The sequence below is a fragment of the Streptomyces sp. DSM 110735 genome, from assembly GCF_016482685.1.
Classification (GTDB): Bacteria; Actinomycetota; Actinomycetes; order Streptomycetales; family Streptomycetaceae; genus Streptomyces.
This window is the reverse complement of sequence record NZ_JACYHF010000006.1, coordinates 286,662-343,030: the sequence shown is the minus strand read 5'-3', so window position 1 is coordinate 343,030 and position 56,369 is coordinate 286,662. Positions and strand designations below refer to the sequence as shown.

Sequence of the window (56,369 nt, the reverse complement as noted above, 5' to 3'; positions counted from 1 at the left end):
CCTTGCGGGAGGGCTCGGCGGGGGTGGCGTGCCACAGGGAGGCGAGCAGGTGGGTCTTGCCGACGCCGTAGCCGCCGTCCAGATACACCCCGCGTGGTCCCGAGGGCGTCTTGGGAGCCCTGCTGCGCCCGAAGCCGAGGAAGCCCCGCTTGGCGGTGGAGGCGTGCACACCGCCGAGCCCGCTCGCGAAGGTCTCCAGCACATGGACGGCGTCCGTCTGGCTGGGCTGGTTCGGGTCCGGGATGTACGTGGCGAAGCGCACCGAGTCGAAGCGGGGCGGCGGCACCATCTCCGCGACCAGACGGTCGGCGGGGACATGCGGCTCACGCGCGCACAGGGACAGCGGGGCCGCGCCGGTCAGCTTGCCGGAACCGGAGGCGGTGGTGGAGGACGACACGATTACCCATGCTAAACGTCATGTCAGACTGCACGAATGCGACGCCTGTTCCCTGTGACCCACGAAACAGCAGCCCAGGCCCCTGACGAGGGCGGAGCGGTCCCGGTCGGTTCCGGTGGCGAGTGGCCGCTCGCGGAGCTGGCCGCCGCGTACGCCTACCCGGCGCCGGACCCCGCCGCGCCCCGCCCCTGGCTGCGGGCGAACATGGTCTCCACGCTGGACGGCGCCGCCCAGCACGACGGGCGCTCCCAGCCCATCTCCTGCCCGGCCGACATGCGGATCTTCGGCACGCTGCGGGCGCTCGCGGACGTGGTCCTGGTGGGCGCGGAGACGGTACGGCAGGAGGGGTACCGCCCCGCCCGCGCGCGGACCGAGTTCGCGGCGGCGCGGGAGGCGGCGGGGCAGGCGCCCGCACCGGCGATCGCGATCGTCACCGCCGGGCTCGACCTGGACTTCTCGCTGCCGCTGTTCACCTCGCCGCTGGTGCCGACGGTGCTGCTCACCGGCGCCGACGCGCCCGCCGGGCGGGTACGGGACGCCGAGCGGGCGGGGGCGCGGGTGGTCGTCGCGGGTGAGGGCAGGCACGTCGAGCCCGCCCGCGCCGTGCACGCGCTGGCCGGGCTCGGGTACACCCGGCAGCTCACCGAGGGCGGACCGCGGCTGCTCGGGCAGCTCGTGGCGGCGGACGTGCTGGACGAGATGTGCCTGACGCTCGCGCCGATGCTCGCGGCGGGGGACGCGCAGCGCATCGCGGGGGGTCCCCCGGTCGCGGTCCCGCACCGGTTCGCGCTGGCGTCCCTGCTGGAAGAGGACGGATTTCTGTTCGGGCGTTACCGCCGGGCCTGAAAACGGGGCGCCGAAAGAGCGGAATCTACCGTTCCGTTTAGCTTCCGGCGGGCACACTTAGTCCGGCACTACCCGTGCGAGCACGGGGCAGGATGGTTTCCGCAGGTCTTTTTGGGCCCACGGTGGAGAGAGGGTCGGCAGATCCTCGAAGGAGAAGAAGAGGCGCCTGGTGTTCACAAGCGTTCTGATGATCGAGAAGGCACTGACGTCGGCGGACGTCGAGTTCGTCACCACCCTGCACGGGGACGAGCCGGTCTTCTTTCATGTGCTGCTCCAGCCGCGCGGCGATCAGGCGGACCGCTTGCTGCGGGCCATCGACGACATCGCGCTCGGCGAGATCGACGAGGCCGTCCACGAGCGCGAGACGCCCGAGGGCGCGGACGCGCGCAACGTGGGGGAGCAGGCGCTCGACGTCTCCGTACGCGCCCTGCGCGCTGCGGGCAGCCAGGCCGAGGGCCGCCTGGTCGAGAACCACCCCCTCGACGCCCTCAAGTCCCTGGTCCAGGAGGTCCACGCCGACGAGGTCATCGTCCTCACCGACCCCCACTACGTCGAGGAGTTCTTCCACCGCGACTGGGCGTCCCGGGCGCGGCACAAGGTGGGCGTACCGGTGCTGAAGCTGTTCTCGCACAGCAAGGCGTGAGCGCTCCGCTGGGTTCGGCGAGGTTTTGTGGCGCGGGTGCCTCGTGGCGGGAGCGGCGGGGGACATGGCCCGTGGTGTGCCTGCGGCGCCGGGTGGGGCGCACCTGGTCGCCGACCCGGGGCTGCGCCGCGCCGCGCCTTCGGTGGCTCCCCGTCGGGCAGGTCCCGTCCCCGAGCCGTTGCCCCCGGCGGAGAGGTCACGGCGCTGAGTCGTCACCGCCTCCCGCCCCCCGGCGGCCCGAGCACGGCACGCCGGCCCGCCCGTGCGCCGTTGTCCTTCGCGGAGGGACTCCGCGCCGCAGGCAGACCCACGTGCCGTACCCCCGAGCGCGACCATTGCTGAGCCGCGCAGCGCAGAGCGCATAGGCTAGGGGCGTTCCGGCTCATCGTCCTCTGGGAGAACATCGCATGGCACCCGGCCTTCCTACCGCCATGGACCGACCGCACTTCATCGGCATCGGCGGCGCCGGGATGTCGGGGATCGCGAAGATTCTGGCGCAGCGCGGGGCGAAGGTGGCGGGGAGTGACGCCAAGGAGTCTCCGACGGCGGAGGCGCTGCGCACGCTGGGCGCGACCGTGCACATCGGGCACGACGCCGCGCACCTCGCCGACGACGCGAGCTGTGTCGTCGTCTCGTCCGCCATCCGGCAGGACAACCCCGAGCTGGTGCGCGCCGCCGAGCTGGGCATCCCCGTCGTCCACCGCTCCGACGCGCTCGCCGCGCTGATGGGCGGCCTGCGGCCGATCGCCGTCGCCGGTACGCACGGCAAGACCACCACCACCTCGATGCTCGCGGTCTCGCTGACCGAGCTGGGCGCGCGGCCGTCGTACGCCATCGGCGGCGACCTGGACGCCCCCGGCTCCAACGCCCTGCACGGCGAGGGCGAGATCTTCGTGGCCGAGGCGGACGAATCGGACCGCAGCTTCCACAAGTACGCCCCCGAGGTCGCCATCGTCCTCAACGTCGAGCTGGACCACCACGCCAACTACGCCTCGATGGACGAGATCTACGAATCCTTCGAGACCTTCGCCCAGAAGATCGTCCCCGGCGGCACCCTGGTGATCTCCGCCGACCACGAGGGCGCCCGCGAGCTGACCCGCCGGGTGAGCGGTGTGAAGACGGTGACGTACGGCGAGGCGGAGGACGCCGACGTGCGGGTCCTGAAGATCGTGCCCGAGGGGCTGAAGAGCCAGGTCACCGCGGTCCTGGACGGACGCGAGCTGACCTTCGCCGTCTCCGTCCCCGGCCGTCACTACGCGCTCAACGCCGTCGCCGCGCTCGCCGCCGGTGTCGCCCTCGGGCTGCCCGCCGACGAGCTGGCCACCGCCCTCGCCGCGTACACCGGCGTCAAGCGGCGCCTGCAGCTCAAGGGCGAGGAGGCGGGCGTCCAGGTGATCGACTCCTACGCCCACCACCCCACCGAGATGACCGCCGACCTGGAGGCCATGCGCGCCGCCGCCGGGGACTCGCGCCGCATCCTCGTCGTCTTCCAGCCGCACCTGTTCTCCCGCACCCAGGAGCTGGGCAAGGAGATGGGTCAGGCGCTCGCGCTCGCCGACGCCTCCGTGGTGCTCGACATCTACCCGGCTCGCGAGGACCCGATCCCCGGCATCACCAGCGAGCTGATCATCGAGGCAGCGCGCGCCGCGGGCGCCGACGTCACCGCCGTGCACGACAAGGCGGAGATCCCCGACGTCGTCGCGGGAATGGCGGAGCGGGGTGATCTCGTTCTCACCATGGGCGCGGGTGACGTCACCGACCTGGGCCCGCTGATCCTGGACCGCCTGTCGCAGAAGTAAGGGGCTGAGTCTCATGCCGTACGACGTCGAGAAGCCGGACGAGCAGTGGCGGACGGAGCTGAACCCGGCGGAGTACGCCGTACTGCGCCAGGCCGGCACCGAACCGGCCTTCACCGGTGAGTACACGGACACCAAGACCGAGGGCGTCTACTCCTGCCGTGCCTGCGGCGCGGAGCTGTTCACCTCCGGCACCAAGTTCGCCTCGCACTGCGGCTGGCCGTCCTTCTACGACCCGAAGGACACCGACGCGGTCGAGCTGATCGAGGACCGCTCCCACGGGATGGTCCGCACCGAGGTCCGCTGCTCGCGCTGCGGCTCCCACCTCGGCCATGTCTTCGAGGGCGAGGGCTACCCGACCCCCACGGACCAGCGGTACTGCATCAACAGCATCTCGCTGCGCCTGGAGCCCACCGACTCCTAGAGCGACCACCCGCCACCGGCCCCCGTCCGAACGCCCGGACGGGGGCCGGTGGCGCGCCGCGTGCCGGGCGCCCGGCGCACACCCGCGCATCCGGCCGAAAATGGCAGGAATGGCCTGGTGATCTTCGGGTAGGGGAAGCCCGTTCATGCACCAGGTGCCGGAAACATCCGCCGTCTACACTCGGCCGGCACGGTCTGAAGGCTCCTGCCAACCGAAGGGCGCGCGGCGTTTTGATACGGATAGATTCAGTCAGCAAGCGGTATCCGGACGGCACGGTCGCCGTCGACCGGCTCTCGCTCGACATTCCGGACCGTGCGATCACCGTGCTCGTCGGCCCCTCCGGATGCGGCAAGACCACGACCCTGCGGATGATCAACCGGATGGTGGAGCCCAGCGAGGGGCGCATCCTCCTCGACGGGGAGGACATCAGAGACCGGCCCGTCAACTCGCTGCGGCGGTCGATGGGTTACGTCATCCAGAACGCGGGTCTCTTCCAGCACCGCACCATCATCGACAACATCGCGACCGTTCCCCGCCTGTTGGGGACGAGCAAACGCACGGCACGGGAGCAGGCAGCCGAGTTGATGGAGCGCGTCGGGCTCGACACCGCGCTCGCCCGGCGCTACCCCTACCAGCTCTCCGGCGGTCAGCAGCAGCGCGTCGGCGTGGCGCGGGCGCTCGCCGCCGATCCGCCCGTGCTGCTGATGGACGAGCCCTTCTCCGCCGTCGACCCGGTGGTGCGCAAGGGACTCCAGGACGAACTGCTGCGCATCCAGGACGAGCTGGGCAAGACGATCGTCTTCGTCACCCACGACATCGACGAGGCCGTGAAGCTCGGCACGATGGTCGCCGTGCTGCGCACCGGCGGTCACCTCGCCCAGTTCGCGCCGCCCGCCGAGCTGTTGAGCGAGCCCGCCGACCCGTTCGTGGAGGACTTCCTCGGCGCCGACCGGGGCATCCGCAGACTCTCCTTCTTCGCCTCCGGTGAACTGGCCCTTGAGACCGGTCCCCTGGTCCCGATCGACGCCGACGCCGAGCGGATCGCCACCGCCGCGAGCGCCCCCTACGTCCTCGTGACCGACGCCGACGGCGCCCCGCTCGGCTGGGCCGAGCCGGACCGGCTCGTCGCCGGAAGCATCGACAAGGACCAACTCCTTTCCTGCGGACGCCCGTTCCGCCCCGGCACCGACTCGCTGCGCACCGCCCTCGACGGCGCCGTGCTCTCCCCGACCGGCTGGGCCGTCGCCGTGGACGGTGACGGGCGCGCCGTCGGCGTGGTCTCCCAGCAGACCGTCGGCGAGGCGATCCGCGCCGCGCACGACGAGCACCGCACGGACGCGAAGGCCGCGGGATGAACGGCTTCTTCGACCTCCCCAGCGACCTCCAGCACAGCTACGCCGGACTCATCGGGCTGCATCTGCGCGAGGCGCTGCTGCCGGTGCTCGCCGGACTGCTCGCCTCGCTGCCCGTCGCCCAACTCTGCGCCCGCTTCCGCTGGTTGTACCCACCGGTGCTCGGCTTCACCACGATCCTGTACGCGATACCCTCGCTCGCCTTCTTCGTCGTCCTCATCGACTACACCGGCCAGAGCGAGACCACGGTGATGATCCCGCTCGCCGTCTACAGCCTCGTGGTGCTCGTCCCGGCCATCGTGGACGGCGTCCGCTCGGTGCCCCCGGAGACCCTGGCCGCCGCCGAGGCGATGGGGCTCGGGGCCGTACGGCGTTACTTCCAGGTGCAGTTGCCCATCGCCGTACCCGCGATCATGGCCGGTCTCCGGGTCGCGTGCGTCTCCAGCATCTCGCTGGTCAGCGTCGGCATGCTCATCGGCAACCAGGGCGCGCTCGGCAACATGCTCAACGACGCGAACATCTACCACCGGCCCGCCCTCGCCGTGAACTCCGTCATCACCACAGCGGTGTTGGCGACCCTCGTCGACGCGGCGCTCGTCGCGCTGCGCACGGTGCTGACCCCCTGGATGCCGAAGGAGGGCGACGCCCGGTGAACGTACTCGACTACGCCCGCGCCTTCTTCGAGGACAACGCCCACTGGCACGGCTACGACGGCATCCCCACCCGGCTCCTCGAACACATCGGCTACTCGCTCGAAGCGCTCGTCCTCGCCGCCGTGATCGCGCTGCCCGTCGGTCTGATCACCGGCCACCGGGGACGCGGCGGCAACGCCATCGCCCTGGTCGCCACCGCCGCGCGGGCACTGCCCAGCTTCGGTCTGCTGGTGCTCATGTTCTTCTGGCTCGGCTTCGGCGTACTGCCCGTGATGATCCCGCTGGTCATCCTCGCGATACCGCCCATCCTGGTCACCGCCTACGAGGCGATCCGCTCCGTCGACCCCTCCCCGGTGGACGCGGCGCGCGGCATGGGGCTGACCGAGACGCGCATCCTGCTCCAGGTGGAACTGCCCGTCGCCCTCCCGGTGATCCTCGGCGGACTGCGCACGGCGGCCGTCCAGATCGTCTCCACCGCCACCATCGCCGCCTACGTCAGCTTCGGCGGGCTTGGCCGGTACATCATCGACGGGCTCTACCAGAAGGACTACGAGAAGGTCGTCGGCGGCGCCACCCTGGTCGCCGGGATGGCGCTCGCCACCCTCGTCCTCTTCTGGGCCCTCTCCCGCCTGGTGGTCTCGCCCGGCGTACGAAGGAGTAGCTGAACCATGCCGGGTGTCCCGCACCGAACTGCACAACTCCCCACTAATCGAAGCCAATTGGTGACCATGACGCACTTGACTGGCCAGGAGCACGCTGGCTTGGATCGACGGGTGACTACTGACATCCGCATCAGCAGGCCCACCCGGAGGAACCGAGCCGTGGCGGCGGCCGCGCTCGTGGCGGCGACGGCGCTGCTGGCGGGCTGTGGTTCCTCGGACAAGGGCTCCGACGACAACCCGCTGACCGGCGGCGACAAGCCCTCCGCCGGCACCGTCGTGGTCGGCTCCAACAACTTCGCCGAGAGCATCCTGCTCGCCGACATCTACGGCGAAGCCCTCAAGGCCAAGGGCGTCAAGGTCTCCTACAAGCCCAACATCGGCAGCCGCGAGACGACGTACCGCGTCCTCAAGAGCGGCGACATCTCCGTCCTGCCCGAGTACAACGGCGCCCTGCTCGCCTACCTCGACCCCAAGGCCACCCCGAAGACGGCCGAGGAGACGACCAAGGCGATCGAGACCAAGCTCGACTCCAAGCTGACCCTGCTCAAGCCGTCGGCGGCCGAGGACAAGGACTCGGTCACCGTCAACGCGGCCACCGCGAAGAAGCTCAAGCTCACCGACAAGTCCACCATCGCCGACCTCAAGGGCGCGGCGAAGGACCTCGTGATCGGCGCCTCCCCGGAGTTCCAGACCCGCCACCAGGGACTCGTCGGACTGAAGGACGTGTACGGCCTGCAATTCAAGTCCTTCAAGGCGCTGGACGCGGGCGGCCCGCTCACCCAGGCGGCGCTGAAGAAGAACGACGTGCAGGTCGCGGACATCTTCAGCACCGACCCGATCATCGCCAAGGAGAAGTTCGTCGTCCTCCAGGACCCGAAGAACCTCTTCGGCTTCGAGAACGTCCAGCCGCTCGTCCGCAAGGGCGCGCTGACCAAGGAGGGGGCCGCCGCGCTCGACGCGGTCTCCGCCAAGCTGGACACCGACACCCTGCTCGACCTGGACACCCAGGTGCAGAACCAGCACAAGGACCCGCTGGACGTGGCGCGGGCGTGGCTGAAGTCCGCGGGGCTGAGCTGAAGTCGGCGGGATCGGCGGACTGGCTGACGGCACCTTGAGCTGACAGCGGCAGCCCGCCCGACCCGACCCGGAACGCCCGGCGCGCCCACCGCCGCCGGGCGTTCCGCCTGTCCCGCCTCTCCTGTCCGTCCCGCGCGGCACGGACGGGACGCTCCGGCGACCTACACTGGCTCCCCGGAAACCGACGGACACCGCGAGACACCGCGCGACACGGCGCGAACACGCCCAGGAGGACGAGCACAGTGGCGACACCGCCCGGCACCGGCCGGCAGGACCCCTCCCCGGAGGTGTTCGCGGAGGCGGCGGCCGCCTTCGGGCTGCTCGCCTCACCGGCCAGGCTGCACATCGTATGGGCGCTGGCCCAGGGCGAGAGCGACGTCACCGGGCTCGCCGAGCGCGTCGGCGGCGCCCTGCCCGCCGTCAGCCAGCATCTGACCAAGCTCAAGCTCGCCGGACTCGTCCGCTCCCGCCGCGAGGGACGCCGCCAGGTGTACTTCGTGGACACCGTCGAACAGGCCGCCCTCGTGGACGTCGTCCACCGCCTCGTCGGACTGACCGCCCGGCAGCAGGACGGGCCCGCCGCGCCCGTACGCCGACTGCACGGCCTGTGACCCCGTGCCGGACACAGCACTCGGGCTGCTGCGGCGCCTGGAGACCGGACCGCGCGGACTGACCGACACCGAGGCGGGCGCACGGCTCGCCGCCCTCGGTGAGAACGTCCCCGCCCGCCCCGCCGGACCCTCCTGGCCGCGCCGCTCGGCCCGCGCCCTGCGCGACCCCTTCACCGCCCTGCTGCTGACCCTCGGTCTGGTCTCCGCCTGCGTCGCCTCCTGGCGCACCGCCTCCGTCATCCTCGCCCTCGTCGCCGTGAGCTGCGCGCTGCGCGTGACCGGCGAACGCCGCGCCGACCGCGCCCTCGCCGCACTGCGCGGGCTCGTCACGGGCACGGCCACCGTGCTGCGCCGCACCGACGACGCGTCCGAGCCGCGCGCCCGCGAGGTGCCGGTCGCCGACCTGGTGCCCGGTGACGTCGTACGGCTCGGACCCGGCGACCTGGTGCCCGCCGACGTGACGCTGCTGCGCGCGCGGGGGCTGACCGTGCGCGAGGACGCGCTGACCGGCGAGTCCGCGCCGGTGCCCAAACACGCCGCCGACGTGCCCGAGCCGGGCGCCGAGACCCATCTGTGCTTCCAGGGCTGCGCGGTGGTCACGGGCAGCGCCACCGCCGTCGTCGTGGAGACCGGTCCGCGCACCCGGTTCGCCGCCGCCCAGCAGACCCCGGTGCGGCGCGAGCCGAGCGCGTTCGACCGGTCCGTGCACGGCATCTCCTGGGTGCTGGTCCGCTTCGTGCTGCTGACCCCGCCGCTCGTGCTCATGGCTGCCGCCGCGCTGCACGGCCGGGGCGTGGCCACGCTGCCGTTCGCCGTCGCGGTCGCCGTCGGGCTCACCCCCGAGATGCTCCCGGTGATCGTCACCACGTGCCTGGCCCGGGCGGCCGCCCTGCTCGCCCGCACCCACGAGGTGGTCGTACGACGCCTGCCCGCGCTGCACGACCTCGGCGCGGTCGACGTGCTGTGCGTGGACAAGACCGGCACCCTCACCCAGGACCGCCCCGTCGTCGCCGCCGCGCTCGGTCCCGACGGGCGCACCGATCCCGAGGTGCTGCGCTGGGCAGCCGTCGGCGCCTGGTGGACCCTCCAACTGGCCGAACCGCCCGCCCCCGACGCCCTCGACGAGGCGCTGCTGAGCGCCGCCGGACCCGTCGGCGAGGAGTACGACGGCGTCGCCGCGCTGCCCTTCGACCCCGCCCACCGGGTGGCCACGGCGGTCGTCGCGGGCAGCCTCGGACGCCATGTGCTGGTGACCAAGGGCGCGGTGGAGGACGTACTCGACCGGTGCGCGCTGCCGGAGGAGGAACACCGGCGGCTGCTCGCGCTGGCCGCGCGGCAGGCGGAGTCCGGGCTGCGGGTGCTCGCCGTCGCGACCGCCGAACGCCCGGCCGTCGTACGGTCCTGGCGCGCCGCCGACGTGCGCGGGCTCACCTTCCGGGGGCTGGTCGGCTTCCGCGACGAACTCGCGCCGGGCGCCGCCGAGGCGCTGCGTGAACTGACCGCGCTCGGCGTCACCGTGCACGTCCTCACCGGCGACCACCCGGCCACCGCCGCCCGCGTCTGCCGCGACCTGGGGCTCGACGTGGGGGAGGTGGCCACGGCGTCCGGTGCCGTGGTGGCGGGCGGCGCAGGGGGCGTACGGGTCGTCGCCCGCTGCACTTCCGAGGACAAGGCGCGCGTCGTCGGCGGGTTGCGCGAAGCCGGGCACACCGTCGGCTTCCTAGGCGACGGCGTCAACGACGTGCCCGCGCTGCACGCCGCCGACGTCGGCATCGCCCCGCGCGGCGCGGTCGCCGTGGCCCGGGAGAGCGCCGACGTGGTGCTCGGCAGCAAGGACCTCACCGCGATCGGACACGCGGTGGTCGCGGGGCGGCACAGCAGCGCCAACATCGCCTCCTATCTGCGCGTCACGCTCTCCTCCAACCTCGGCAACGTCCTCGCCATGCTCGGCGCCGGGCTCCTGCTGCCCTTCCTGCCGATGCTTCCGGCGCAGGTGCTCGCGCAGAACCTGTGCTTCGACGCGGCGCAGCTCGCCTTCGCCCACGACCGCCCCGACCGGGCGGTGCTGCGTCGCCCGACCCGGCTGCGACCGCCCGCGTTCCTGCGCTTCATCACCGGATTCGGGCTGCTCAACACGGTCGCGGACCTCGCCACCTTCACCGTGCTCGCGTTCGCCCCGCACGGGAACGCCGCACTGGATGACCGGATGCTGTTCCACTCGGCGTGGTTCACCGAGAACCTGCTCACCCAGGCGCTGGTGATGGTCCTGCTGCGCACCGGGCGCCGGGTGGCCGGGCGCCGCCGTCCCGGCCCGGTCGGCTGGTCGGCTGCCGCCCTGGCCACCGCCGGGCTGCTGATCCCGCTCTCCCCGCTGGGCACCGCCCTGCGCATGACGGGTCTGCCCGCCGTGCACTACGCGCTGCTCGCCGCCGTCCTCGGGGTGTACGCCCTCGCGCTGACCGTGGCCCGCGCCCGGTACGACCGGCGCGGGTCAGGGGCGGCTCAGCCGTAGGTCAGGTTGTCGCACGGGTTCTCGTCCGCCGAGCGGGCGCCGTCGGCCACGGTGCTCGGCACCTTGGCGGGGGCGGCGGAGGCGGAGGCGGCGGTGGCGTACGACTGGCCGAGGACAACGTTGATCCGCGCCGCGCCGATCTGTTCGAGCGTGGCGCCCGGGAACGCCTTGGCGACGGTCTGCGCCTGGCTCTCCAGACCGGGTCCGTACTGCACGACCGTCGTCGCGTGGTCCTGCGAGGTCGCGGTGGCCGTGCCGGTGACGGTGAAGCCGTCGGCGGTCAGCATCTGGGCGCCCTTGGCGCCGAGTCCGGTCACCGTGGTGCCGTTGTAGACGGCCACGCTGATGCCCGCGCCGGAGACCGGCTCGGCCGAGGCGGTGGGGGAGGCGGACGCCTTGGCGCCCTTGTTCTTCGCGCCCTTCTTGCCGCTGGCGTCCTTGCCGTCGATCGTGCGGTCGTCCTTCAGCGCGGCCCACAGCTCGCTCGCGTCCGGCTCCACCACCGCCACCCGTGAACCGGAGTACCGCCAGGGGATGGTGATGAACTTGGTGTTGTGCAGGTCGATGTCCTTCATCGACATCGCGAAGGAGAGCAGCTTGTCGGCGGAGCCGAGACCGGGGTCCACGGTCAGGGACTTGGTGGCGGCCGTCGCCAGCGGCAGCAGCCGGGTCGGGGTGAAGCCCTTGCTCTTGACCTCCTTCAGCAGGCTCGCGATGAACGCCTGCTGCCGCTTGATGCGGCCGATGTCCGAGCCGTCGCCGATGCCGTGCCGCAGCCGTACGTAGTCCAGCGCCTGCTTGCCCGCCACCTTCTGCTCACCCTTGGGGAAGAGCAGCGTGCCCCGCGTGGTGCGGTTGGGGTTCAGGTCCTTCTGGTACACGTCGTTCGGCAGACAGACCTTGACGCCGCCGACGACCTGGGTGAGCGAGGCGAAGCCCTTGAAGTCCACGACCACCGTGTGGTCCACGCGCAGCCCGGTGAGCTGCTCGACGGTGTTCTGGGTGCAGGCGGGGTTGCCCTTGTCGGTCTCGCCGACGGAGAACGCCGCGTTGAACATGGTGTTCTGCTGGGTCTGGGTCCAGGTGCCGTTCGGCAGCTTGCAGGGCGGGATGGTGACCAGGGTGTCGCGCGGTATCGACACCGCGAGCGCGTGCTTGTGGTCGGCGTATATGTGCAGCAGCAGCGTGGTGTCGGAGCGCCCTATGGCGGTCTTGTCGCCGCCGCCGAGCGCCGCGTTGCCGTCGGTGCGCGCGTCCGAGCCGATGACGAGCACGTTCTCACCCTTGGACGAGCCCGCGGCGGGCCGGTTGTCGGAGAGACCGCCGGAGTCGAAGGTGCGGATGTCGCCGTCGAGCTTGAGATACAGCCAGCCCGCCCCGGCGGTGACCAGCACGGCCAGCGACAGGAACACCACGAGGACGGTGCGCAGCCTGCGACCGCGCTTGCGGCGCTGGTCACGGGCCGTGGCGCGCGGGGACTCCGCCCCGTCGCCGTCGCCTGCGCGACCGCCGCGGTCGTCGCGGTCGGCACCGCGCCGTCGCGACGGTGCCGTGCTCCGGCTGCTGGTGATACTCATCGGCGCCCTCTTGTGTCTCACCCTGGGTTGTACAGTTGCGCAATGTAGCAATCATTGCTGAGCGGGTCGGCGGCGCGGGAGCCCCGGTCGTTCAGGAACCACGTGAGAAAAGCACGTGAACACCCGTGAGAGAGGGAGGGGCGGTCATGCTCCGCAACGGACTCGAACCCTGGCACCTGCTGGTCGTCGCGATCGTATTCATCGTGCTGTTCGGCTCCCGGAAGCTGCCGGACACCGCCCGCGCGCTCGGCAAGTCGATGCGCATCCTCAAGAGCGAGGCGAAGGCGATGAAGTCGGAGAGCACGGCGCCCGGTGTCGACGCCGCTGCCGCTGGTCCGGCCGGTACGGCCGCCGAGACGAGCGCGACGGAGGCGCCGACCGTCCGGTGAACGTGCCGCGCCCCGGGCGCGGTTCCCGTGTCACCTGATCGAAGGACGGACCACGCACGGCGTTCCATCGGTCGTACGACATCCGGCGCCGGAGCCGACTCGGCTTCCGGCGCCGGAGCGCGGTCCCGGGTCCTCGGACCCGGCGGGCTCAGGCCGCCTTCTCCACGCCCTCGCTCAGATCGCCTGCCAGGGCGCGGGCGCGCTTGCGGCGCTGCCGCCGGGAGACGCGCGGCTCCTGGTCCGGGAGCCAGCCGAAGGCGAGACAGGCGCCGGTCGCGCCGAGGAGCAGACCGATGAAGAAGCCGCCCAGGTTGGACGTGAGCCAGGTGCCCAGCGCGCACAGGATGCCGGTCAGCGAGTAGAAGAGCCGCTGTGCGGGGTTGAACAGGATCAGCAGCCCGAGCAGCACCATCAGGGCGGGCAGCAGATAGCCGGCCACGCCCTGCATCCCGATGTGCATGACGACCTTCAGCGATGCCTTCTCGGTGAGCAGGATCTCCACCCCGCCCAGGGCGAGCAGCAGCCCGCCCCAGAACGGACGGCGCCCCCGCCAGTCGCGGAAGACCGCTCGCGTGGACCGCTCGGAACGCCCCGGCATCAGCAGCCCGAGTCGCTGAAGCGCAGGTTGAGCCCGGGCAGCTTGAACACACCCGCCGTGGTGGCGTAGTTGGTCTGCCGCAGGTTGGCGATGTGCACGGTGTCCGCCTGCTGGCTGAACACGCCGATCGGACCCTTGGCGTTCGCCTTGGTGAGCGTGCTCGCGTCGTTGCCGATCTCGATGTTGTCGAACGACGCGTCGCCCGACAGCTTGGTCGAGTCCGTGGTGAGGTCCGTCGCGGACACCCGGGTCTTGCCGCTGCCCGCCGTGATCAGCAGGTTGGTGCCGCCGAGGTCCACGCTCTGGCACAGCTTGGTGAGCTTGGCGCTCTTGATCGCGGACGTGACGACCAGCACCTGACCGCCGGTGTCGCCCGCGTTGGGGCTGCCGTCCGCCATGTTGTCCAGACCGCCGAACTGCTCGAAGCCGGTGCCGTCCAGCTCGGTGGCGGTGACGGTGAACGGCATTCCGGAGATCGCGAACTGCACACCCAGCGCTCCCTGGGCGGTGAAGACGGCGAGACCGGCGGCGACCAGCGTCGCGGGCACCGCCAGCACGGCGGCGCGGCGCAGCCGGACCCGTCCGCGTCTCCCGCTCCCGGCGGGCGCCGGGTCCGGGGAGGACGCGGGGGAACCGCCGTCCGGGTTCTCGGGGGTGTGGTCGGCGGACGCGAAGTCCGGGGACGAGGCCATGTCTGCTCCCATGGGCACGGATCAATGCGGGGTGGGCTTCAGGTGGCGCGGTGTCCTGGCGCGGACAGCGGCTGCCGCGCACGCCGTCCCCGTACTCCCGGCGGGTGCGAGGGCTGTTGTGTTACGCGGCGGTAGCCTGCCAGGAAGTTACCGCCGGTTACTTTGAAGGGTCAAGGGAGTTGTGAAAAATGGGTGTGCACGCTGCGCACACCGCGCTGCTTCCCTCAATTGCCTTGTGCTGTATTGACGTTGACGGACCATCAGGTCTACAACTCTCCCTGGTTTCCCCCTGGGTCCGTGGCGCCGGACCCGCCGAGCGGCACCGCACCCCGGCACCGTCAAAGCGCCCACCCCACCCCGCACTCCCCCCACGCCGAAGAGAGGCACCCGTATGCGTACCCGCACGCTCCTCGCCCTCGCCACAACCGCCACCGCGCTCGCCCTCACCGCGGCCGCCCCCGCCTCGGCCGACGGCACCGCCGTCCTGACCACGGGCGGTCCCGGCGGCACCGCCGTCGCGGTCGGCGACACGCTCACCGCGCCGCTGGCCTCCGGCACCTCCGCCACGCTCTACTCCAGCGCCACCGGCACCAGCGGAGTCGTCTGCACCTCGTCCCAGTTCACCGCGAGCGTCACCGGCAACCCGGACGCGCCCGGCACGGCCACCGAGTCGGTCACCGGGCACAGCTTCAACAGTTCGAGCTGTTCCAGCAACGTTACCGGTGTGCTCGGCGTCAGCGGCATCACCGTCGACAACCTGCCGTACACCGCGTCGGTCGCCTCGGACGGCACCCTCACCGTGCTGCCCGCCGCCGGGTCCACCATCCAGACCACGGTCAAGCTGCGCACCCTGCTGGGCAGCATCACCTGCGTCTACCAGGCGCCGAGCCTGAACGGCAAGGCGGACAACGCCGACAGCAGCATCGCCTTCACCAACCAGCAGTTCACCAAGGTGTCCGGCTCGTCGCTGTGCTTCGCGAACGGCTACTTCACCGCCAAGTACGCGCCGGTCAGCGACAACGGGGCGGCGGTCTCCGTCAACTGACCTGACACGTAGGGGCGTTCGGCGCCGTTCAGCGTCGTCGCAGACGGGGCAGGAACGCCACCGCCGCGGTGATCAGCAGCACCCCCGCCGCGCCCGCCGCCAGCAACGGAGCCGAGGGACCCGCGTCCGCGCGGGTCGCCTCGGCCACCGGCGTGCTGTCGTCCGAGGTGACGGGCGCGTACGAGGCGTCCTTGCGCGGCTCGTCGGCGGCGCTCGCCGACGGGCTGGGGGAGGACGAGGGCTTGTGGTGCGCGTGGGACGGGGAGGCGGACGGCTTCTTGGCGGACTCCTTCTTCTCCGCCTTCGCGCCCGATCCCGAACCGCCGCCGGACGCCGAGCCCGTGCCCGATCCCGAGCCGGACCCGGACCCGGACCCGGATCCCGATCCGGAGAAGACGACGTCGGAGCACGAGTAATAGGTGTCCGGCGTGCTGCTCGTCTGCCAGATCGTGTACAGCATCTGACGGCCCGTCCGCCCGCTCGGCAGCGTCGCCTGTATGTGGTACGCGCCGTTCGTCAGCGGCGGGTCCTTGACCTCGGCGAAGGGGGTGGCGGGCAGATCGGACCACTTCAGCGGCTTCGACGGGTCGTAACCGGGCTTGGACAGATACAGCTTGAAGGTCCCGGCGTGCGCGATGGGGGAGGTGTACGTCATCGTCATCCGCGCGCCCGACGTCAGCCGGGTGGCCGGGAAGTCCGCGCGGGCGATGTCCAGACCCCGGTAGGCGGAGAGGTTCCCGCTGCACAGCCTGCCGTCCGGAATCACCTGCCGGTCACGGCCGTTGACGTTCGGGACCCGCAGGTTGTCCCACGCGGCGAAGGACGCGCCGCCGTTCGCCGCGATCGCCGCGCGGCAGGCTGCCGTACCCGCGCTGCCGCCGTCGGGGGAGCAGGCGTACACCCGGCTGACCGGGGCGGTGGGGGCGCCGTGCGCCAGGGCGGGCGTCGCCGTCCAGGGCAGGAGCAGCAGCGGAGCCGTCGCGGCGGTCGCCGTGACGCTCAGGCGGGCGATGGTCCGGGTCGACCGGGTCATCCGGGACGCCTCCTCGGCGGGCGCGGGAACAGGGCTGTCCCCACCAGTACGCGGACGGGGCGCGCGCCGTTCAGACCGACCGCGCGGGCTGTTTTCCACGCGCGTGGTGTCACCGCGCTCATATGCCCACTGGGTATGCACACATGGCTCGATCCGTCCGGGACGGCGCAAGTGGAGTGCCTCAACTCCCGTGGAGGCAGCGGTAAACGCTGCACACCACGCCGTTGAGCGGAAGCGGGACCCGCCTCCGCGGAAGTGGCCGAAATCCATTGCGTCTTACTGGACTCCCGTTCCCCTGCGGTGAGTTATCGTATGCGCGGGGTTAAAACAAACCGCGTGTCCCGTTCGTTCATGAGAGGGGTCGGTCGATGGCGAGGCAACTGCGCGCTGAACAGACCCGGGCGACGATCATCGCGGCCGCCGCCGATCTCTTCGACCGGCAGGGCTACGAATCCACCAGTCTGAGTGACATCGTGGGGCACGCGGGTGTCACCAAGGGCGCGTTGTACTTCCACTTCGCTGCCAAGGAGGACCTCGCCCACGCGATCCTGGAGCTCCAGGCGGCTGCCGTACAGCAGGTGGTGGCCGACGCCGAGAGCCGGGGCCGCTCCTCCCTGGAGTGTCTGATGCGCACGACCTTCGGCATCGCCCGGCTCGCCGTGGACGACCCGGTGCCGCGCGCGGGGCTCCGGCTCGTGACCGCCGATGTGTCCGTACGCCCGCCGCTGCGCCATCCGTTCACCGAGTGGCTGGAGTTCGCGACCCGGAAGTTCGCCGGTGCCGTCAAGGACTCGGACCTGCACCCCGACGTGGACGCCGGGACCGTCGCGCACTCCCTCGTCTGCTTCTTCGTCGGCACCCGGGTCGCCGGGCGCTCCATCGAGCCGGTCGCCCGGCTGCCGCGCCGGGTCGCCGAGATGTGGTTCCTGATGCTCCGGGGGCTGGTCCCGGTGCACCGCCGCCCTCGCTATCTCGCCCTCGCCACGCAGTTGGAGCGGGAGATCAGGGCCGCCTGACCGGCGGGGTACGGTGACGGCATGTCCGACGCCCCCACCGCCCCCGTGATCACCGGCGACGAGCCCGGCTCCTTCCCGCACAGCGTGCTGGCCGACCGGCACCCCGCGATCATCCGTCAGGTGCGGGACGCCTCTCCCTACGGTCCCGCACAGCACCGGGCGCTGGACGACCTGCTCCGCTCCGGCGCCGACGGCGTCATCGAAGACCTGCCCGCGGGCACCGACCCCGACGACCGCGCCCGCTGGCACGCCTGGGGTCTCGCCCAGTATGTGGGGAAGTCCTGGTACGAGGTGCCGTGGCTGTGGGCCGAGAGCTACTTCTACCGCGTACTGCTCGACGCCGTCGGCTACTTCGCCCCCGGTCCCTGGCAGGGCGTCGACCCCTTCCGCCCCGTCAAGTACGCCGAACTCGGCGCCCCCGAGACCGGCGAGGAACTGGCCGCGCTGGACGCGCTCCAGGACAAGACGGCCGAGGAGCGGGGTCGCGCCCTGCTGCACGGCTCGCTCTGGGGCAACCGCGCCGACCTCAGCTTCCAGTTGTCCGCGGAGGGTGCCGAGGGCGCCGGGTCGCGTGATGCCACCCCGGGTCTGGTCGCCGACGACAGCGACACCCTCTGGTCGCTGCTCCCGCCCGACAGCGCGGGCACCCTCTGTCTGGTCGCGGACAACGCGGGCCGCGAACTCGTCCCCGACCTGCTGCTGACCGCCCACCTCCTCGACGAGCACCGGATCGCCCGCGCCGTCCTCTATGTCAAGCCGTGGCCCTACTACGTCTCCGACGCCACGACCGCCGACGTGGTGGACGCGCTGACCCGGCTGCGGTCCGCGTCCGGCGCCGCCGCCGCGTACGGCGACCTGCTCTGGTCGGCCATGGCCGACGGTCGCCTCTCCGTACGCACCCATCCCTTCCTCGCCTCCCCGCTGCCGTACACCGAGCTGCCGGACGACCTGCGCGCCGAGTTCGCCGACGCCCGGCTGACCCTCTTCAAGGGCGACCTCAACTACCGCCGCCTGGTGGGCGACCGGTACTGGCCGCCCACCACCTCCTTCCGCGACGTGACCGCCTGCTTCCCCGGTCCCGTCGCCACCCTGCGCACTCTCAAGTCCGACGTGATCACCGGGCTGTCGGCCGCCACCGAGGCAGAGCTGAACGCGGCGGAGGGCCGGTCCTGGCGCACCAGTGGCACCCACGCGCTGATCCAGGTCAACCCCCGGGACTGACGTGGGGGTGCCTGTCGGCTGTCTCCCCCAACGGTGTGCCGCGTTCCGGAAGTTCCCGATTGCGGGGATGGTTCACGCGATGGTGTGATCGTCCGCTGTGCGGCGGATGACCCGTTCGGCCGCCGGGCAGGACCCGGTCATGACGCAGCCGTTCGAACTCCCGCCCTTCTACATGCCGTATCCCGCGCGGCTCAACCCCCATGTCGACGAGGCGCGCGCCCACTCGACCGCGTGGGCGCGCGAGATGGGGATGCTGGAGGGCTCCGGGATCTGGGACCAGGCCGACCTGGAGGCGCACGACTACGGACTGCTGTGCGCCTACACCCACCCCGACTGCGACGGGCCCGCGCTCTCGCTGATCACCGACTGGTACGTGTGGGTGTTCTTCTTCGACGACCACTTCCTCGACATGTACAAACGCACCCAGGACCGCGCCGCGGGCAAGGCGCACCTGGACCGGCTGCCGCTGTTCATGCCGCTCGACCTCGAAACCCCCGTCCCGGAGCCGGAGAACCCGGTCGAGGCGGGTCTCGCGGACCTGTGGGCGCGCACGGTGCCGGCCATGTCGGCGGACTGGCGCCGCCGCTTCGCCGTCTCGACCGAGCATCTGCTCAACGAGTCGCTGTGGGAGCTGTCCAACATCAACGAGGGCCGGATCGCCAACCCGGTCGAGTACATCGAGATGCGCCGCAAGGTGGGCGGCGCCCCCTGGTCGGCCGGACTCGTGGAGTACGCGACGGCCGAGGTGCCCGCGTCGGTCGCCGAAACCCGGCCGCTGCGGGTGCTGATGGAGACCTTCTCCGACGCCGTCCATCTGCGCAACGACCTCTTCTCCTACCAGCGCGAGGTCGAGGACGAGGGGGAGAACAGCAACGGCGTCCTGGTCGTGGAGACGTTCTTCGGCTGCACCACCCAGCAGGCCGCCGACACCGTCAACGACGTCCTGACCTCACGCCTGCACCAGTTCGAGCACACCGCGCTCACCGAAGTCCCCGCCGTCGCCGTGGAGAACGGGCTCAGGGCGGACGAGGTGGCCGCCGTCGCCGCGTACACCAAGGGACTCCAGGACTGGCAGAGCGGCGGCCACGAATGGCATCTGCGCTCCAGCCGCTACATGAACAAGGGGGCACGCACGACCTCCCCCTGGGCGGTGCCGAGCGGTCCGGGCGCCTCCGCCGCCGACGTGGCCGCCCTGCTGGCGTCGGCGGCGACCGAGCGGCTGCGGCGGCACACCCATGTGCCGTTCCAGAAGGTCGGACCGTCCCTGCTGCCCGAGTTCCACATGCCGTTCCCGCTGGAGCTGAGCCCGCACATCGACGCCTCGCGCGGCAACCTGGTCGCCTGGTGCACCCGGATGGGCATCCTCGGCGAGGGCGTCTGGGACGAGGACAAGCTCGCCGCCTACGACCTCGCGCTCTGCTCCGCCGGACTGGACCCCGACGCCACCCCCGAGGGACTCGACCTCAGCGCCCAGTGGCTCGCCTGGGGGACCTACGGCGACGACTACTACCCCCTCGTCTACGGCCACCGCCGCGACCTCGCCGCCGCCCGCCTCACCACCGCCCGGCTCTCGCAGTGCATGTCCCTGGAGGGACCGCCGGAGATCGTCCCGGCCAACGCGATGGAGCGTGCGCTGATCGACCTGTGGCAGCGGACCACGGCGCCGATGACCGCCGAGCAGCGGGTCACCCTGAAGGCGGCGGTGGACGTGATGACGGAGAGCTGGGTGTGGGAGCTGTCCAACCAGCTCCAGAACCGCGTCCCGGACCCGGTCGACTATCTGGAGATGCGCCGCGCCACCTTCGGCTCCGACCTCACCCTCAGCATGTGCCGGGCCGGACGGGGTCCCGCCATCCCGCCCGAGGTCTACGCCAGCGGCCCGGTGCGCTCGCTGGAGAACGCGGCCATGGACTACGCCTGTCTGCTCAACGACGTGTTCTCGTACCAGAAGGAGATCGAGTACGAGGGCGAGATCCACAACGCGATCCTCGTCGTGCAGAACTTCTTCGGCGTCGACTACCCGGCCGCGCTCGCCGTCGTCCACGATCTGATGACCCAGCGCATGGAACAGTTCGAGCACGTGGTCGCGCATGAACTCCCCGTGCTCTACGAGGACTTCCGGTTGTCCGAGGAGGCGCGCGCGGAGATGGCGCTCTATGTGCTCGACCTCCAGAACTGGCTGGCGGGCATCCTCAACTGGCATCGCTCGGTGGACCGTTACAAGGCCGAGTGGCTGGGCGGGAGGGCTCACCGGTTCGTCTCCGGGCAGGCTCCGGCGCGGCTCCAGTTGATCGGCTGACGGCGGCTCCCGCCCGCGCGAGCGGACCGGTGAGCGGGGTCTCGGGGGCGGGGCAGGTCAGGCGGGTTGCGCGGACTTCGCGGCGTGCTCGACCGCGGCGCGGCCCAGTGCCCGGATCATCGGGTGCGGGCGGGAGCCGTCGCCGTACAGCTCCGGCTGGAACAGGGACGCCAGGAAGAAGGGGTGGTCCGGGAGTTCGGCGACCCGGACCTGCCCGTCCGTGTCGTGCCCGGAGAACCGCAGTCCGTGGGCGCGCAGCGTGTCGAGGTGACGGGAGGGACCGTAGGAGCAGAAGTACCGCTCGACCGTGCGCGGCGCGCCGATCACCGACTCGGCCAGGGAGCCCGGTTCCAGGACGACCGTCGCCTCGTGCCCCACCAGGGAGCAGGCCAGCGGCTCGATCAGGAGATCCTCGGCGCCGGGGTCGTTCTCGGCGTGCGCGACACCGGTCAGCCCGCAGGCGTTGCGGGCGAACTCCAGCAGGGTGTGCTGGAAGCCGCCGCACGTGCCGAGGAACGGGATGCGCTCCTCCCGCGCGGTGCGGACGGCGGCGAGCACCCCCGCCTCGCTGCGGTAGGGACTGCCCGGAAGGACCCACACGGCGTCGAAGCCCCGTACCGTGCCCTCGGTCGCGGCATCCTCCGAGGGGATCCAGTAGGCGTCCAGGACCAGCCCGTCCCGCTCGGCGAGGGCGTCGAGGAGGCGCGGGATCCGGGTGTGGGAGACGACGTTGGGGGAGCGGTCGCCGACGAGGGCGACGGTGGCGGTGCGAACCGCGGTTTCGGTCATGACAGCCATCCTGGGCGGCTGTCGTGGTTCACGTCCAACGATGATTCACGCACGGTCGATAAGCGGTGCTGATGGGCGTGGGATGCTGTGGATCATGGACCCGCATCTGCTGCGCACCTATGTCACGGTGGCGCGACTCGCCTCGTTCTCCGCCGCCGCACGGGAGCTGGGGTACACGCAGTCGGCGGTCTCCCAGCACATCGCCGCCCTGGAGCAGGACCTCGGCGCCCCGCTGCTCACCCGTCGCCCCGTCGTCCCCACCCCGGCGGGCCACCGTCTGCTGGAGCACGCCGCCCCGCTGCTGCTCCGCCTCGACGCCGCCCGCGCCGACGTGATCCGCCTGGCCGCCGCCCCGCCGAGCGGACTGACCCTCGCGACCACACCGACCGCGCTCGGTCCCCGCGTGCTCGCCGTGCTCCCGGTGTCCGGGGTGAGCGTCCAGGTGCTCGGCCGGGACGAGATCCCCGCCGCCGTCGCCACCGGACACGCCGACCTCGGCCTGGTCGACGGTCCGGCGGCACCCAGCGACCCCCTGCAGTTGCCCGACGTGGCGCCGCTGACCTCGCACGCCGTCGCCGAGGAACCCCTCGCCGTCCTGCTGCCCTGCGCCCACCCCCTCGCCGGGCGCCCCGGACTGCGCCTGGCCGACCTCGCCGACGCCCGCTGGATCGACGCCCCCGACACCGCCGTACCCCTCGCCCGGCTGTGCGCCGTGAACGGCGGCGGTGCCTTCCGGACCGCGCTGGCGTTCGCGGGCACCGATGTGCGGACGCTCACCGCGCTGGTCGCGGCCGGTCACGGACTGGCGCTGCTGCCCCGGTTCGCGGCGACCGCCGTACCCGGCGCCGTCGCCGTACCGCTCGCCGCGCCCCGCCTGGTCCACCGCACCGAACTGCTGCACGCGGCCGGGCTCGCGGGTGCTGCCGGGGACCTGGTCGGGCGGCTCGCGGGCGACCGGTGAGAGCCCTCGCCGGTTCCCGGCGCGGTGTCACCCGTTCGTGGCTCGTCGGAGGCGTCCGGCCTGGGTAGGCCACCAGCGGAGGCGAACGAATCATGGAACAGAGTGTGTTGCGGGCCAGTCCGATGCCCGGACGGTGGCGGAGCGAGAGCGTGCCGCCGGAGCCCGTCGAGCGGGCGCCCGCCGGGCGTCCGCACGGTGCGCGGCGGCGGGGGCGGCGGCTGAGGAGCGTGGTGTTCTCGCTGTCCGTCGGCAGCGCGCTGGTGCTGTCCGGCATCGGTGTCGGCGCGGTCGGCACCAGCGCGCTCGGTCTCGGCGTCCACGGCGGGAAGCCGCAGCACGCCGTTCCCCCGGCCGCCGCCCCCGCCCCCACCGCGTCCGGGACCGCCGACACCCGGTCCGGAGCCACGCTCGGTCTGGAAGCCGTGGACGACGGGCGGCGGACGGGCGCGCTGGTCACCGCCGTCCACGTGCCCGGACCCGGCTACACGGCGGGACTGGTCCGCGGCGACGCCCTGGTGCGCTTCGGCACCACCCCGATCGCCACGGCCGCCGACCTGGCCCGCGCGGTCGCCCGTGCCCGACCGGGCGCGGAGGTGGCGGTGACCGTGCGCCATCAGGACGGGACGCAGCAGCGGCTGACGGCGGTGCCGGGGGTGGTGACCTGACCGACCCGGTCGGAAAGTCGCTGGTCGCCGGTGCCGTCGGCCGCCATGATGACCCCGTGCCGCCCCTCCGCCCCGCGCGCCACCGCCGCGCCCTGCCCCGACCGGGTCGCGCGCGCCCGTGCGGGCGGGCAGGATGCTGCCCGGCACCGCTTCGCACCCGCACCCCGACAGCGCCCGGAGGCACCGGATGACCGGTAGTACGCCCGCGCCCTTCACCGCCGACGACTACCGGGCCCGTATGGCCCGCGCGACCCGGGAGGCGGCGGACGCCGGGCTCGCCGGGCTGCTGGTGGCGCCCGGACCCGACATGGTGTGGCTGACCGGGTACACCCCGCCCGCCGTGACCGAGCGGCTCACCCTGCTGGTGCTCGTGCCCGGCGGTGAACCGGTGCTCGTCGTGCCCACGCTGGAAGCCCCCGACGCGGAGGCTGCCGCCGGTTCGACGGCCCTCGGACTGCGCCCCTGGACCGACGGCGTCGACCCCTACGCCGTGACCGGCGCCCTGCTCGACGGCCGGGGCCGCTTCGGCGTCAGCGACAACACCTGGGCGATGCACCTGCTCGGCTTCCAGCGCGCCCTGCCGCACAGCTCCTACGCCGCCCTCACCGACGCGCTGCCCATGCTGCGCGCGGTCAAGGACGCCGCCGAGGTGGAGCTGCTCGCAGCGGCCGGGGCGGCGGCGGACGCGGCGTTCGAGGAGATCCGCAAGGTGCCCTTCGCGGACCGCCGCGAGTCGGACGTGGCCCAGGACCTCGCGGACCTGCTGCGCCGCTTCGGTCACTCCCAGGTGGACTTCACCATCGTCGGCTCGGGTCCCAACGGCGCCAACCCGCACCACGAGGTCGGCGACCGCTTCATCCGCCACGGCGACATGGTCGTCCTCGACTTCGGCGGACTCAAGGACGGCTACGGCTCCGACACCACGCGCACGGTCCACGTCGGGGAGCCCACCGACGAGGAGCGGCGCGTGCACGACCTCGTGCGCGCCGCGCAGGAAGCCGGGGTCCAGGCCGTACGACCCGGTGCCGCCTGTCAGGAGGTGGACCGCGCCGCCCGCGCGGTGATCACCGAGGGCGGGTACGGCGAGTACTTCATCCACCGCACCGGGCACGGCATCGGCGTCACCACACACGAGCCGCCGTACATGATCGAGGGCGAGGAACAGCCCCTGGTGCCCGGCATGTGCTTCTCCGTGGAGCCCGGCGTCTACCTGCCCGGGCGCTTCGGGGTGCGCATCGAGGACATCGTCACCGTGACCGAGGACGGCGCCCGCCGCCTCAACAACACCACGCGCGAGATGGTCATAGTGGACTGAGGGACCGAGGAGACAACCCAGCGACCGCATACCGGAACGGCCGGCCACGACCATGACCCAGGCACCCGCACCCACCGTCGACACCGTGCGCGCACTCGTCCGCTCCCTCCTCAAGGAACGCGCGCTGATCAGGGAGGACGGGACGGCGGACGACAGCTCCGCCGGTCTTGAGGTCCGTCCGGTCGCGGGCGGTGACGGCTACACCTGGTGGGTCGGCGCCCGGCATGTGCTGCGGCTCGCCCCCGACCGGGCATCCGCCGCCCGGCTGCGCCGCGAGCCCCGCCTGCGCGACCTGGTGCGGTCCCGGGTGCCGGTCGCCGTCCCGGCCGGACTCGCGCACGGCGACTGGGTGCCCGGACTCGCCTGTGTGCTCGACGCCCGGCTGACCGGCGGCAGCGGCGACGAGCACGAGGTGTCCGCGCTCGGCGAGGCGGACCTCGCCGGACTGCTCTCCGGACTGCGCGAGGTGCCCCCGCGCCAGGCCGAGACGCTCGGGGTGCCGCGTACACCGCCGCGCTCCCTGGAGGCGCTGCGCCGCATCGCCGCGCACACGGCCGAACGGCTCGCCGCCGCCGACGAGTTCGACCGCGCCCGGCTCCAGCCCTTCCCGCCGACCGCCGCCGTCCGGCTCGCCGCGCAGCCCGGCACCGCCGTGCTCACCCACCACGGGCTCACCGGCGCGCGGGTGCTCGTCGGCACCGAGGGGCGGGTGCGCGCCGTCCTCGGCTGGGGCGGCGCGGCGGTGGGCGACCCGGCCGAGGACATCGCCGGACTCGCCGCCGCCGTCGGCGCCCCGCCCGCCGTCCGCGCCGCGACCCTCGCCGGGTACGGACCCCGCCCCTGTCTGCGCGGTCTGTGGCTCGCCCGCTGCGACACCCTCGTCCAGCTCGCCGCCCGCCTCGACGGGCGCACCACCGAGGACCCCACCCTGCTGCGCGCCCGGCTGCGGAGAGCCTGGGAGCCGATCCTGCTGGAACGGGTCACCGAGTTCGAGTGAGCGCGACAGGTCTCAAGTCCTCGGTGAGACCCGCCCGTTCAGCCCGCCCGCTCAGACCCGCGTCAGCACCACGCACGACTCGCCCGGCACCCGCAGCCGTCCGTCCGCGCCCGGCGCCTCCACCTCGTCCCACGCCGCGAGGACCTCCATACGGCCGCTGCCGAGCGGGATGGACGCCGGTTCCTTGCCCAGGTTCACCGCGACCCGTACGTCCCCGCGCCGGAACGCCAGCCAGCGGGCGTCCTCGTCGTAGGCCACGTTGGTGCCCGCGAGACCGGGACTCGTGAGGTCGGGGTACGCGTGGCGGAGCGCGATCAGCCGCCGGTACCAGTCGAGGACGCGGGCGTGCGCCGTCTGCTCCGGCTCCGACCAGTCCAGGCAGGACCGCTCCCTGGTCGCCGGGTCCTGCGGGTCGGGCACCTCGTCCTCGGACCAGCCGTGCGCCGCGAACTCCCGCCGCCTGCCCCGCCGTACGGCCTCGGCCAGCTCGGGATCGGTGTGGTCGGTGAAGTACTGCCAGGGCGTGCCCGCCGCCCACTCCTCGCCCATGAACAGCATCGGCGTGAACGGCGCGGTGAGCGTCAGCGTCGCCGCACAGGCCACCAGACCGGGGGAGAGGTGAGCCGAAAGCCGGTCGCCCTGGGCGCGGTTGCCGATCTGGTCGTGGGTCTGGCTGTAGCCGAGCAGCCGGTGCCCGCCGAGCCGGGCGCGGTCCAGCGGACGCCCGTGCCGACGGCCACGGAAGGTGGAGTACGTGCCGTCATGGAAATAGCCGCCGGTGAGCGTCTTGGCGAGCGCGGCGAACGGCGCGGCGGCGAAGTCCTCGTAGTAGCCCTGGGATTCACCCGTCAGCGCGGTGTGCAGGGCGTGATGGAAGTCGTCGTTCCACTGGGCGTGCAGCCCGAGGCCGTTCGCGGCGCGCGGGGTGATGTACCGGGGGTCGTTCAGGTCGGACTCGGCGATCAGGAACAGTGGTCTGCCCGTCTCGGCGGCGAGCGCGTCCACCGACTCCGACAGCTCCTCCAGGAAGTGCCGGGCGCGGGTGTCGTGCAGCGCGTGCACGGCGTCCAGGCGCAGCCCGTCCAGGCGGTAGTCCCGCAGCCATGCCAGCGCGCTGTCCCGGAAGTACGCGCGCACCTCGTCCGAACCGGGCGCGTCCAGGTTCACCGCCGCGCCCCACGGCGTCTGATGGGTGTCGGTGAAGTACGGCCCGAACGCGGGGAGATGGTTGCCCGACGGACCCAAGTGGTTGTGCACGACGTCCAGGGCGACACCGAGACCCAGCTCGTGCGCCCGGTCCACGAACCGTTTCAGCGCCTCGGGACCGCCGTACGGCTCGTGCACCGCCCAGGGCGCCACGCCGTCGTAACCCCAGCCGTGGACACCGGGGAACGCGGATAGTGGCATCAACTCCACGTGAGTGATGCCGAGTTCCGCGAGATGGGGGAGGCGGTCCGCCGCCGCGTCGAGGGTGCCCTCGGGGGTGTAGGTGCCGACGTGCAGCTCGTAGAGCACCGCGCCCGGCAGCCCGCGTCCCGTCCACGGGGTCCGCCACTGGTAGCGGTCGTGGTCCACGACCGCGCCGAGCCCGTCCGGACCGTCCGGCAGGCGGCGCGCGCGGGGATCGGGCAGCTCGGGACCGTCGTCCAGCGCGAAGCCGTACCGGGTGCCGTCCGCCGCGTCCGCCTCCCCCGTCCACCATCCCGCGCGCCCCGGATCGCGCGCCAGCGCCTGCCGCGCCTCTCCGCACCGGAGCGTGACCCGTTCTGCCTGTGGTGCCCACACCTCGAACTGCACGGACGGTTCCCCTTCGTCTGCTCATCGTGAGGTAGTTGGTCCATCGTGCCGCGAAAGCGATCAATCCGCTGTCGGATCAGGGCTTTCCGGGCGGGTGTCGCGAAAGTGCGCGCGGGCTCGCAAGTGCGCGCCGGGGGAGCGCACTTCCCGATCTGGACACCACGGGCCGCCTGACCGACAATCAGCAGCGTGACGTCGTCCTTCGAGTTCCCCGTCCGCGCCGCGCGGATCTCCGACGCGGAGCGCGACAAGGCGCTGCGGGTCCTGCGCGACGGCGCCGCCGTGGGGCGGATGTCACACGACACGTTCCTGCAGCGCATGGAGCTGGTCCTCGCCGCGCGCAGCCACGCCGAACTCGCCGCCGTCACCGCCGATCTGCCCGGCGGGAACAGCTTCGCCCGCGCCCTGTTCGGCACCGTGGAAGCCGTCTCCGGCTTCACCGTACGGCTCCGCAGGGCGTGGCAGGCAGAGCGGCTGCCCAAGCTCCTCCTGCCCCACCCCGGACACGGCCACCCCCTGCGCATCGGACGCGACCCGGCCAACGGGCTCCGCCTCAACCACGACACCGTCTCCCGCGTCCACGCCGAACTCCGCCACCAGGGCGGTCTGTGGGTCCTGCGCGACCTCGGCTCCACCAACGGCACGACGGTCAACGGGCAGCGGGTGCTCGGCGCGACGGTGGTGCGCGACGGCGACCAGGTCGGCTTCGGGAAGGCCATGTACCGCCTCTCGGCGAGCTGAGGGCGCGCGGACCGGCGATCCCGAGCGGGGCGCCTCCTCCCCGAACCGGTGTTCCCCTCCGGGTGCCCGAGTCTCCCGTTCGGGTGACCCCCGCTGCGGAACCCGCCCGACCGTGCCGATGCACCGGGCATGACCCCTCTCACCCGTGCGACAGCGGCGGCCGGCGCCCTGGCAGCCGCCCTCGCCCTCCTCGCGACCTCCCCCGCCTCCGCCGCCCCCCGCCCCGCCCTCCCCGGCGACTGGCTCCACCTCACCGTCAGCCAGGGCGAGACCCTCGCGCCCGGCGCCCGCCGCGCCCTCCTGCTGTGCGACCCGCCCCGGGGCACCGCCCACGCGGCGGAAGCCTGCGCCCAGCTCACCGCCGCGGGCGGCGACATCGGCCGCATCCCGCCGAAGGAGGTCTTCTGCACGATGCTCTACGCCCCGGTGACCGCCCACGCCTCCGGCTTCTGGCACGGCCACCGGGTCGAATACACCCACACCTTCTCCAACGGGTGCGTCCTGTCCGCGCAGACGGGAGCGGTGTTCGCGCTGGACGCGTGACCGCCCGACCACGGGACGCCCTCAGGGAGCCTCTGCGTCTCCCTCCTCGGCCCGCTCCAGCAGCGCCACCGGCAGCGGGCCGAGGAGGTCCGCCACCGGGACGCAGCCCTTGAACTCCCGGTCCGGCGTGAGGACGTCCCGCCAGCGGCCCGGGGGCAGGGAGAGGGTCGTCTGCCGCCAGCCGCCGGACTCGGCCAGGCGGAGGGAGAGGCGGGTCACCACCGTGATCACCTCGCCGGAGCGGGTGAAGGCGAGGCAGTGGTCGGCTGCCGGACCCTCGGCGGGCAGCGGGTCGTACGTGCCCGTCGTGCCGAAGACGTCCGGGCGGCGGGCGCGCAGCCGCAGGGCCGCCGTCGTGAGCGCGTCCTTCTCGCCCGGGGACTTCGCGGAGAAGGTGGCCGGGCGGCGGTTGTCCGGGTCGACCAGGGCCCGGTACTCCGCCTCCGTGCCCTGGTAGACGTCCGGGACGCCCGGCATCGTCAGATGGACCAGCGCGGTGCCGAGGACGTTGGCGCGGATGTGCGGGTCCAGGGACTTGCGCAGCGCCGCGACGCGTTCGCCGGGCGGTCCGCAGGGACCCGCCGAGACGAACGCGGTGACCGCCTCCTCGTAGGGCGCCTCGCGTTCCGTCCAGCTCGTGTACATCCCCGCCTCGCGCACATGCTTCAGCAGGTACTCGCGGACGCGTTCCTCCTCCGCCGGACCCAGACCGAACACCGTCTGCCAGGCGGACCAGGCGAGTTGACCGTCGGGCGCCATCTCGCCGGAGCGGGCCAGGTCCGCGAGCAGGGCTGCCCAGCGCCCCGGGCACTCGCTCAGCACCGCGAGCGCGGCGCGTACGTCGGCGCTGCGCTTGGTGTCGTGCGTGGTGACGACCGTGCCGGTGTCCGGCCAGTCGGCGGCGAGGCGCGCGCAGTACGCGTGGAACTCCGCCGGGGAGACGCCCGGGCGCCCCGGATCGCCGCCGACCTCGTTCACCGACAGCAGCGGCACATAGCGGTAGAAGGCGGTGTCCTCCACGGACTTGGCGCGCAGCGCCGACGCGGTCTGGGCGAACCGGGTGCGGAACTCGGTGAGTTCGGGGACCGACCCGTCGTCCTCGCCGGTCAGCAGCGCCCGTACGACATCCACCGCCTCGGCCTCCTCGGCCACGGCGAAGGCGCGCCGTGCCTCGGTGGCCGCCTGCCGCGTGAGCACGGCGGTGGCGTCCTCGGAGGCGTACGGACGGTAGACGCGCAGCCGGACGAGGAGTTCCTCCAGAGCCGTGCGCAGGGCCCAGGGGGCGCGGTCGCGCAGGGCGAGGTCGGGGGAGGCGGCGCAGAGGCGGACGGCGGCGCGGGTGAGACGGTCGGTCTCGGCGGCCAGTTCGTGGGTGAGCACCTTGTAGGCGGCCCGGCGCACGGTGGCGTCCCAGTCGCCGCCCCGGTCGGTCTGCGGGACCGCGAACGCGCGGTAGTGGTCGAGGAGTTCACCGGTGCCGTCGGGGTCGGTGAAGACGCCGTCGACGTGGCGCAGGGCGTCGTAGCCGGTGGTGCCCGCGACGGGCCAGGAGGCGGGCAGGTGTTCGCCGTCGGCGAGGATCTTCTCCACCACGGTCCAGCGACCGCCGGTCGCCTCGTGCAGCCGCGCCAGATAGGCGTCCGGGTCCGCGAGACCGTCCGGGTGGTCCACGCGCAGCCCGTCGATCACGCCCTCGTCGAGCAGCCGCAGGATCGTGCCGTGGGTGGCGTCGAACACCTCGGGGTCCTCCACACGGACCCCGATCAGCTCCGAAATGCTGAAGAACCGGCGGTAGTTCAGCTCGGTGCGGGTCAGCCGCCACCACACCGGGCGGTACCACTGCGCGTCCAGCAGCTCCGGCAGCGGCAGGTGCTCGGTGCCCGCGCGCAGCGGGAAGGCGTCGTCGTGGTAGCGCAGCACGTCGCCGTCGACGACCAGATGCTGCCGCTCGCCGCCGACCGGACCGCCCAGAACGGGCAGCAGCAGCCGTCCGCCGCGCACCTCCCAGTCGATGTCGAACCAGCGGGCGTACGGCGACTCGGGACCCTCGCGCAGCACCTCCCACAGGGCGCGGTTGTGCCGGGGAGACATCGCCATGTGGTTGGGCACGATGTCCACCACCAGACCGAGCCCGTGCTCCCGCGCGGTGTGCGCGAGCGAGCGGAGCCCGGACTCGCCGCCCAGCTCCTCGCGCACGCGCCCGGGGTCCGTCACGTCGTACCCGTGGGCGGACCCCGGCACGGCCTCCAGGACCGGGGAGAGATGCAGATGGGAGACGCCGAGTTCCGCCACATGGGGGACGGCAGCCTCGGCGGCGGCGAACGGGAACGAGGGCTGGAGCTGGAGTCGGTAGGTGGCCGTGGGCACGCCCGGCCGGGGTCGCGCGGCAGCAGTCATGCAGTGCTACGTACCCCGTGTGCCCGGTTTCGTGTCACCGGTCCCCGTACGGACCAGCGGCGACCCGCGCGGACCGGCCATGCGCCCGCGCGGACCGCCCCCGGTCCGCTCAGGCGGGCCGTTGCAGCACGGTCATGCTCCGGTCCGGCAGGGTGATCCGCTCGCCGCCCGCCACCTTCGGACCCGTGTTCGGCGGCACGCCCTCCGGCCGGGCGGTGTCGACCACCACCTGCCACTGCCGGCCGTGGTCGGCGGGGACCAGGAAGTCCAGCGGCTCGGGGGAGGCGTTGAACATCAGCAGGAAGGAGTCGTCCGAGATCCGCTCCCCGCGCGGTCCCGGCTCGGAGATCGCGTTGCCGTTGAGGAACACGCTCAGCGCGGACGCGGGCGCCGAGTCCCAGTCCCGCTGGGTCATCTCCTCGCCCTCGGGGGTGAACCAGGCGACGTCCGACAGCTCGTCGTGGGTGCCCTCCACGGGGCGGCCGTGGAAGAAGCGGCGCCGCCGGAACACCGGGTGGTCGCGGCGCAGCCACACCATCGCCCGCGCGAACTCGAGGAGTTGGCCGTCGCCGCTCTCGGACCAGTCCACCCAGGACAGCTCGTTGTCCTGGCAGTAGGCGTTGTTGTTGCCGCGCTGGGTGCGGGCGAACTCGTCGCCGTGGCTGATCATCGGCACGCCCTGGGACAGCATCAGCGTGGCGAGGAAGTTCCGCATCTGCCGGGCGCGCAGCTCGCGCACCTCCGGGTCGTCGGTGTCGCCCTCGGTCCCGCAGTTCCAGGACCGGTTGTGGCTCTCGCCGTCCCGGTTGTCCTCGCCGTTGGCCGCGTTGTGCTTCTCGTTGTACGACACCAGGTCGTGCAGGGTGAAACCGTCGTGACAGGTGACGAAGTTGACCGACGCCAGCGGGCGGCGCCCGTCGTCCTGGTAGAGGTCGGAGGAACCGGTGAGCCGGGAGCCGAACTCCGCGAGCGCGCGCGGCTCACCGCGCCACATGTCCCGTACCGTGTCGCGGTACTTGCCGTTCCACTCGGTCCACAGCGGCGGGAAGTTGCCCACCTGGTAGCCGCCCTCGCCCACGTCCCAGGGCTCGGCGATCAGCTTCACCTGGGAGACCACCGGGTCCTGCTGCACCAGGTCGAAGAACGACGACAGCCGGTCCACCTCGTGGAACTGCCGGGCCAGGGTTGCCGCGAGGTCGAAGCGGAAGCCGTCGACGTGCATCTCGGTCACCCAGTACCGCAGCGAGTCCATGATGAGCTGGAGCACGTGCGGGGAGCGCATCAGCAGGGAGTTGCCGGTGCCCGTGGTGTCCATGTAGTAGCGCGGGTCCTCGGTCAGCCGGTAGTACGACGGGTTGTCGATGCCCTTGAACGACAGCGTGGGACCCAGGTGGTTGCCCTCGGCGGTGTGGTTGTAGACCACGTCGAGGATCACCTCGATGCCCGCCTCGTGCAGCGCCCGCACCGCCGACTTGAACTCCAGGACCTGCTGCCCCCGGTCGCCCCAGGAGGCATAGGCGTTGTGCGGGGCGAAGAAGCCGATGGTGTTGTAGCCCCAGTAGTTGGTCAGACCCATGTCGGCCAGGCGGTGGTCGTTCACGAACTGGTGCACCGGCATCAGCTCAAGAGCCGTCACCCCGAGCTTGGTCAGATGCTCGATGATCGCCGGGTGCGCGAGAGCCGCGTAGGTGCCGCGCAGCTCCTCCGGCAGACCGGGGTGCCGCATGGTCAGACCCTTGACGTGAGCCTCGTAGATCACCGTGTGGTGGTAGTCGGTGCGCGGCGGACGGTCGTCGCCCCAGTCGAAGTACGGGTTGATCACCACCGAGGTCATGGTGTGCGGCGCGGAGTCCAGGTCGTTGCGCTGGTCGGGGGCGTCGAAGTGGTAGCCGTACACCTCCTCGCCCCACTGGACCGACCCGCTGACCGCCTTGGCGTACGGGTCGAGCAGCAGCTTGGCCGAGTTGCAGCGCAGACCGCGCTCGGGCTCGTAGGGACCGTGGACACGGAAGCCGTAGCGCTGGCCCGGCATGATGCCGGGGACGTACGCGTGCCGCACGAACGCGTCGCTCTCCCGCAGTTCCACCGCCGTCTCGGAGCCGTCGTCGTGCAGCAGACACAGCTCTACTCGGTCCGCGGCCTCCGTGAAGACCGCGAAGTTGGTTCCGGCACCGTCATAGGTGGCACCGAGTGGATACGCCTCTCCAGGCCAGACCTGCATGGACACGACTCTTTCAGGTGGGCGGCCCCGCTGGGGGCGCGTCGGCGGCGAGTCTCCCCGAAAGTGAGGGACCTTCAGAGGACTACCCCGTCTGGCGCTCCCATGGCGCCTCGGTTGCGCCCCGTTCGGATATCGGCCGGGACACGGCCCGGGGTCAACACGGGTTTCCGCCGGGTCGCCCCCGGGGCGAGGACGGTCCGGCAGCGCCCGCACCTGCGCGGACGCGCCCGCCGCGGCGCGCTCACCGCTATGAATCCGCTCACTCCCGCCGCCCGCGCCGCGCGGAACGGCCACTGCCCGACGGGAAGTTGGGAAACCGACCTGTCCATCCGGCTGCACCGCCCGCCGCTCCCGGAGTACCCTTCCTTGATCGTTGGGACGGGGAAGGTCCGGGGGACGGAAGGCGGTGCAGGGTGGGGTCGGGAGGGCTGGAGCTGCCCCCTGGTGGCGAGGGTCACGAGGGGAGCTCCACGGACGTCCCGCCCGGCGCGGTGTCCCTGGCACGGCCGATGGACGCGGGGTCGATCGGACCGGAACTGGACTGGGACGCGAGCGCCTGGCTGGAGGTGCGCACCCGCGCCCAGCGGGCCGGCCGGGCCTACATCTGGCTGAACCTCGTCGAACAGCGGCTGCGCGCCGTCGTGGCCGCCGTGTTGCGCCCGGTCTACGAGCCCGTCCACGGCGACGACTGGGTGGTGGCCGCCGCCGGACCCGCCGGACAGGAATGGGTGCAGCGGGCCGTCGCGGTGCGTGAAGTCAGCCGCCGCAAGGGCTACTTGCTCGACCCGGCCGACGACAACGTGCTCAGCTTCCTGACGCTGCCCCAGTTGCGCGAGCTGATGGTGCAGCACTGGCCCTGCTTCGAGCCGTACTTCGACGAGCGCCGTGACCTCGAACTCGCCCTGGACGAGCTGGAGGTGACGCGCAACGTCGTCTCCCGCAACCGCGCCCTGTCCGAGGCGGTCCTCGGTCAGGCGGAGCGCGCCTCGGCCCGGCTCCTCGAACTGCTCGGCGCGGGCGGTGACGTGCCCTCGGCGGGGCGTCTGCGGGTGGACGCGGTGGAGGACCTCGTCGGCGACCGGTACGCGGACGTGGTGGCCGTCCACCCCGACCGGGTGCGGCTGATGCGGCAGTTCCCGGCCGAGGACCTCTTCGGCGGGGCGCGCCGTCTGGACGCCATCGGCATCGGACTCAACCTGCTGGTGCAGAACTTCTCCGGGCGCCGACTGGTCCGGCTCGCGGAGACCGGCTGCCGGGTACGGCTGCTCTTCCTCAACCCCGCCTCCAGCGCGGTCAAGCGCCGCGAGCGCGAACTCGGCATGAAGCGGGGCGAGTTGAGCCGCTCGGTCGAGATGAACATCCTGCACATGCGCCGGGTCCGCTCCCGGCTGCGGGACCCGGGCGCCTTCGAGATCCAGGTGTACGACGAGACACCGCGCTTCACCGCCTATCTGGTGGACGGCGACGGCGCGGACGGGGTCGGTGTGGTGCAGTCCTATCTGCGCGGGGCGCGCGGCATGGAGTCGCCGGTGCTGGTGCTGCGGGGCGGCAGCCGGGTGGTCCGCCCGGACCAGGTGGGCGAAGCCGGTCTTTTCCCGACCTACCGCGAGGAATTCGAGACGGCTTGGGCGGATTCGCGCCCGGTGTCCTGAATCATCCCTCCGTGGGGCGGGGGTCGACCCCGGGTTGTCAGTGCCGCGTGCCATGGTGGAGGCCACTGGGGGAACGCACCACCACGAAAAGGGGGACCACCCATGACCTGGCACCGGCAGACGCTGACCGCTTTCGACCTGGAGACGACCGGAACCGACCCGCAGGAGGCACGCATCGTCACCGCCTCCGTCCTGGAGGTCGGCGCGGGCGAACTCCTGGGCCACCGCGAATGGCTCGCGGACCCGGGCGTCGAGATCCCGGCCGACGCGGTCGCCGTGCACGGCGTCAGCAACGAGCGCGCGACCGCCGAGGGGCGCCCGGCCGACCAGGTCGCCGACGCCGTCGCGTCCGCGCTCGTCTCCTCCTGGCAGACCGGCATACCGGTCGTCGCCTACAACGCCGCCTTCGACCTCACCCTGCTCTCCGCCGAACTGCGCCGCCACGGGCTGCCGTCGCTGTCCGAGCGGCTCGGCGGCGAGCCCCTGGGCCCAGTCATCGACCCGTACACGATCGACCGCTGGGTGGACCGCTACCGCCGCGGCAAGCGCAACCTGGAGGCGGTCTGCGCCGAGTACGGCATAACCCTCACCGCCGCCCACGACGCCTCCGCCGACGCCCTCGCCGCCGCCCGCCTCGCCGTGGCGATAGCCGAGCGGCACCCGAAGATCGCCGCGCTCGGTCCGGCCGAGCTGCACCGGCGCCAGATCGAGTGGTACGCGGCCTGGGCTGCCGACTTCCAGAGCTTCCTGCGCCGCAAGGGCGACACCGAGGCCGTGGTGGACGGGACCTGGCCGGTGCGGGAACTGGTGGCGGAGCGGGTCTGAGCCGACTTGGTCCGAGCCGGTCCGGTACCCGAGGGCGCCGGGCTCAGAAGGGGTACCAGCGCACCGACTCGTCCCCGTCCCGCAGCGACGCCACCCGGCGCTCGAACTCCGCCAGCGCCTTGGGGTTGGCGGGCGCGTGCTGGGCCACCCAGGCGCAGCTCGCGGTCTCCCGGGCGCCGCGCAGCACCGAGCAGCCCTCCCACGCGCGCACGTCCCAGCCGTACGCCTCGGTGAAGGCGTCGTACTTCTCGGCGGGCAGCCCGTAGCGGTCCCGGGAGAGGGCCATCACCACGAGGTCGTGCTCGCGCAGGTCGGCGGAGAAGGTCTCCAGGTCGACCAGGACCGGTCCATCGGGGCCGATGTGCACATTGCGCGGCAGCGCGTCGCCGTGGATCGGACCGGGCGTCAGGTGCGGGGTCAGCGCTGCCGCCGCCGGGGCGAAGCCGTCGCGCCGCGCCCGCAGATACTCCGCGTCCGCCGGGTCGATCGCGTCGCCCGCGAGCCGCAGCCAGCGCTCCACCCCGCCCAGCAGCGCGCGGGGCGGCAGCGCGACCGGCGGCGCGGGCAGCGCGTGCACGATCCGCAGCAGCCGCGCCAGATCCTCGGGCTCGGCCGGGCGCACGGCGTCGGGCAGCCGGTGCCACACGGTCACCGGGTGCCCTTCCACGAGCAGCGGCTCGGGCTCCGCCGCGCGCACCGCCGGTACGCCCTCCCCGGCCAGCCAGCCCGCGACCGCCAGCTCGCGCCGGGCGCGCTCCAGCAGGCTCTCGTCGCGGCCGACCTTGACCACGAGGTCACCGGCGGCGAAGACGGCGTTCTCGCCGAGGGCGAGGAGCCGCGCGTCCCGCGCCGGGCCGGGCAGCACCTTCGCCTCGGCCAGTACGTCCCGCGCCCGCGCCTCGTCCATCGTCCGCCTCCGTGTCCCGTTCCCGAGTCTGTGCTTGTGCTTGTGCCGGGTGCCGTGCGCCCCGTTCTCCGGTCAGTCTCGCATTCGCACAGGTCGGACCGTGTGCGCGGTCCCTTGACGCGATGGCGCCCCTTCGCAACCATGAACACGCCAATCCTGGGGGCAAAGGGGCTGACGGGGGCTGATGCCATGACGACGGTGGCCGAGGCGGCCGCACGGCGGAACGCGCGCCTCGCGCCCGCCCGCGACCACGGCGCCTGGTTCCTGGTGCTGCCCGCCCTGATCCCGATCCTGCTGCTCAGCGTCGGTCCGCTGCTCTACGGCATCCTGCTCGCCTTCACCGACGCGCAGTCGGGGCGCACCGCCGCCACCCGCTGGACCGGCGTCCTCAACTTCCAGGACCTGCTGCACGACACCCTGTTCTGGGAGTCCTTCCGCATCGGGCTGCTGTGGGCCGTCGGCGTGACCGTGCCCCAGTTCCTGCTGGCACTCGGACTCGCCCTGCTGCTCGACCAGGACCTGCGGCTGCGTCGCCTCGCCCGGGCGCTGGCGATCGTCCCGTGGGCCATGCCCGAGGTCGCCGTCGGCGTCATGTGGCGCCTGGTCTACAACCCGGACGCGGGCGTCCTCAACGAGACGCTGCGCGACCTCGGACTCGGCGGCGGGCGCGACTGGCTCGGCACCCTCACCACCGCGCTGCCCGCCGTCATCGTCGTCGGCGTCTGGGCCGGGATGCCCCGCACCACCGTCGCCCTGCTCGCCGGACTCCAGAACGTGCCCCGCGAACTGCGCGAGGCCGCCGCCGTGGACGGCGCGGGCGCCTGGCGCCGCTTCCGGGCGGTCACCTGGCCCGCGATCAGACCCGTCGCCCTCGCCATCACCTCGCTCAACCTGATCTGGAACTTCAACGCCTTCGCCCTGGTGTACGTCCTCACCGGCGGCGGACCGGGCGGCCGCACCCGGCTGCCGATGCTGTTCGCCTACGAAGAGGCGTTCCGCTACGGCCAGTTCGGCTACGCGGCGGCGATGGGATGCGTGATGGTCGCGGTGATCTCGGTCCTGCTCGCGGTGTTCCTCGCCGGTCGGCTGCGCGGGGGCGAGGAACAATGAGGACCCGCCCCGCCGCGCGCGCCGCCCAGTACGCGGCTCTGCTCGCCTATCTGGTCTTCCTGGCCTTCCCGCTGCTCTGGCTCCTCTCCACCGCCTTCAAGCCGCCGCGCGAACTGGCCTCCCTGCACCCCACCTGGATCCCGCGCCACCCCACCCTCGCCAACTTCCGCCGCGCCCTGGACGAACAGCCCCTGGCACACGCGGCATTGACCTCCCTGCTCGTGGCGCTCGTGACCGCCGTCGTCGCCGTACTGATCGCCACCCCGATGGCGTACGTGATCGCCCGGCGCCCCGGGCTGCTCTCCCGCGCGGCGACCGGCTGGGTGGTGGTCAGCCAGGCGTTCCCCTTCGTGCTGCTGATCATCCCGCTGTTCCTGCTGCTCAGAAAGCTGCGGCTGATCGACTCGGCGCCCGGGCTCGTGCTGGTCTACGTGGTGTGGTCGCTGCCCTTCGCGCTGTGGCTGCTGGTCGGGCAAATGCGTTCGGTGCCGGTCGAGTTGGAGGAGGCGGCGGCCGTGGACGGCGCCGGGCGGGTGCGGACGCTGGTGTCGGTGACGGCGCCGCTGCTCGCGCCGGGGATCGTGGCGACGGCGCTCTTCGCGTTCGTCACCGCCTGGAACGAGTTCTTCTTCGCGCTCGTCCTGCTCAAGAGCCCCGGAAAGCAGACCCTGCCGGTCGTGCTCACCCACTTCATCGGCGCCGAGGGCGTCGCGGACCTAGGACCGCTCGCCGCCGCCGCCTTCCTCGCCACCCTGCCCTCCCTGGCGTTCTTCGCGCTGGTCCAGAAGCGGCTCTCGGGCGGTCTGCTCGCCGGGGCGGTGAAGAGCTGATGCCGGTGCGTACCAGGATCGCCGCGACCGCCGTCGTGCTTCTCCTGCTGCTCGCGGGCTGCTCCTCCGGCAGGGCGGGCGGCGACGGCAGGATCGTGCTGCGCTTCCAGTCCCTCGCCTGGCAGCCCGAGTCCGTCGCCGCCACCAAGAAACTGGTCCGGGAGTGGAACGCGAGCCACACCCGCGTGAAGGTCGAGTACGTCCAGGGCAGTTGGGACTCGGTCCACGACCAGTTGCTCACCTCCTTCGAGGGCGGCGAGGCTCCCGACGTCATCCACGACGCCTCCGACGACCTGGCCGACTTCGCCCACGGCGGCTACCTCGCGGACCTCACCGGACTGCTGTCCTCCCGCCTCAAGTCCGACATCCCGCAGAGCAGTTGGGACACGGCACGCTTCGGGGACGGCGTCTACGGCGTGCCCTTCCTGCAGGAGCCCAGGGTGCTGATCGCCAACGCGAAGTGGCTGCGCACGGCGAAGGTGCGCGTGCCGACGCCCGAACACCCCTGGACCTGGACGGAGTTCAGGACGGTCACCAAGAAGCTCAGCGGGCACGGCACGTACGGCGTGGCCTGGCCGCTCAAGGAGCCCGTCTCGGCGACGCTCAACCTCTCGCTCTCGGCGGGCGGGCGCCTGTTCCACCAGGGCGCGGACGGCAAGGTGAGCGTGCGGTTCGGGTCCGGCGACGCCGTCGTACCCCGCACCGTCCACGACCAGGTCGCCGTCGACCACAGCGCCCCCGCCTCGACCCTCGGCAGCGGCGGCTCCGACACGCTGCCCGGCTTCTTCGGCGGCAAGTACGCCATGGTCCCGCTCGGCTTCTCCTACCGCCAGCAGGTCGCGCTCCAGGCTCCCAAGGGCTTCGACTGGGAGGTGCTGCCCGCGCCCGCCGGGGCGAACGGGCTCACCCAGGGCGTCAGCCCGCAGACCCTGTCCATCGCCGCCGACTGCCCGCACAAGAAGGAGGCTGCCGCCTTCCTCGACTTCCTGCTGCGCCCGCGCAACATGGTCCGCCTCGCCCTCGGCGACTGGATGCTGCCCACCGGCACGCACGCCCTGAAGGACCCCGCCCTGCACACCCGGAAGAACGGCTGGTCCACCGGCACCGCCCTCGCCGCCCACCTCCGCCCCGCCCCGGCGCAGTCCGTGCGCGGCTACCCGGAGTGGAAGGACAAGGTGGCCACCCCGGCGTACCAGGAGTACTACTCCGGCTCGATCGACCTTTCCGAACTGCGTCGCCGACTGGAACGGGACGGCAACCTCGTTCTCGCCCGCTACCAGCGCTGACGCGGTGTCCGATCCGCCCTTCGTAGATCCACTTTGCGATGACAAAAACTTGTTGAACAAGTCACAGCCGCGTGTAGGAGTTGATCCGGGCCCGCTCGATCCGCGAGAGTTCCGACGTACCGGTCCTGCCGGTCCATGGCCGTCGTGCCCACCCCCACGGGGCACGACGGCCCTTTACGGTGGGCGGATGACGACGACCTACGCGGCGCTGCTGCGCGGCATCAACGTCGGGGGCGCCAGGAAGGTCCCGATGGCCGACCTGCGCACGCTCCTGACCGCCCTCGGCTACGACGGCGTACGGACCCATCTCCAGAGCGGCCAGGCGGTGTTCAGCACCGAGACTCGTGAAGAGACCACTCTGGAAGCCGAGTTGAGCAAAACCATCCGCGAACACTTCGGCTTCTCCGTCGACGTGATCGTGCGCGACCACGCCTATCTGAGCGCCGTGGCCGACGCCTGCCCCTTCCCGGCGGACCAACTCGCCCCGAAGCAGCTCCACCTCACCTACTTCTCCGAGCCGGTCAGCTCCGACCGCTTCGCGGGGATCGACCAAACCGCGTACCTCCCCGAGGACTTCCGCCTCGGCGACCGCTGCCTCTACCTCTACGCCCCGGACGGTCTCGGTCGCAGCAAGCTCGCCGAGGTGCTGTCCCGGCCGCGCGTCACCAAGGGGCTGATCGCCACCTCCCGCAACTGGAACACCGTGCGCAAGCTGGTGGAGCTGACGGCGGAGTGAGCGTGCCGCGTCGTTGCGGGCATGTCAGAGCCGAGATGTCAACCCCACGCCTGCGGAATGAGGTTGGCCGATAGTCGACGCCCGGGCGTCACGGTACGAGAGTGAAGGGTGAGGACGGGCACCGAAAGCCGCTGGACACATGGCGCACGGTGACGGGCGGCATCGGTTTTCGGCCTGCCCCCACCCTGTTTCCGGCCCCCGATCCCGTGGCCGGAACCCGCGCGGGCACCCGCCGTCTCGATACCGTCGGTCTACGGTCCCGGATCAGGAGTGAGGACAGGTCTTGAGCACGTACGACCAGCACGGCAACACGCCCGGCGGGTACGCATACGAGGCGGCGGCCCGGGGATGGCTCGAACTGGAGACCCTGATCGAGCTGGCCGAGGGACTCACCGCCGCGCTCCACGCGGAGTACCCGGCGCTCGTCGGCTACGGCGAGTCGATCGAGGCGGAGTTGCAGCTCTCGGCCGAGGACGGGCTGCCGCCCAACCGGGGTCGCATCCGCTCCGCCCTGGAGGCGGTCAGCATCGGCGCCGGAGCGGGCACCGGCAGCCTCACCTACACCCAGCGGCTCATCAACGGGCTCAAGCTCTGACCGGCGGGACGCCCGCTCAGACCCCCACCGGCATCGGGAGCGAGGCAGCCGCCACGGCGTAGCGCTCCAGCAGCACGCGCGCCACCTCCGGCGCCGGACCCAGCACGTCGGCCAGCACGTCCGCCCCGTCCGCACCCCGCGCGATGCGGTCGGGGAGGAAGCCGGGAGCCAGCACATACGGCGCGACCGCGACCCGCTCGCAGCCGAGCGCGCGCAGCTCGCGGACCGCGTCCTCGGTGCGCGGCAGGGCGGCGGAGGCGTACGCCGGTCGCACGGCGCGCCAGCCGGTGCGCCGCCATTCCCGCGCCATGCGGTCGATCACCGCGCGCGCCTCCGGGTCCGAGGACCCGGCCGAGGCCAGCACCACCCCGGTCGCCGCCCGGTCGGCGCGCCGGACACCCGCCTCGTACAGGCGGCGCTCCAGCGCCCCGATCAGCAGCGGCGACGGTCCGAGCACCTCTGCCTGGCGGATCCGCAGACCCGGCGGTGCCTCCCGCAGGACCGCCGGGATGTCAGCCTTCGCGTGGAAGGCGCGGGTCAGCAGCAGCGGCTGCGCCACCACGTCCCGCACCCCGCGCGCGGCCAGCGACTCCAGCACCTCGCTCACCGAGGGGGTGTTGAAGTCCAGGAAGCCCGTCTCCACGTGCAGTCCCGGCCGCAGCGCACGGACGCGCGCCACCAGCGCGTGCACGGTCGCGGCGTGCCGCGGATCACGGCTGCCGTGGGCGACGACGAGGAGAACGGGCGTGTGGAACATGGGACTTCAGCTCTTCACCAGCAGGCCGCGGCTGCGCAGCACCCACCGCTCCAGCGGACTGAAGAGCAGCAGGTCGATCGCGATGCCGACGAACAGGATCAGCAGGATGGCCTCGAACACCATGGCCATGTCGAGGGCGTTGCGGCCGTTCTCCAGCAACTGGCCGAGACCGACGCCCAGATCGGGGAAGGACGCGATGATCTCCGCCGCCATGAGCGAGCGCCAGGCGAACGCCCAGCCCTGCTTCATCCCGGCGACATAGCCGGGCAGGGCGGCGGGCAGCAGGACGTGCCAGACCCCGCGCAGCCCCGAGGCGCCCATGGTGCGGCCCGCGCGCAGGAACAGCGGGGGCACCTGGTCCACCCCGGACACCAGTCCGTTGGCGATGGAGGGGACCGCGCCGAGCAGGATCACGGCGTACATCATCGAGTTGTTCAGACCCAGCCACATCACGGCGGGCGGCACCCACGCCACCGAGGGCAGCGACTGGAGCCCGGACAGGATCGGGCCGATGGCCGCCCGGACGAACCCCACCCGCGCCACCAGCAGCCCCAGCGGGGTGCCGATGACCAGGGCGAGGAGGAAGCCGAGCAGCCCGCGCGAAACGCTGGTCCAGATGTAGCCGAGGAGCTTGCCCTCCAGCCAGTCGTGCTGGACGACGTGCCACACCGCCGACGGCGGGGGCAGCTTGGTCGGGTCGTCGACGACCTTGAAGGTCACCAGCGCCTGCCACACCACCAGGACCAGCAGCACCGCGGTGACGGGCGGCAGGACCTTGGCGGTCAGGGTCCGGCGCAGCGGCGGCCGGGTGGTGCCCGCCGTTTCCAGCGCGTCCAGACCCGCCTCGACGCCGCCGTCGCCGGTGGTCTTGGGCTCGGGAGTGGTCGTCGTGGTCTCAGTGCCTGCCATGGCGGCTGATCTCCCCCCGCAGTACTTCGGTGATCTCCAGGGACAGTTCCGCCACGGGGGCGTCCTCGATGCGGCGCGGCTGCGGGATGTCCACCGTCCACTCGCGGGCCACCCGGCCGGGGCGCGAGGACAGCAGCACCACGCGCTGCGCGAGCCGTACCGCCTCGCGCACGTTGTGCGTCACGAACAGCACCGACAGTCCGGTCTCCGCCCAGATGCGGGTCAGCTCGTCGTGCAGGACGTCCCGCGTGATGGCGTCGAGCGCGGCGAACGGCTCGTCCATCAGCAGCAGACCGCTCTCCTGCGCCAGCGCGCGGGCGAGCGCCACCCGCTGGCGCATACCGCCGGACAGCTCGTGCACCCGCTTGCCGTACGCGCCGTTCAGCCGGACCAGACCCAGCAGCTCCTCGGCCCGGTCACGTCGGTCGGACTTGGGAACGCCCCGCAGTTTCAGGGCGAGTTCGATGTTCTTGCCCGCCGTGAGCCAGGGGAAGAGCGCGTGCTCCTGGAACATCAGGGCGGGGCGCCCGTCCGTCGCGATGGACCCGGCGGTGGGCCGGTCCAGGCCCGCCACCAGGTTCAGCAGCGTGGACTTGCCGCAGCCCGAGGCTCCCAGGAGGGTGACGAACTCGCCCGGCGCGACGTCGAGGCTGATGTCGTCGAGGACGGGCTGCTGCCCGCCGGGGCCGTCGAAGGACTTCGATACGTGCTCGAGGCGGGCGGCGTACTCGGTCGCCGGTCCGGCCTTGGCGAGGGTGGTGGCCATGGTCGTCACCTCCTGGGAATCGTCGGGTTTCCGGGTCAGCTCGTGCCGAGACCGGCGGCGTCGACCTTGGGCTCGCCCTCGGCGCCGAGGACCTTGTTGAGGATCGTCAGGTCGTAGATCCCCTTGAGGGCGGGCTTCTGCAGCAGACCCGCCTTGACCGCGTGGTCCGCCTCGGTGTTCAGGGTCGCCGCCAGGGGGTCGTCGGTGACCTGGATCGACTTCCACGCCGGGTCGAGGATCTCGGCGGGCAGCGCCTTGCCGGAGTCCGCCTCCAACTGCTTGTTCGCCGCCGCCTTCGCCTCGTCCGGGTGGGCGTTGATCCACTTGTTGGTGCGCACCGAGGCGCGCAGCACCGCCTCGACGGCCTTCGGGTGAGCCTTGAGGAACTTCTGCGACACGATGATGTTGGTGATCACGAACTTCTTGTCCGGCCACAGGTCGGACTCGTCGAGCAGCACCTTGCCGCCCTCCGCGACCAGCTTCGACGCGGTCGGCTCCGGCACCCAGGCGCCGTCGATCGAGCCGTTCTTGAAGGCGTCCGGGGTCACCTTGTTGTCGCTGCGGACCACGGTGACGTCACCCTTGCCGCTCTGCGCGTCGACCTTCCAGCCCTGCTCCGCCGCCCAGTTGAGGAACGCCACGTCCTGGGTGTTGCCCAACTGCGGGGTGGCGATCTTCTTGCCCTTGACGTCCTTGAGGGACTTCACCTTCTTGGGGTTCACGACCAGCTTGACCCCGCCGGACGCCGAACCGCCGACGATCTTCAGGGACTTGCCGCCGGACTTGGTCCAGCCGTTGATCGCCGGGGACGGACCGATCCAGCCGATGTCGATGGAGCCCGAGTTGAGCGCCTCGATCTCGGAGGGACCCGCGTTGAAGGTGGCGTACTGCGCCTTGGTGGCGCCCAGTTCCTTCTGGAAGGTGCCCCGGTCCCGGCCCACCAGGGCGGTCGCGTGGGTGAGGTTGCCGAAGTAGCCGATCTTCACGGTGTCGAGACCGTCGATCTTCTTCGCCCCGGCGGCGACCTTCTGGGCGGAGTCGTCCTTGGCCGCCTCGGAGCCGTAACCGCAGGCGGCGAGGGCCAGCAGGGGAAGTACGGCGAGCACGGGGAGAGCCCGGCGGGGGAGCGGTACGCGAGTGGCAGGCACGGGAGGTTGTTCCTCTCGTCGGCCCGGCGGTCACGGAACTTTCAAGCCGTGGCCGGGAGTTCGGCAGTGGGTTTTCGTCTTTGCCGGGACGTCTCCGGGTGGGGGGACTGGGCGCGCGAGCGGTGCGCGTACGTCATCGCACACATCGCGCGACCCCGCCCTGCCCGCTGCCGAGGGCACCGCTGCCGACACGGCCGCCCTCCTTCGCGAACGTCGAATAGAAATCGAGGGAGTTCATGGTCAGAAGTCCCATCCCTCGTCCTCGGCCGCGTCCTTGACCGGCTCCGGGGACGCGAACGACTCGCCGACCATGCCCGCGGTCAGCGTGGTGCCGTCGCTCGGGTCGATCAGGATGAAGGAGCCCGTGCGCCGCGAGTCGGCGTAGGAGTCCACCGGCAGCGGCTCGGCGGTGCGGACCGTGACCCGGCCGATGTCGTTGGCCACCAACTGCCCCGGGTGCGGGTGCAGCGAGAGGTCGGCCAGGGTGAGCCGGGACGGGATGTCCTTCACGATCGCCTTGACCGTGCGGGTGCCGTGCTTGAGCAGCACCCGGTGCCCGACGGTCAGCGGCTGGTCCGCGACATGGCACACCGTCGCCTCCACGTCCCGCGTGACCTCGGGCGCGTCCTGCGCCGGGACGATCAGATCGCCGCGCGAGACGTCGATGTCGTCCGCCAGGAGCACGGTCACCGACTGCGTCGTCCACGCCACGTCCACCGGCACCCCGAGCAGATCGATCCCGGCGACGCGGGTCGTGCGCCCGGACGGCAGCACCGCGACCTCGTCGCCCACCCGGAAGCTGCCCGCCGCGATCTGCCCCGCGTAACCCCGGTAGTCGGGGTGCTCGGCGGTCTGCGGGCGGATCACGTACTGCACCGGCAGGCGGGCGTGGCAGTGCGCCAGGTCGTGGCTGACCGGCACCGTCTCCAGGTGCTCCAGGACGGTCGGACCGCCGTACCAGTCCATGCGGGCCGACGGCTCCACCACGTTGTCCCCGGCCAGCGCCGAGATCGGGATCGCCGTCACCTCCGGCACGCCCAGCTCGGTCGCGTACGCCGTGAACTCCTCGGCGATCTTCGCGAAGACCGGCTCCGCGTAGTCCACCAGGTCCATCTTGTTCACGGCCAGCACCACGTGCGGCACCCGCAGCAGCGCGGCGATGGCGGCGTGCCGGCGGGTCTGCTCGACCACGCCGTTGCGCGCGTCGACCAGGATCACCGTCAGCTCGGCGGTGGACGCGCCGGTCACCATGTTGCGGGTGTACTCCACATGGCCCGGCGTGTCGGCCAGGATGAACCGGCGGCGCGGGGTCGCGAAGTAGCGGTACGCCACGTCGATCGTGATGCCCTGCTCCCGCTCGGCGCGCAGACCGTCGGTGAGCAGCGCGAGGTCGGGCGCCTCCTGGCCCCGGCTCACCGACGCCCGCTGCACCGCCTCCAGTTGGTCGGCGAGGACCGACTTGGAGTCGTGCAGCAGCCGTCCGACGAGCGTGGACTTGCCGTCGTCGACGGAACCCGCGGTGGCGAACCGCAGCAGGGTGGTGGCCGAGAGCGCCTCGGTCGTGATCGTGCTCATGGCTAGAAGTACCCCTCCCGCTTGCGGTCTTCCATCGCGGCCTCGGAGAGCCGGTCGTCGGCGCGGGTCGCGCCGCGCTCGGTCAGCCGGGAGGCGGCGATCTCCGCGATCACCGCGTCCAGCGTGGCCGCGTCGGACTCGACCGCGCCCGTGCAGGACATGTCCCCGACCGTCCGGTAGCGGATCAGGCGCCGCTCCACCGACTCGTCGTCCCTCGGACCGCCCCAGTCGCCCGCCGTCAGCCACATGCCGTCGCGCCGGAACACCTCGCGCTCGTGCGCGAAGTAGATCTCCGGCAGCACGATCTCCTCGCGGGCGATGTACTGCCACACGTCCAGCTCGGTCCAGTTGGACAGCGGGAAGACCCGGACGTGCTCGCCCGGCGCGTGCCGGCCGTTGTACAGGTTCCACAGCTCCGGGCGCTGGCGGCGCGGGTTCCACTGCGAGAACTCGTCCCGCAGCGAGAACACCCGCTCCTTTGCCCTGGCCTTCTCCTCGTCCCGGCGCCCGCCGCCGAAGACCGCGTCGAACTTCGCGCTGCGGATCCGCTCCGTCAGCGGCAGCGTCTGGAGCGGATTACGGGTGCCGTCCGGGCGCTCCTTGAGCACACCCCGGTCGATGTAGTCCTGTACGGAGGCCACATGGAGCCGCAGCCCATGTGCAGCCACCACACGGTCCCGGTACTCCAGCACCTCGGGGAAGTTGTGTCCGGTGTCCACATGGAGCAGCGCGAAGGGCACCGCGGCCGGGGCGAACGCCTTCAGCGCGAGGTGCAGCATGACGATGGAGTCCTTGCCCCCGGAGAACAGGATCACCGGGTTCTCGAACTCGCCCGCCACCTCGCGGAAGATGTGCACCGCCTCGGACTCCAGCGCGTCCAGGTGCGAGAGGGCGTACGGGCTGTCCGTGCCCTCGTCGCCGCCCGTGACCTTGGCGACGGTCGTCATGCCAGTCCCCTCTCGCCGAGCAGCGCGCGCACCGCGGCCGCGGACTCCGGAACGCTCTGCTCCTGGGTCTCGATCCGCAGGTCCGGCGCCTCGGGCGCCTCGTACGGGTCGTCCACACCGGTCAGCCCGGTCAGCTCCCCGGCGGCCTGCCGCGCGTACAGCCCCTTCACGTCCCGCTCGCCGCACACCTCGACCGGGGTCGCCACATGCACCTCCAGATAGGGCGTGCCGTTCTCGGCGTGCCGCTTGCGCACCGCCTCGCGGCTGTCCGCGTACGGCGCGATCACCGGCACCAGCACCAGCACGCCGTTGCGGGCGAGCAGTTCGGCGACGAAGCCGATGCGCTGGACGTTGGTGTGCCGGTCCTCGCGGCTGAAGCCGAGCCCGGCGGAGACGAACTCGCGGATCTCGTCGCCGTCGAGCACCTCCACCCGGTGTCCCTGGGCGCGCAGTACCCCGGCCAGTTCGGTGGCGATGGTGGTCTTGCCCGCGCTCGGCAGACCGGTGAGCCAGACGGTGGCTCCGCTCGTCACGTGTCGCTCCTGAGTCGGTTCGGTCGTCTCGGTCGTCATCCGTGCGGTCGTCATCCGTGCAGTCCGCACTCGGTCTTGGCCCGCCCGGCCCAGCGTCCGGCGCGCGCGTCCTCGCCCTCAAGGACCCGGCGGGTGCACGGGGCGCAGCCGACGGAGGCGTAGCCGTCCATCAGCAACGGGTTGGTCAGGACGCCGTGTTCGGTGACGTAGGCGTCCACGTCGTCCTGGGTCCAGCGGGCGATGGGGGAGACCTTGACCTTGCGGCGCTTCGCGTCCCAGCCGACGACCGGGGTGTTCGCCCGGGTCGGTGACTCGTCGCGGCGCAGTCCGGTCGCCCACGCCTGATAACCCGTCAACCCCGCTTCCAGCGGCTGGACCTTGCGCAGCGCGCAGCACAGGTCGGGGTCGCGGTCGTGCAGCTTCGGACCGTGCTCGGCGTCCTGTTCGGCCACCGTCCGCGCCGGGGTGAGCGTGATGACGTTGACGTCCATCACGGCCGCCACCGCGTCCCGGGTGCCGATGGTCTCCGGGAAGTGGTAGCCGGTGTCCAGGAACACCACGTCCACACCCGGCCGTACCCGCGAGGCGAGGTGGGCGACCACCGCGTCCTCCATGGAGGAGGTGACGCAGAACCGCTCGCCGAAGGTGTCCACCGCCCAGCGCAGGATCTCCGGCGCGGACGCCTCCTCCAGCTCACGTCCGGCCCGCTCGGCCAGTCGCCGCAACTCCTCGTCGGTGCGCTCAGTTTGAGTGGCCGTCATATCGATCCGTCCCCTCCGTCGTCGGCTCGCCGCAGTCCCCGGGCGAGCAGCCCGAGGAACTTGAGCTGGAAGGCCCGGTTGCACGCCCCGCATTCCCAGGCGCCGTGTCCCTCCTCGCTGGGGCGCAGGTCCTCGTCACCGCAGTAGGGGCAGTAGAACGGCGCGGCACGCTCGCTCACGACAGCGCCTCCTCGGAAGCCCGCGCCGCCCAGACGGCGAACCGCTCGCCGTCCGCGCGCTCCGCCTGGTAGCGCTTGAGCACCCGCTCCACGTAGTCCGGCAGCTCCTGCGAAGTGACCTTCAGACCACGGACCTTGCGACCGAAGCCCGCCTCCAGGCCGAGCGCGCCGCCCAGGTGCACCTGGAAGCCCTCCACCTGGTTGCCGTCGTCGTCCAGGACCAACTGGCCCTTGAGACCGATGTCCGCGACCTGGATACGGGCGCAGGCGTTCGGGCAGCCGTTGATGTTGATGGTGATCGGCTCGTCGAACTCCGGGAGACGGCGCTCCAGTTCGTCGATGAGCGCGCTGCCGCGCGCCTTGGTCTCCACGATCGCGAGCTTGCAGAACTCGATGCCGGTGCAGGCCATCGTGCCGCGCCGGAACGGCGAGGGACCGACCTTCAGGTCCAGCGCCTCCAGCGCCGCCACCAGCGACTCGACCCGGTCGGCCTCGACATCGAGCACGATCATCTTCTGCTCGACGGTGGTCCGCACCCGGCCCGAGCCGTGCTCCTCCGCGACACCGGCGATCTTGGCCAGCGTCGCGCCGTCGACCCGGCCGACCCGCGGCGCGAAACCGACGTAGAACAGTCCGTCCCGCTGCCGGTGCACGCCCACGTGGTCCCGCCAGCGCTCCACCGGCTGCTCGGGCGCGGGACCGTCAAGGAGGGGACGCTTGAGGTACTCGTCCTCAAGGACCCGACGGAACTTCTCCGTACCCCAGTCCGCGACCAGGAACTTCAGCCGGGCACGGTTGCGCAGCCTGCGGTAGCCGTAGTCGCGGAAGATCGAGATGACGCCCTCGTACACGTCGGGCACCTCGTCCAGCGGCACCCAGGCGCCGAGCCGCACACCGATCTTCGGGTTGGTCGACAGTCCGCCGCCCACCCACAGGTCGAAGCCCGGTCCGTGCTCGGGGTGGACGACACCCACGAATGCGATGTCGTTGATCTCGTGCGCCACGTCCAGCAGCGGCGAGCCCGAGATCGCGGACTTGAACTTGCGCGGGAGGTTGGAGAAGTCCGGGTTGCCGATGATCCGGCGGTGGATCTCCTCGATCGCCGGGGTGCCGTCGATGATCTCGTCCTCGGCGATGCCCGCGACCGGCGAGCCCAGGATCACGCGCGGCACGTCGCCGCACGCCTCGGTCGTGGACAGCCCGACGCCTTCGAGGCGGTTCCAGATCTCGGGCACGTCCTCGATACGGATCCAGTGCAACTGGATGTTCTGCCGGTCGGTGATGTCGGCCGTACCGCGCGCGAACTCCTCGGAGACCTCGCCGATCACACGGAGCTGCTCGGTGGTGAGACGGCCGCCGTCGATCCGCACCCGCAGCATGAAGTACTTGTCGTCCAGCTCCTCCGGCTCCAGCACCGCGGTCTTGCCGCCGTCGATGCCCGGCTTGCGCTGGGTGTACAGACCCCACCAGCGCATCCGGCCGCGCAGATCGTTCGGATCGATCGAGTCGAAACCGCGCCGGGAGTAGATCGTCTCAATGCGTGTCCGCACATTGAGACCGTCGTCGTCCTTCTTGAGCTGTTCGTTGCCGTTGAGCGGGGTGTGGTGTCCCATCGCCCACTGGCCCTCGCCGCGGTGGCGGCCGGCCTTGCGACGGGGCGCGGAGGCAGCGGGGGGCTGGGGGGTGGCGGCCATGGTTCTGGAGTCCTTCGACAGCGTTGGACAGGGGCCCGGCGCGCAGCGCCGTCGTTGCGGGGTGGCGGTCGGGCGGCGGGCGGGAGGCTCTGGCCTGCGCACGTGCAGCGCGCACGTGGGCTTGCGCACGTGCGCGGCGTTGCGCGAAAAGCGAAAAGAGAATCGGCAGGGCTGGTGTGTCAGCTCGCCGGACAGATGGCGCTGGACATGCGGCCGAGATCGACGTGCCGTCGACTCACCAGGGCGATTCCAGTTCCAGACATGACGGCAGCGTTGCACGCGGATCTCCGGGCAGTCCACCATTGTCCGGATTCTGGACGCATCCATTCTGCATGGCGAGACGGACGGGGTGCTTCCGCCGAGCCCGTCCCGCCGTGCGGCTCACTCCGTGAACGCGCCGGGCCACGGTCCGGGCGTCGCCGCCGCCCGCTCCAGGGCGACCTCGGTGTCGAACAGGGCGAAGCCGCGCCGCTGGTAGTTGGCCAGCGCGAACTCGCCGTCCTTGCTGCACGTGTGCACCCACACCCGCTTGGTCGGCGGAAGCCCCGGCCACCGCTCGGCCAGGTCCCAGGCGCGCGCCGTGCCGTACGACAGCAGATGACCGCCGATGCGGCGCCCCCGGAAGGCGGGCAGCAGCCCGAAGTAGGCGATCTCCACCACGCCGTCGCCCTTGGCGTCCAGCTCCACATATCCGGCCGGAGTGCCGTGGTCGTACGCCACCCATGTCTCCACCCCGGGACGCGCCAGATACTCCCGCCAGCGGGCGTGGCTCCAGTCGAGCCGGTCGATCCAGTGGATGTCACCGCCCACCGAGGCGTACAGGAAGCGGCTGAACTCCGGCGAGGGCACCTCGGCGCGCACGATCCGCACGGCGTCGCCCTCGGGGGCGGCGGCGGGCAGGAGGTCGCCGGGGGAGTTCTGCTCCAGGGACCAGGTGGTGACAGGGACGCTGTTCATGACGGCCAGAGAATCATCGCCCGCGCCGACCTGTCGATCCCTTTCGTCGCCCTCGCCCCGGAACACGCGCTCCGTGCTCGCCCCGGAACTCCCGACCGGAGTCAGTCCAGCGACTTCTCCAGTCGCGCCAGCGGCACCGCGAACAGCATCCGGTCCGACAGGGACCACACCTCGCCGGTCTCCTGCCAGTACGACAGCGAGCCCGCCGAATCCGTCCAGCAGTGGTGGGAGGAGTCCGAGCCGCACTGGGCAGCCGCCGCGCCCCGGGTGTCCTGACGCCACAGTCCGCCCCGGCCGTCCGTCTTCGGCTGTGTCCCTATGTACCAGGACGACACATCCGCGCCGGGACGGTGGTAGGAGAGCACACCCCGGACGGCACGCGCCCGGGTCCGGAACACCTCGACCGCGTCGGCGCGCCCGGTGGCGTCGGTGGCGAGGAGACCGCTGCGCGCGGGCGCGTTGCTGAACGCGTACCGCCACAGCCGGGTGCGGCGCTCGCCGGACGCCGAGGTCCGCTCCCCGGCCACCAGGCTGTCGGGCGAGGTGCCCCGGTCCAGCGAGAGCGGGCCCGGGCAGGGCGGTCCGGAGGCGCCGCAGCGTCCGTCGTGGAAGCGGTACGAGCCGATGGCGGGCATCACGTACCGGTAGCCGCCCGCCGACCAGCCGTGCGGCACCCGGCCGATGGCGGGCTCGTCCACGGTGGTGCGCTGGATGCGGTCCAGGTCGTAGACGTAGAGCGCCTCGGCACCCGTCCGACCCGCGCTGACCAGCAGTTTGTTGTCGTACCAGACCATCCCCGAGATCCGGGAGTCCAGCCCCCGGTAGTCACGGCCGCCGTTCTCGGGCACCACCAGGAGGACCCAGCGGTAGACGGGCCGGGCGGGGTCGTCGAAGTCCACGAAGGCGACCCGGGCGAGACCGCGCTCGGCGCCGGGACCCCGGGTCGTGCTGTGGCTCCAGCCGGTCAGGACCACCCGGTGCGTGCCCCAGACACCGTCCTCGTCCGCGTCCCCGGAGGTGGTCACCGAGGCGGGACGCCAGGCGGTGTCGCCGGTGTCGGCGCGGTCCCAGCAGTAGGAGCGGGTGGCGGCCGGGGTGAGCGGCAGGGTCGCGCGCTCCTCGGCGTCGCAGGCGGCGCCCACGCGCATCGTGCGGTCCGCGCCGCGCAGCACGGTGTCCACCCCGACCGGGCGCCCCATGGACCCGGCGAGCCGGTCGAGCGTCCGCGCGGGCACCAGGTGCTCCTGGAGGCGCGGCGAGGCGGTGTCCGCCTGTGCGGTGAGCGGTTTGAGCGAGCCCGGGTTGCCGGTGACCGTGGCCTGCGAGGCGCTGATCAGCGTGGCCGCGGCGGTGAGGGCGAGGCCGGTCCCGGTCAGGACCGCGCGCAGGGCCATGCCTCGTCTGCGCCTGCGGTGTCTGCCGCGATGCTTCATGTCTCCTCCCGAGGCGGTCCAACTGCGCCCTGCGATCGTTGCGTTGATCACCAGGCCGTTGGGCGGACCCGTCAGGGATGCTACGGCAGCGAGCGCCGCTCCGGGGGGAGGACCCCGCAAATACGGGGAAGACGCCCGCGTTCGGGGGGCGTTCACCCTACTCTGTTCGGACCCGCTGTTCGCACTCCGCCCCACTGGACGTGCCCACGGGACTGCGCAGCCCTGCCAGCGCGGGTGCCTTGGAGTGGGGCAGCAGATCGGCCGGCTCCTCGGGCAGCAGTACCTGCACGTCCGCGTCCTCCCGGAACCGGTAGGGGCGGTCCAGCAACAGCGCGCCCAGATAACGCCGTACGCGCGACATCTCCGCCCGCACCGTCACCGTCCGGGACGCGTCCCCGAACAGGTCCTCCGCGAGACCGGCCGCGCTGTGCCCCGCGCGGTGTTCGGCGAGCAGCAGCAGCAACTCGGCGTGCCGGGCGCTCAGTTCCCGTGACCAGGGACCGGCGCCGCCGGACACCGTCAGCGTGCGGCGGTCGGGACGGGAGAGGTCCAGCGTCATCCGCACCCCGGCCGCCGTCTCGTCCGCCGCCCGCACCAACCAGCCCCCGGCCAGCGGCTCCACGGCGCACGAACCCAGCGCGGCGAGCCAGCGGCGGCCCGGCGAGAGGGAGTTGGGCAGCGCGAGACGGCGGACGTACGGCATCCCGGTCACCGCCGCGGTCCAGCCGTCGCGGTCCACGACGAGGGCGCGTCCCTCCAATCGGGCCAGCACCGGCGCCCCGACCGTGCGCAGTCGCTCCAGCGAGGTCAGATGCAGCTCGCGCAGCCGCGCCTCGGCGAGCTTGGCCACCGAGTCCACCCAGGCGAGGGTCGCCGGGTGCATCGTCTCCAGCGGACCGCTCACGTCCACCACACCGAGGAGCCGTCCGTCCCGGGGGTCGGTGATCGGCGCGCCGGAACAGGTCCAGGAGACGTGCGAGCGCACGAAGTGCTCGGCGCCGAACACCTGCACCGGTCGCCGTACGACCGCCGGGGTGCCCACGCCGTTGGTGCCGACCGCGCCCTCGCGCCAGTCGGCGCCCACCTCGAAGCCGAGCACGTCGGCCTTGCGCAGCACCGCCGGGGCGCCCTCGCGCCACAGCACGCGGCCCTCGGCGTCGGCGACGACCATGATGTGCCGCGCCACGTCCGCGACCGACAGCAAGCCCTCGCGCAGCACCGGCAGCACGTGCCGCAACGGCGACTGGCGCCGTCGGCGCCCCACCTCCTCGGCGGACAGCAGCCGCGAGCCCCGTGCCTGTTCGGGGTCGATGCCGCTGCGCAGCATCCGCGCCCAGGACTGCTCGATCACCGGACGGGGCGCGATCCGCGCCCGCTTTCCGGCGAGTCGTGCCTCGCGCACCTCGCTGAGCACCCGCGCCGCCTGTGCCGCGTCCACGGCGGCCAGGCGCGCCATGTTCATGGGCGGGTCCACCACTTGCGCCTCCCGGAAGATAGGCGTCCAACACATGTGTCGAGCCAACCCGGCGGCGGCTTCCGGGCCAGCGGTTCCCCATACTGCCGTCGAGTGGGGGTCGAACACAGCGCTCCGCGCACTCTCGGCAACAAGTTGCAACCTCCTGCAACCCTGGTGAACGGCACGGGGCGCACCGACACTTGAGCCCTGCGCCGCCCCCGGGCGGTGCGTGCGCCCTCCAAGGGGCCCGAGGGGCGGGGGTGGTGCCGTGTCGGCGCAGCACCACCCCCGCGACCCGGGAGAACCCCCACCGACCGGAGATCCCCAGTGCTGTCCGGCGCGCGCGGACCGGTCGACCGGCCGTACCCGCCCCGGCACATGCGCGCTCATCGGCCTCGCGGCACAGGCGTTCCGCCCCGCGAGGTGAGGGCCGCGCGCCGCGGCGGATACCGTTAGGACGTGCAGTCAGCAAGTGAAACCCCCGAGCGGCTCCGGGGCCGCCTCCACCGGGCCAGAGCCCTTTACCGGAACGTCTCCAAGCGGAGGACCGCCTGGCTGCTGCTGACGGACACCGTCAATTCCTGCATGGAGTACCGCATCCTGGGCCTCGCTGCCGAGGCTGCCTTCTTCACGCTGCTGTCCGTCCCGCCCCTGCTGCTCAGCCTCATCGGGCTCCTCGGCTACGTCGACGACTGGACCGGCGCCGACACCATCCACAGCCTGGAGACCAACCTCCTGGAGGCTTCGCGCACCGTCCTGTCGAACAAGGGCGTCACGGAGATCGCCGAGCCGATCCTTGACGACGTGATGAAGGGCGGCAGACCCGACGTCATCTCCATCGGCTTCCTGTTCGCCCTGTGGTCCGGCTCCCGCGCGGTGAACGTCTTCATCGACACCATCACCGTGATGTACGGCCTCGACGGCGTCCGGGGCATCGTCAAGACCCGCATCATGGCGTTCCTGCTGTTCATCGTGGCGCTGCTGATCGGCTCGGTGGCGCTGCCGCTGATGGTGGCGGGACCCGACGCGGTGGTCGGGGTGCTGCCCTGGTCGGCGACGGTCGTCCAGGTCCTCTACTGGCCCGTCGTCATCGTCCTGTCCATCGTCTTCCTGACCACGCTCTACCACGTCTCCGTCCCGGTCCGCTCGCCGTGGATCGAGGACGTGCCAGGCGCCCTGGTCGCCCTCGCCATGTGGGTCCTCGGCAGCCTCCTGCTGCGGGTGTACCTCACCCACACCATCGAGGGCGCCACCATCTACGGCTCCCTGGCGGCGGCCGTCGCCGTGCTGCTGTGGATCGGGGTCTCCGCCTTCGCCGTGCTCGTGGGCGCGGCGGTGAACGCCGCCATCGACCGGGTCTGGCCCGCCGCCGCCACGGCCGCCGCCCGCGAGGCGAACGAACGGCAGCGGGAGGTCCAGATCGCGGAGTACGTGTCGCGGGCCGCCGCGGCCCGCGACAGCGACCCGGACGACCCCGACATGCCCTCCGAGTTCCCCGAACGCTGGTCCCGCTTCCTGCCGCCCGAGGACATCACCGGACGGCTGCGCGCCCACGCCAGGAACACCCACCACACGCCGAAGGGCGGGACGGAGCGGGGGCGTCCGGAGCGGTGAGCGGCGTGGGCGGCGCGGGCGGGGAGCGCGGGGAGCGTGCCGCGCGGGTCCGTGCAAGGGAATACACCCGCCCTGTGTGGCGCTCTGACATGTGGTGCTCTCCTATGTGGTGCCGTGTGTGATCGCGACACGCTCTGTGTGTGATCGGCACATGTGCGCGGCGAGGGGCTGGTGGGCGGAAGGGCTGGTGGGCGATGACCGCAGACCGCACGGACCCGGTGGTCCGCACGCAGCACGGCGCCGTACGCGGGCGCTACGAACAGGACGTCGCGGTGTTCCGGGGTGTCCCGTACGCCGCGCCCCCCTTCGGCCCCCGCCGCTTCCGGCCGCCCGAGCGCCCCGAGCCCTGGGACGGCGTGCGCGACGCCGGGGACTACGGACCGACCGCGCCGCAGGTGCCGTACTCCGAGGCGTTCTCCGGCTACCTCTC

54 protein-coding genes (2 of these 54 cut by a window edge) are annotated in these 56,369 nt (G+C 72.2%); 30 read left to right on the top strand and 24 right to left on the bottom strand.

Features of this window, described 5'->3' with window-relative positions; translation table 11 throughout:
* A protein-coding gene (gene zapE / locus IF655_RS13145; protein WP_199584850.1) for a cell division protein ZapE crosses the window boundary here: on the bottom strand, positions 1–397 show its beginning. Its footprint begins 713 nt before the window's first position; only the first 397 of its 1,110 coding nucleotides appear in the window; it begins with the start codon at positions 395–397; its stop codon lies beyond the left edge, outside the window.
* Between the two features lie 36 nt (positions 398–433).
* Here zapE and IF655_RS13140 point away from each other — a divergent pair, with 36 nt between their 5' ends.
* From IF655_RS13140 to IF655_RS13095, 10 genes are all read left to right on the top strand, one after another.
* On the top strand, positions 434–1,243 hold the full coding sequence (locus IF655_RS13140; protein WP_199584842.1) for a pyrimidine reductase family protein: 810 nt from the start codon (positions 434–436) through the stop codon (positions 1,241–1,243).
* Between the two features lie 169 nt (positions 1,244–1,412).
* Positions 1,413–1,886, top strand: a complete 474-nt coding sequence (locus IF655_RS13135) for an indole-3-glycerol phosphate synthase (RefSeq protein WP_199584840.1) — start codon at positions 1,413–1,415, stop codon at positions 1,884–1,886.
* Between the two features lie 407 nt (positions 1,887–2,293).
* Positions 2,294–3,685 carry a UDP-N-acetylmuramate--L-alanine ligase gene (gene murC / locus IF655_RS13130; protein ID WP_199584838.1) on the top strand — a complete coding sequence of 464 codons (1,392 nt, stop codon included), beginning with the start codon at positions 2,294–2,296 and terminating at the stop codon, positions 3,683–3,685.
* Between the two features lie 13 nt (positions 3,686–3,698).
* Positions 3,699–4,106 (top strand): peptide-methionine (R)-S-oxide reductase MsrB, encoded by a 408-nt coding sequence (gene msrB, locus IF655_RS13125; RefSeq protein WP_199584836.1) that lies wholly within the window; start codon positions 3,699–3,701, stop codon positions 4,104–4,106.
* A 230-nt stretch (positions 4,107–4,336) separates the two neighbouring features.
* Positions 4,337–5,461, top strand: a complete 1,125-nt coding sequence (locus tag IF655_RS13120) for an ABC transporter ATP-binding protein (protein WP_199584834.1) — start codon at positions 4,337–4,339, stop codon at positions 5,459–5,461.
* Positions 5,458–6,111 (top strand): ABC transporter permease, encoded by a 654-nt coding sequence (locus IF655_RS13115; protein WP_199584832.1) that lies wholly within the window; start codon positions 5,458–5,460, stop codon positions 6,109–6,111. Before IF655_RS13120 ends, IF655_RS13115 begins: the two co-directional genes overlap by 4 nt.
* Complete coding sequence (locus IF655_RS13110) at positions 6,108–6,776, top strand: ABC transporter permease (protein ID WP_199584830.1); 669 nt, start codon at positions 6,108–6,110, stop codon at positions 6,774–6,776. The genes IF655_RS13115 and IF655_RS13110 overlap by 4 nt, the downstream gene beginning before the upstream one ends.
* A gap of 108 nt (positions 6,777–6,884) precedes the next feature.
* Positions 6,885–7,850: an ABC transporter substrate-binding protein gene (locus tag IF655_RS13105; protein ID WP_199584824.1), complete on the top strand. Its 966-nt coding sequence runs from the start codon at positions 6,885–6,887 to the stop codon at positions 7,848–7,850.
* Positions 7,851–8,092: 242 nt separating this feature from the next.
* A complete protein-coding gene (locus IF655_RS13100) occupies positions 8,093–8,461 on the top strand; it encodes a metalloregulator ArsR/SmtB family transcription factor (protein WP_199584822.1) in 369 nt (122 codons plus the stop codon).
* 4 nt (positions 8,462–8,465) lie between these two features.
* The gene (locus IF655_RS13095) at positions 8,466–10,973 is read left to right on the top strand and encodes an HAD-IC family P-type ATPase (protein ID WP_199584821.1); all 2,508 of its coding nucleotides are present in this window, start codon (positions 8,466–8,468) and stop codon (positions 10,971–10,973) included.
* Here IF655_RS13095 and IF655_RS13090 read toward each other — a convergent pair.
* On the bottom strand, positions 10,964–12,550 hold the full coding sequence (locus IF655_RS13090; protein ID WP_199584819.1) for an LCP family protein: 1,587 nt from the start codon (positions 12,548–12,550) through the stop codon (positions 10,964–10,966). The genes IF655_RS13095 and IF655_RS13090 overlap by 10 nt on opposite strands.
* A gap of 146 nt (positions 12,551–12,696) precedes the next feature.
* On the opposite strand from IF655_RS13090, the gene tatA reads away from it, so the two are divergent.
* Positions 12,697–12,939: a Sec-independent protein translocase subunit TatA gene (gene tatA / locus IF655_RS13085; protein WP_199584812.1), complete on the top strand. Its 243-nt coding sequence runs from the start codon at positions 12,697–12,699 to the stop codon at positions 12,937–12,939.
* Between the two features lie 148 nt (positions 12,940–13,087).
* Here the strand turns inward: tatA and IF655_RS13080 are convergent, their stop codons facing one another.
* Complete coding sequence (locus IF655_RS13080; RefSeq protein ID WP_199584811.1) at positions 13,088–13,537, bottom strand: DUF6114 domain-containing protein; 450 nt, start codon at positions 13,535–13,537, stop codon at positions 13,088–13,090.
* On the bottom strand, positions 13,537–14,229 hold the full coding sequence (locus tag IF655_RS13075; protein ID WP_199584810.1) for a DUF6230 family protein: 693 nt from the start codon (positions 14,227–14,229) through the stop codon (positions 13,537–13,539). Before IF655_RS13075 ends, IF655_RS13080 begins: the two co-directional genes overlap by 1 nt.
* Before the next feature lie 391 nt (positions 14,230–14,620).
* Between IF655_RS13075 and IF655_RS13070 the strand changes: the two genes are divergently transcribed.
* On the top strand, positions 14,621–15,274 hold the full coding sequence (locus IF655_RS13070; protein ID WP_199584809.1) for a Tat pathway signal sequence domain protein: 654 nt from the start codon (positions 14,621–14,623) through the stop codon (positions 15,272–15,274).
* A 28-nt stretch (positions 15,275–15,302) separates the two neighbouring features.
* Here IF655_RS13070 and IF655_RS13065 read toward each other — a convergent pair whose 3' ends face one another.
* Positions 15,303–16,307, bottom strand: coding sequence for a lytic polysaccharide monooxygenase (locus IF655_RS13065; RefSeq protein WP_199584808.1), 1,005 nt, complete (start codon positions 16,305–16,307; stop codon positions 15,303–15,305).
* 368 nt (positions 16,308–16,675) lie between these two features.
* On the opposite strand from IF655_RS13065, the gene IF655_RS13060 reads away from it, so the two are divergent.
* From IF655_RS13060 to cyc2, 3 genes are all read left to right on the top strand, one after another.
* Positions 16,676–17,323: a ScbR family autoregulator-binding transcription factor gene (locus IF655_RS13060; RefSeq protein WP_199584807.1), complete on the top strand. Its 648-nt coding sequence runs from the start codon at positions 16,676–16,678 to the stop codon at positions 17,321–17,323.
* Between the two features lie 21 nt (positions 17,324–17,344).
* Entirely contained in the window at positions 17,345–18,544 is a 1,200-nt protein-coding gene (locus IF655_RS13055; RefSeq protein WP_199584806.1) for a damage-control phosphatase ARMT1 family protein, read from the top strand.
* Positions 18,545–18,683: 139 nt separating this feature from the next.
* Positions 18,684–20,843: a germacradienol/geosmin synthase Cyc2 gene (gene cyc2, locus IF655_RS13050; RefSeq protein WP_199584805.1), complete on the top strand. Its 2,160-nt coding sequence runs from the start codon at positions 18,684–18,686 to the stop codon at positions 20,841–20,843.
* A gap of 57 nt (positions 20,844–20,900) precedes the next feature.
* Here cyc2 and IF655_RS13045 read toward each other — a convergent pair whose 3' ends face one another.
* Complete coding sequence (locus tag IF655_RS13045; RefSeq protein WP_199584804.1) at positions 20,901–21,632, bottom strand: hypothetical protein; 732 nt, start codon at positions 21,630–21,632, stop codon at positions 20,901–20,903.
* 94 nt (positions 21,633–21,726) lie between these two features.
* Here IF655_RS13045 and IF655_RS13040 point away from each other — a divergent pair, with 94 nt between their 5' ends.
* The 4 genes from IF655_RS13040 to IF655_RS13025 all read left to right on the top strand — a co-directional run bounded on the left by IF655_RS13040 (position 21,727) and on the right by IF655_RS13025 (position 25,570).
* Positions 21,727–22,593 (top strand): LysR family transcriptional regulator, encoded by an 867-nt coding sequence (locus IF655_RS13040; protein ID WP_199584803.1) that lies wholly within the window; start codon positions 21,727–21,729, stop codon positions 22,591–22,593.
* A 92-nt stretch (positions 22,594–22,685) separates the two neighbouring features.
* A complete protein-coding gene (locus IF655_RS13035; RefSeq protein WP_199584801.1) occupies positions 22,686–23,258 on the top strand; it encodes a PDZ domain-containing protein in 573 nt (190 codons plus the stop codon).
* Between the two features lie 187 nt (positions 23,259–23,445).
* Positions 23,446–24,573, top strand: a complete 1,128-nt coding sequence (locus tag IF655_RS13030) for an aminopeptidase P family protein (protein ID WP_199584799.1) — start codon at positions 23,446–23,448, stop codon at positions 24,571–24,573.
* A 52-nt stretch (positions 24,574–24,625) separates the two neighbouring features.
* Positions 24,626–25,570 (top strand): phosphotransferase family protein, encoded by a 945-nt coding sequence (locus IF655_RS13025; protein WP_199584797.1) that lies wholly within the window; start codon positions 24,626–24,628, stop codon positions 25,568–25,570.
* 51 nt (positions 25,571–25,621) lie between these two features.
* Here the strand turns inward: IF655_RS13025 and treZ are convergent, their stop codons facing one another.
* Positions 25,622–27,367 (bottom strand): malto-oligosyltrehalose trehalohydrolase, encoded by a 1,746-nt coding sequence (treZ, locus tag IF655_RS13020; RefSeq protein WP_199584796.1) that lies wholly within the window; start codon positions 27,365–27,367, stop codon positions 25,622–25,624.
* Positions 27,368–27,556: 189 nt separating this feature from the next.
* Here treZ and IF655_RS13015 point away from each other — a divergent pair, with 189 nt between their 5' ends.
* Entirely contained in the window at positions 27,557–28,108 is a 552-nt protein-coding gene (locus IF655_RS13015) for a DUF1707 and FHA domain-containing protein (RefSeq protein ID WP_199584792.1), read from the top strand.
* Positions 28,109–28,237: 129 nt separating this feature from the next.
* Positions 28,238–28,651, top strand: a complete 414-nt coding sequence (locus IF655_RS13010; protein ID WP_199584786.1) for an SSI family serine proteinase inhibitor — start codon at positions 28,238–28,240, stop codon at positions 28,649–28,651.
* A gap of 21 nt (positions 28,652–28,672) precedes the next feature.
* Here the strand turns inward: IF655_RS13010 and treY are convergent, their stop codons facing one another.
* Positions 28,673–31,048, bottom strand: a complete 2,376-nt coding sequence (gene treY / locus IF655_RS13005) for a malto-oligosyltrehalose synthase (RefSeq protein ID WP_199584784.1) — start codon at positions 31,046–31,048, stop codon at positions 28,673–28,675.
* Positions 31,049–31,157: 109 nt separating this feature from the next.
* Positions 31,158–33,269, bottom strand: coding sequence for a glycogen debranching protein GlgX (gene glgX / locus IF655_RS13000; protein WP_199584779.1), 2,112 nt, complete (start codon positions 33,267–33,269; stop codon positions 31,158–31,160).
* Positions 33,270–33,682: 413 nt separating this feature from the next.
* On the opposite strand from glgX, the gene IF655_RS12995 reads away from it, so the two are divergent.
* Positions 33,683–34,921: an SAV2148 family HEPN domain-containing protein gene (locus tag IF655_RS12995; RefSeq protein ID WP_026248799.1), complete on the top strand. Its 1,239-nt coding sequence runs from the start codon at positions 33,683–33,685 to the stop codon at positions 34,919–34,921.
* Positions 34,922–35,023: 102 nt separating this feature from the next.
* Positions 35,024–35,746 (top strand): 3'-5' exonuclease, encoded by a 723-nt coding sequence (locus IF655_RS12990; protein WP_199584774.1) that lies wholly within the window; start codon positions 35,024–35,026, stop codon positions 35,744–35,746.
* Positions 35,747–35,789: 43 nt separating this feature from the next.
* Here IF655_RS12990 and IF655_RS12985 read toward each other — a convergent pair whose 3' ends face one another.
* Positions 35,790–36,653 carry a phosphotransferase enzyme family protein gene (locus IF655_RS12985; RefSeq protein ID WP_199584769.1) on the bottom strand — a complete coding sequence of 288 codons (864 nt, stop codon included), beginning with the start codon at positions 36,651–36,653 and terminating at the stop codon, positions 35,790–35,792.
* A 189-nt stretch (positions 36,654–36,842) separates the two neighbouring features.
* On the opposite strand from IF655_RS12985, the gene IF655_RS12980 reads away from it, so the two are divergent.
* The 5 genes from IF655_RS12980 (at position 36,843) to IF655_RS12960 (ending at position 41,210) form a co-directional block, all read left to right on the top strand.
* Complete coding sequence (locus tag IF655_RS12980; protein WP_199584768.1) at positions 36,843–37,763, top strand: carbohydrate ABC transporter permease; 921 nt, start codon at positions 36,843–36,845, stop codon at positions 37,761–37,763.
* Positions 37,760–38,593, top strand: a complete 834-nt coding sequence (locus IF655_RS12975; protein WP_199584767.1) for a carbohydrate ABC transporter permease — start codon at positions 37,760–37,762, stop codon at positions 38,591–38,593. Before IF655_RS12980 ends, IF655_RS12975 begins: the two co-directional genes overlap by 4 nt.
* The gene (locus IF655_RS12970) at positions 38,593–39,879 is read left to right on the top strand and encodes an ABC transporter substrate-binding protein (RefSeq protein ID WP_199584765.1); all 1,287 of its coding nucleotides are present in this window, start codon (positions 38,593–38,595) and stop codon (positions 39,877–39,879) included. The genes IF655_RS12975 and IF655_RS12970 overlap by 1 nt, the downstream gene beginning before the upstream one ends.
* 187 nt (positions 39,880–40,066) lie before the next feature.
* The gene (locus tag IF655_RS12965) at positions 40,067–40,615 is read left to right on the top strand and encodes a DUF1697 domain-containing protein (protein WP_199584763.1); all 549 of its coding nucleotides are present in this window, start codon (positions 40,067–40,069) and stop codon (positions 40,613–40,615) included.
* 283 nt (positions 40,616–40,898) lie between these two features.
* Positions 40,899–41,210: a hypothetical protein gene (locus tag IF655_RS12960; protein WP_199584762.1), complete on the top strand. Its 312-nt coding sequence runs from the start codon at positions 40,899–40,901 to the stop codon at positions 41,208–41,210.
* A gap of 16 nt (positions 41,211–41,226) precedes the next feature.
* Here the strand turns inward: IF655_RS12960 and IF655_RS12955 are convergent, their stop codons facing one another.
* From IF655_RS12955 to IF655_RS12895, 14 genes are all read right to left on the bottom strand, one after another.
* Complete coding sequence (locus IF655_RS12955) at positions 41,227–41,967, bottom strand: sirohydrochlorin chelatase (RefSeq protein WP_199584760.1); 741 nt, start codon at positions 41,965–41,967, stop codon at positions 41,227–41,229.
* A 6-nt stretch (positions 41,968–41,973) separates the two neighbouring features.
* Positions 41,974–42,876, bottom strand: a complete 903-nt coding sequence (locus IF655_RS12950; protein ID WP_199584757.1) for an ABC transporter permease — start codon at positions 42,874–42,876, stop codon at positions 41,974–41,976.
* Positions 42,863–43,642, bottom strand: a complete 780-nt coding sequence (locus IF655_RS12945; RefSeq protein ID WP_199584756.1) for an ABC transporter ATP-binding protein — start codon at positions 43,640–43,642, stop codon at positions 42,863–42,865. Before IF655_RS12945 ends, IF655_RS12950 begins: the two co-directional genes overlap by 14 nt.
* A gap of 35 nt (positions 43,643–43,677) precedes the next feature.
* Positions 43,678–44,790 carry an aliphatic sulfonate ABC transporter substrate-binding protein gene (locus IF655_RS12940; protein ID WP_199584755.1) on the bottom strand — a complete coding sequence of 371 codons (1,113 nt, stop codon included), beginning with the start codon at positions 44,788–44,790 and terminating at the stop codon, positions 43,678–43,680.
* Positions 44,791–45,030: 240 nt separating this feature from the next.
* Positions 45,031–46,365, bottom strand: a complete 1,335-nt coding sequence (locus tag IF655_RS12935; protein WP_199584753.1) for a sulfate adenylyltransferase subunit 1 — start codon at positions 46,363–46,365, stop codon at positions 45,031–45,033.
* 2 nt (positions 46,366–46,367) lie between these two features.
* Entirely contained in the window at positions 46,368–47,312 is a 945-nt protein-coding gene (gene cysD / locus IF655_RS12930) for a sulfate adenylyltransferase subunit CysD (RefSeq protein WP_199584746.1), read from the bottom strand.
* A complete protein-coding gene (gene cysC / locus IF655_RS12925) occupies positions 47,309–47,899 on the bottom strand; it encodes an adenylyl-sulfate kinase (protein ID WP_374100268.1) in 591 nt (196 codons plus the stop codon). The genes cysD and cysC overlap by 4 nt, the downstream gene beginning before the upstream one ends.
* A complete protein-coding gene (locus IF655_RS12920; RefSeq protein ID WP_199584744.1) occupies positions 47,896–48,606 on the bottom strand; it encodes a phosphoadenylyl-sulfate reductase in 711 nt (236 codons plus the stop codon). The genes cysC and IF655_RS12920 overlap by 4 nt, the downstream gene beginning before the upstream one ends.
* On the bottom strand, positions 48,603–48,785 hold the full coding sequence (locus tag IF655_RS12915; RefSeq protein ID WP_161178839.1) for a hypothetical protein: 183 nt from the start codon (positions 48,783–48,785) through the stop codon (positions 48,603–48,605). Before IF655_RS12915 ends, IF655_RS12920 begins: the two co-directional genes overlap by 4 nt.
* Positions 48,782–50,479: a nitrite/sulfite reductase gene (locus tag IF655_RS12910; protein WP_199584742.1), complete on the bottom strand. Its 1,698-nt coding sequence runs from the start codon at positions 50,477–50,479 to the stop codon at positions 48,782–48,784. The genes IF655_RS12915 and IF655_RS12910 overlap by 4 nt, the downstream gene beginning before the upstream one ends.
* Positions 50,480–50,658: 179 nt before the next feature.
* Positions 50,659–50,742: a putative leader peptide gene (locus IF655_RS31790; RefSeq protein WP_309486338.1), complete on the bottom strand. Its 84-nt coding sequence runs from the start codon at positions 50,740–50,742 to the stop codon at positions 50,659–50,661.
* Positions 50,743–50,860: 118 nt separating this feature from the next.
* On the bottom strand, positions 50,861–51,436 hold the full coding sequence (locus IF655_RS12905; protein WP_199584740.1) for a GNAT family N-acetyltransferase: 576 nt from the start codon (positions 51,434–51,436) through the stop codon (positions 50,861–50,863).
* Between the two features lie 101 nt (positions 51,437–51,537).
* The gene (locus IF655_RS12900; protein ID WP_199584738.1) at positions 51,538–52,869 is read right to left on the bottom strand and encodes a hypothetical protein; all 1,332 of its coding nucleotides are present in this window, start codon (positions 52,867–52,869) and stop codon (positions 51,538–51,540) included.
* Between the two features lie 157 nt (positions 52,870–53,026).
* Entirely contained in the window at positions 53,027–54,331 is a 1,305-nt protein-coding gene (locus IF655_RS12895) for a GAF domain-containing protein (protein ID WP_199584737.1), read from the bottom strand.
* 453 nt (positions 54,332–54,784) lie between these two features.
* Here IF655_RS12895 and IF655_RS12890 point away from each other — a divergent pair, with 453 nt between their 5' ends.
* Together IF655_RS12890 and IF655_RS12885 are read left to right on the top strand one after the other, a co-directional pair.
* Positions 54,785–55,939, top strand: coding sequence for a YihY/virulence factor BrkB family protein (locus IF655_RS12890; protein ID WP_199584730.1), 1,155 nt, complete (start codon positions 54,785–54,787; stop codon positions 55,937–55,939).
* Positions 55,940–56,133: 194 nt separating this feature from the next.
* Positions 56,134–56,369, top strand: partial view of a carboxylesterase/lipase family protein gene (locus IF655_RS12885; protein WP_199584729.1) — the 5' end (the start) only. The gene runs 1,339 nt beyond the window's last position; the window shows 236 of its 1,575 coding nt (coding positions 1–236); its start codon is at positions 56,134–56,136; its stop codon lies beyond the right edge, outside the window.

Bases quoted from the DNA above. Each gene is read 5' to 3' on its own strand.
- IF655_RS12970 (WP_199584765.1), top strand. From the start codon at position 38,593: ATGCCGGTGCGTACCAGGATCGCCGCGACCGCCGTCGTGCTTCTCCTG.
- IF655_RS12975 (WP_199584767.1), top strand. From the start codon at position 37,760: ATGAGGACCCGCCCCGCCGCGCGCGCCGCCCAGTACGCGGCTCTGCTC.
- IF655_RS13115 (WP_199584832.1), top strand. From the start codon at position 5,458: ATGAACGGCTTCTTCGACCTCCCCAGCGACCTCCAGCACAGCTACGCC.
- IF655_RS12955 (WP_199584760.1), bottom strand. From the start codon at position 41,967: ATGTTCCACACGCCCGTTCTCCTCGTCGTCGCCCACGGCAGCCGTGAT.
- IF655_RS13060 (WP_199584807.1), top strand. From the start codon at position 16,676: ATGGCGAGGCAACTGCGCGCTGAACAGACCCGGGCGACGATCATCGCG.
- glgX (WP_199584779.1), bottom strand. From the start codon at position 33,269: ATGCAGGTCTGGCCTGGAGAGGCGTATCCACTCGGTGCCACCTATGAC.
- IF655_RS12900 (WP_199584738.1), bottom strand. From the start codon at position 52,869: ATGAAGCATCGCGGCAGACACCGCAGGCGCAGACGAGGCATGGCCCTG.
- IF655_RS13140 (WP_199584842.1), top strand. From the start codon at position 434: ATGCGACGCCTGTTCCCTGTGACCCACGAAACAGCAGCCCAGGCCCCT.
- IF655_RS12985 (WP_199584769.1), bottom strand. From the start codon at position 36,653: ATGGACGAGGCGCGGGCGCGGGACGTACTGGCCGAGGCGAAGGTGCTG.
- IF655_RS13045 (WP_199584804.1), bottom strand. From the start codon at position 21,632: ATGACCGAAACCGCGGTTCGCACCGCCACCGTCGCCCTCGTCGGCGAC.
- IF655_RS12935 (WP_199584753.1), bottom strand. From the start codon at position 46,365: ATGAGCACGATCACGACCGAGGCGCTCTCGGCCACCACCCTGCTGCGG.
- cyc2 (WP_199584805.1), top strand. From the start codon at position 18,684: ATGACGCAGCCGTTCGAACTCCCGCCCTTCTACATGCCGTATCCCGCG.
- IF655_RS13055 (WP_199584806.1), top strand. From the start codon at position 17,345: ATGTCCGACGCCCCCACCGCCCCCGTGATCACCGGCGACGAGCCCGGC.
- IF655_RS13025 (WP_199584797.1), top strand. From the start codon at position 24,626: ATGACCCAGGCACCCGCACCCACCGTCGACACCGTGCGCGCACTCGTC.
- msrB (WP_199584836.1), top strand. From the start codon at position 3,699: ATGCCGTACGACGTCGAGAAGCCGGACGAGCAGTGGCGGACGGAGCTG.
- IF655_RS13090 (WP_199584819.1), bottom strand. From the start codon at position 12,550: ATGAGTATCACCAGCAGCCGGAGCACGGCACCGTCGCGACGGCGCGGT.
- IF655_RS13010 (WP_199584786.1), top strand. From the start codon at position 28,238: ATGACCCCTCTCACCCGTGCGACAGCGGCGGCCGGCGCCCTGGCAGCC.
- IF655_RS12910 (WP_199584742.1), bottom strand. From the start codon at position 50,479: ATGGCCGCCACCCCCCAGCCCCCCGCTGCCTCCGCGCCCCGTCGCAAG.
- IF655_RS12920 (WP_199584744.1), bottom strand. From the start codon at position 48,606: ATGACGGCCACTCAAACTGAGCGCACCGACGAGGAGTTGCGGCGACTG.
- IF655_RS12945 (WP_199584756.1), bottom strand. From the start codon at position 43,642: ATGGCCACCACCCTCGCCAAGGCCGGACCGGCGACCGAGTACGCCGCC.
- IF655_RS13030 (WP_199584799.1), top strand. From the start codon at position 23,446: ATGACCGGTAGTACGCCCGCGCCCTTCACCGCCGACGACTACCGGGCC.
- IF655_RS13040 (WP_199584803.1), top strand. From the start codon at position 21,727: ATGGACCCGCATCTGCTGCGCACCTATGTCACGGTGGCGCGACTCGCC.
- IF655_RS12895 (WP_199584737.1), bottom strand. From the start codon at position 54,331: ATGAACATGGCGCGCCTGGCCGCCGTGGACGCGGCACAGGCGGCGCGG.
- IF655_RS13080 (WP_199584811.1), bottom strand. From the start codon at position 13,537: ATGCCGGGGCGTTCCGAGCGGTCCACGCGAGCGGTCTTCCGCGACTGG.
- IF655_RS12965 (WP_199584763.1), top strand. From the start codon at position 40,067: ATGACGACGACCTACGCGGCGCTGCTGCGCGGCATCAACGTCGGGGGC.
- IF655_RS12950 (WP_199584757.1), bottom strand. From the start codon at position 42,876: ATGGCAGGCACTGAGACCACGACGACCACTCCCGAGCCCAAGACCACC.
- murC (WP_199584838.1), top strand. From the start codon at position 2,294: ATGGCACCCGGCCTTCCTACCGCCATGGACCGACCGCACTTCATCGGC.
- IF655_RS13070 (WP_199584809.1), top strand. From the start codon at position 14,621: ATGCGTACCCGCACGCTCCTCGCCCTCGCCACAACCGCCACCGCGCTC.
- IF655_RS12990 (WP_199584774.1), top strand. From the start codon at position 35,024: ATGACCTGGCACCGGCAGACGCTGACCGCTTTCGACCTGGAGACGACC.
- IF655_RS12980 (WP_199584768.1), top strand. From the start codon at position 36,843: ATGACGACGGTGGCCGAGGCGGCCGCACGGCGGAACGCGCGCCTCGCG.
- cysC (WP_374100268.1), bottom strand. From the start codon at position 47,899: ATGACGACCGCACGGATGACGACCGAGACGACCGAACCGACTCAGGAG.
- tatA (WP_199584812.1), top strand. From the start codon at position 12,697: ATGCTCCGCAACGGACTCGAACCCTGGCACCTGCTGGTCGTCGCGATC.
- cysD (WP_199584746.1), bottom strand. From the start codon at position 47,312: ATGACGACCGTCGCCAAGGTCACGGGCGGCGACGAGGGCACGGACAGC.
- IF655_RS12905 (WP_199584740.1), bottom strand. From the start codon at position 51,436: ATGAACAGCGTCCCTGTCACCACCTGGTCCCTGGAGCAGAACTCCCCC.
- IF655_RS31790 (WP_309486338.1), bottom strand. From the start codon at position 50,742: ATGTCTGGAACTGGAATCGCCCTGGTGAGTCGACGGCACGTCGATCTC.
- IF655_RS13035 (WP_199584801.1), top strand. From the start codon at position 22,686: ATGGAACAGAGTGTGTTGCGGGCCAGTCCGATGCCCGGACGGTGGCGG.
- IF655_RS13075 (WP_199584810.1), bottom strand. From the start codon at position 14,229: ATGGCCTCGTCCCCGGACTTCGCGTCCGCCGACCACACCCCCGAGAAC.
- IF655_RS13065 (WP_199584808.1), bottom strand. From the start codon at position 16,307: ATGACCCGGTCGACCCGGACCATCGCCCGCCTGAGCGTCACGGCGACC.
- treY (WP_199584784.1), bottom strand. From the start codon at position 31,048: ATGACTGCTGCCGCGCGACCCCGGCCGGGCGTGCCCACGGCCACCTAC.